Consider the following 55862-nt stretch of genomic DNA (forward strand, 5'->3'; position numbering starts at 1 on the left):
GATCGCGCCGCCATCCGAACCATCCTGAAGGATGCAGTTCCGGAATTTGGCTCGACCGCGGCTTGATGTCCTTCAAGACGCCGGACGGCGCGAGAAGCGCCGCAGCACGACGCCGATCGCGATTGCGCCCCCCAGCAGTGCGATCGGCGTGATCGTCACCGAGCCGGCGCGAGCGGTGACGATGGCAAGCCCCGCGAGCACGAGATTGAGTGCGAACACCTCCCCGATCACGCGGGAGACCGTGAAGCCGTGATCGGTGGCGCGCTGGTAGAAATGCGAGCGATGCGCCGACCAGAATTGCTCGCGCCTTGCGATGCGCCGGAACAGCGTGATGGTCGAATCCACGAGGTAATAGGCCGGCAGCAACAGCGCCGCGGCGGGCTGCCCGCGCCAGGCGAGCTCGAGCAGGCACCAGCCGAGCAAAAGGCCGATCGGCAGGCTGCCGACGTCGCCCAGGAAGACTTTTGCGACCGGCTTGTTGAACGGCGCAAAGCCGAGCACGGCGCCGCATAGCGCCGCGGCGATCAGCGCGGCCGGCCACGACAAATCGCCGAGCAGTCCCAGCAGCAGCAGCGCCGCGCTGACGGGCACGACTTCCGCCACCGTCATCAGATCGAGCCCGTCCATAAAGTTGACGAGGTTCAAGAACCACACGCCCGCCAGCAGGATGAGTCCGCGCTCCAGCGCGAGCGGCAGCGCCGGCACGATGCGCGCGGTCTCGGGCGTGGTGAACACGACGGCGCCGACCGCTGCGGCCTGCAGCACGAGACGCACGAGCACCGGCAGCGACTTGACGTCGTCGGCAAATCCGACCGCGGCAATCAACACCGTCGCAGCGATCAGCGCCGGCGGAATCGCGACGTTCGCCCAGGCTGCCCAGGCTGATGCGACCAGCAGCGTCGCTGATATCACCGCGATGCCCGCACCCTGCGGGGTCGGGATACGGTGAGAGGACCGCGCGTTGGGCCGTGCCAATGCGTAACGCTGGAGCAGGGGGCGGCTGGTCCAGGTGATGACGCCCGACACCAGCGCGGCAATCGCAACGGCAAGCAGCGATGGTATCGCGCCGAGCGCGTCGACGGACCCGTTCACTCCGGCACCCCGAGCGGCGCCGATCCCTGCGCGGCTTTCTCGGCGCTCAGGATCCAGACCAAGCCGCCGATCGCGCCGACGATGAAGTACACGGCGCCGAACAGCAGCGAGACGTTGACGCCCTCGTTGGCGGCCAGCCCCGCGAAGCCGAACGCGAGGCTCATGGTGGCTTCACGCACGCCCCAGCCGGCGATCGAGATCGGCATCATCGTGATCAGCATCACCGGCGGCACCAGCATAAAGACGTCGCTGAAGCCGACCGGCGCCGCGATCGACTGCACGACGCACCAGGCGACCACGACGGCCAGCACATGCACGGCGAGCGACAGGATCACGACGGCCGGTCCGCGCGAGCGGCTGAAGATCACTCGGTTGGCGATCACCGCACAGGCGTGAATGTGATGCGTGGCCCACCAGGTTTTCAGCCAGCGCCATTGCAGCGCGCCGAAGACCAGGAAGCCGAGACCACCCGCAAGCGCGGCGAAGTCGACGAGCAGCAGGGCGGAGCGCCCGTGCGGATCGGAGATGAGGGCGTAGCTCCACGGCAAGCTTGCCACGATCATGATCGCGAGCGCGATCAAACCGATCGCGCGGTCGACAAAGATCGAGTAGGTCGCAGCGCGCCAGCCGGCGCCGGCGCGCGCGACGAGCCACAGCCGGACCGCATCGCCGCCGATCGCCGAGGGCAGGGTCTGGTTGAAGAACGATCCGATCACGTTGTAGCGCATGGCGCGGCTGAGCTCGAGCGGGGCGCCGCATGCGGCGCTGATCTCGCGCCAGCGCAACACGCCGACGAAGATTTGCAGGAACGTGACGGCGATCGCCAGGCCGATCCAGAACAGGCTGGTCACGGTGAAACGCGAAAACAGTTCGGACAGATCGACCTTGCGCAGCGCCAGGTACAGCAGCGCCCCGGAAATCAGGATCTTGGCCGTCGACAGCAGGATTCGGCGCATTTCGCCCGCATGAACAAGGGTTTTGAAGCAACCCGACGCAAGGCGCCGAATTCGGCCGCTTTGGTATGGTTTTGGCGCCGATCTTGCAATAGCGGTGATCGGGAGCCCTCATGCAGGGCGGTGGGGCTGTTGCGACCCGGTCGACGCGGCGGCTAAAGAGGCGCCTCGGGCGAAAGATCGAGCGACAGATCGGGCCAAGCAGTCCTTGGGAACAGGATGGCGGATCATGCGATTTTGGTCACGTGTGCCGCCGATTTCATCGGCTTGGTGCCCGCGGATGACCCGGCTGCCGCAAATGCGCCGTCTAGGGTCTACAATGTCGGCAACCACCATCCGGAAGAGCTGACGCACGTCGGAGTTCTGGAGCAGGAGCTGGGTCGGACGGCGATCAAAGAATTGCTGCCGATCCAGCCGGAAAACCTTTTGGAAACGTTCACGGATGTCGATGATCTGATGCGGGACGCCGGCGTTGCACCGTCAACGCCGATCGCGCACGGAGTTCATAATTTTGTCACCCGGTATCGGGACGAGTTCAAGGTTTGAAATGACGATGGACAAACGCATTATCCCCCTGATCATGTGCGGCGGTGCCGGAACGCGGCTGTGGCCGGCTTCGCGCGAGGTGCGCCCCAAGCAGTTCCTGCCGCTGTTCGGCGCGCGCTCGACCTTCCAGGACACGCTGTTGCGCGTCTCAGAGGCTTCGCTGTTCGATCGCCCGATCGTCATCACCAATGCCTCCTACCGCTTCATGGTGCTGGAGCAGCTGGCCGAAATCGGCATCGAGGCCGACGTGATCCTCGAGCCGATGCGGCGCGATTCCGGCCCGGCGATCGCCGCCGGCGCGGTGTTCGCACAGAACCGTTCGAGTGAGGCGATCGTGCTCGCGCTCGCCGCCGACCACGTGGTGCAGGACAATGCGGCGTTCGTCGCGGCGTGCCGTGAGGGCCTCACCGCCGCGAGCGCCGGGCGCATCGTCACCTTCGGCGTCAAGCCGGAGCGGCCTGCGACCGAATACGGCTATATCAGCCCGGGCGAGGTCATCTCCGGCGAGGTGCACGCGGTCGCGCGCTTCGTCGAGAAGCCGGATGCGGTGAAGGCGGCCGACTACCTCAATTCCGGCTATCTCTGGAACAGCGGCAATTTCATGTTCCCGGCCAGCGTCCTGCTCGACGAATACCGCAAGGTCGATGCGGCAAGCGTGGAGGCGATTTCCAATGCTGTCAGTAACGCCGGCCGCGATCTCGGCTTCGTGACGCTGGAGCCCGAGGCGTTCGGCGCGGCCAAGGCGATCTCGATTGACTATGCGGTGATGGAGAAGACCGCGCGCGCCGCGGTGGTGCCGGTGTCGTGCGGCTGGTCCGACGTCGGCTCCTGGCACGCGGTGTGGGAATTGTCCGACAAGGACGCGCAAGGCAATGCTTCCCATGGCAGTGCGGTTTTCGAGGATTCCCGCAACTGCAACGTCACCACAGACTCTGCGCTGGTCGCACTCGAAGGCGTCGATGATCTCATCGTGGTTGCGACTGCCGATGCGGTTCTCGTCTCGCGCCAGAAGGATGCCAACGGGCTCAAGCGGCTGGTCACAAAACTCAAGGCGGTCGCACCGAAGGTCACCGAGGAGCATCTCAAAGTGCATCGGCCCTGGGGCAGCTACCAATCGGTCGACAATGGCGAGCGCCACCAGGTCAAGCGCATCGTGGTCAAGCCGGGCGGACGTCTGTCGCTGCAGAAGCACCATCATCGCGCCGAGCACTGGATCGTGGTCCGCGGCACGGCCCGCGTCACCGTCAACGAGACCGTCAAAAGCGTGCACGAGAACGAGTCGATCTACATCCCGATGGGCGCGGTGCACCGGATGGAGAACCCCGGTAAAATCATGCTGGAGCTGATCGAGGTCCAGACGGGAAGCTATCTCGGGGAAGACGACATCATCCGGATTGAAGACGACTATCAAAGGTCGTAACCAGCACACTCCGAATCACGCGACCCGGGCCAAAAGGATGGTCTCTTTCAGAGGCTTAAGGCCCGGGAAACGTGTAACTTTTTGAATCAAATCGTGTCCGGACCGCTAGCTCCGCATTCGCCACAAATGTGGCGTCCGTGCTAGAAGCGCCCTGGGGATTTGCGTTGAATCGGGGTTTGCTCAAATGAGTTCCACAGGATCTGCACCGGCAAAGGCCGGCTTGCGCGTCGGCGTCATTGGTGCCGGCGTGATGGGCAGCAACCACGCGCGCGTGCTTGCGGGTCTTCCCGGCGTCAGCCTCGTCGGCGTCGTCGATCCTTCGCCGGCACATCGCACGCGGGCGATGGAGCTTGCCAATTGCGCGAGCTTCGAGACGCTCGACCAGCTGCTGGCCGAAGGCGTCGATGCCGTCACCATCGCGGCGCCGACCCATCTGCATCACGAGGTCTCGCTCGCCTGCATCGCCAAGAACATCCACGTGCTGGTCGAGAAGCCGATTGCGTCCACGGTCGCGGAAGGCCGCGAGATCGTCACTGCTGCGCAAATGGCCGGCGTGACGCTGATGGTCGGCCATGTCGAGCGCTTCAATCCGGCTGTGGCCGCCGTCAAGCAGGCGATCGCCGGCGAGGATATTCTGTCGATCGCGATCACGCGCGTCGGCCCGTTCCCGCCGCGCATGTCCAATGTCGGCGTCGTCATCGATCTCGCCGTGCACGACATCGATCTGATCCGCTGGTTCACCGAATCCGACATCGTCGAGGTGCAGCCGCAATTGTCGAGCGCGGTCGCCGAGCGCGAGGACATCGCGCTCTTGCAGTTCCGCACTGCCAACGGCGTGCTCGCGCACATCAATACCAACTGGCTGACGCCGTTCAAGGCCCGCAGCGTCACGGTCGCGACCCGCGGCAAATACGTGATGGGCGATCTCCTGACGCGCCAGGTCACCGAATGCTTCGGCTTCAAGCCTGACGGCAGCTATTCGATGCGGCATCTGCCGGTCGGCCATGACGAGCCGCTCCGCGCCGAGCTGATCGCGTTCCTCAAGGCCGTGCGCAACGGCGAGACGCCGGCGGTCACCGGCGACGAAGGTGTCGCCAGCCTCGAGATCGCGACGCAGTGCTTGGAAACGCCGTCGCGGCCCGCGGCCACGTCGTCGGCCCGCAAGGGTCCGCGCCGCGTCGCGGGTTGATTCCTCATCCATGCCGACCACTCAAGAAGGCGCCAAGAACCAGGCCATGAACCAGCATCTGCGTTCCGAACCCATTCCATTCATCGATGTCGCCTCGCAGCGCCGCCGGCTCGGCGATTCGCTCGATGCCGCCGTGAAGCGCGTTCTCGATCATTGTCAGTTCGTCAACGGCCCCGAAGTTGCCGAGCTCGAGAAGCAGCTTGCGGTCTATTCCGGCGCCAAGCACGTCATCGGCTGCGCCAGCGGCACCGACGCGATCCTGATGGTGATGATGGCGAAGAATGTCGGGCCTGGCGACGCCGTGCTGTGTCCGTCCTTCACGTTCATCGCGACGGCTTCGCCCGTGGCGCGGACCGGCGCGACGCCGGTTTATGTCGACGTCGACGAAGCGACTTTCAACATGAGCCCGGAATCGCTCAAGCGCGGTATCGCAACCGCCCGCAAAGCCGGCCTCAAGCCGGTCGCGATCATTCCGGTCGATTTGTTCGGCCAGCCGGCCGATCACGACGCCATCGCCGAGATCGCCGAGGCCGAAGGCCTGTTCGTACTCGACGACGCCGCGCAAGGTTTTGGCGCGAGCTACAAGGGCCGCAAGCTCGGCACCTTTGGGCTCGCCACCGCGACCAGCTTCTTCCCCGCAAAGCCGCTCGGCTGCTTCGGCGACGGCGGCGCGATCTTCACCGATGACGACGAGCTCGCGGCGACGCTGCGCAGTATCCGCGTGCACGGGCAAGGCGTCGACAAATACGACAACGTTCGCCTCGGCCTGACCGGCCGGCTCGACACCATGCAGGCCGCGATCCTGATCGAGAAGCTGAAGATCTTCGACGACGAGATCGCCGCCCGCAACAAGGTCGCCGAGCGCTACGCGCGCGGTCTCTCCAACGTCGTCACCGTGCCGCGTCTGGCGCCCGGCAACAGTTCGGTCTGGGCGCAGTACACGATCCGCCTTCCTGAGGGCACCGACCGCGACCGCTTTGCCGCCGCGCTGAAGGCCCAGGGCGTGCCGACCGCGATCTATTACGGCAAGTCGATGCATCAGCAGACGGCCTACAAGCAGCACCCGGTCGCCGAGGGCGGCCTGCCGGGCTGCGCGAGCCTGTCGCAGGACGTCATCAGCCTGCCGATGCATGCCTATCTGACCGAAGCCGATCAGGAGCGAATCATCGCGGCCGTGCGGGGCGCGCTTTCAACCTGATTTCGCCGTGCTCACCCTCTCCCCTTGCGGGAGAGGGTGGCTCGCCGCGATAGCGGCGAGACGGGTGAGGGGTCTCTCTCCGAATCGAAAGCTGGGAGAGAGACCCCCCACCCCAATGAGCTTGTGTCTACTTGCGGCGCTGCCCTCTCCCACAAGGGGAGAGGGCACAGCAATGCGCATCGCAAGATGCAATCGACCTCTGTTCGATAAGTCTCTAAAACAGACGCATGCTCGGACGTATCTTCACGGTTGGTGGTTACACGCTGCTCTCGCGGCTGACGGGATTTGCCCGCGACATCATGCTCGCGGCGATTCTCGGCGCCGGCCCCGTGGCCGACGCCTTCTTCGTGGCGCTGCGGCTGCCCAACCATTTCCGTGCGATCTTTGCCGAGGGGGCCTTCAACGCGGCCTGGGTGCCGGCCTATGCGCACGTCCACGGCGAGCGAGGGGAGGGGGCGGCAAGGTTGTTCGCCGACCGCATCTTCACGCTGCTGCTGGCCTCGCAGGTGGTGCTGCTGATCGTCGCCTGGCTGTTCATGCCGCAGGCCATGAGCATTTTGGCGCCCGGCTTTTCCGAGGACGCCGAACAGCGCAAGCTCGCGATCGAACTGACCCGGATCACCTTTCCCTACCTGCTGCTGATCACGCTGGTGACGCTCTATGGCGGCATGCTCAACGTGATGCAGCGCTTCGCGAGCGCCGCAGCCGCGTCGATCTTCCTCAACATCTCGATGATGATGACGCTGGCGCTCGCCGCCTGGTTTCCCAGTGCGGGCCACGCCGCCGCCTGGGGCGTCCTGATCTCGGGCTTCCTGCAATATGTCCTGCTCGCCGGCGATCTCGCCCGCCATGGCGGCCTGCCGCGCTTTGCGCCGCTCAAGCTCGACGAAGACGTCCGCGCATTCTTTAGGGCGTTGGGACCCGCGACGCTGGGCTCGATGGGCACGCAGCTCGCGCTCTTTGCAGACACCATCATCGCGACCTTCCTGCCCGCCGGCGCGTTGTCGGCGCTCTATTACGCCGACCGCCTCAATCAGCTCCCGATCGGCGTCATCGGTATTGCTATCGGCACGGTGCTGCTGCCGGAGATGTCGCGGCGGATCACGGCCAACGACCATGACGGCGCGATGAAGGCGCAGCGCCGTGCGTTCGATTTCACGCTGCTGTTCTCGGTGCCGTTTGTCGCCGCCTTCCTCACCGTGCCCGACGCGATCATGCGCGCGCTTTTCGCCCGCGGTGCGTTCTCGAAGGCCGACGCCGCCGCTGCCGGCGCCACGCTCGCGGCCTATGCCATTGGCCTGATCCCCTTCGTGCTGATCCGCAGCGCGGTCGCGACGTTCTACGCGCGCAAGGACACGGCGACGCCGGTACGGGCGTCGCTGACCGGCATCGCGGTCAACGTCGCCTTGAAAATTGCCTTAATGGGATCGCTGGCCCAGATCGGCCTTGCGCTGGCAACCGCCGTCGGCGTCTGGACCAACCTGCTGCTGGTGCTGTTCTTCGCCGTGCGGCGAGGCTTTCTCGTGCTGGACCGCGCCTGGCTGTTGTCGCTCGCCAAATTCCTGCTGACCGGGCTCATCCTGGCCACTGTCTTCTGGCTCATCGCGCGCTTCGGCGGTCCTTCGCTGGGCGCGATGCACTTCCGGGACGAATTGACGCTGCTTCTGCTGGCCGTCGGGGGCACGATCGTCTATGCGCTCGCCATCCTCGCGCTGTTCGGCCGCCGCTGGCTGGTCTCGCTGGTGCGGGGTTAACTTTTTCATATTTTCTACGCATTGACGGCTCGACCTTGTCGGCACGGGCCAGTCTCGATCGTCCTTGGATGGACACATCTCGGAAGTGCGGTGGATGGACCCTGCACAATTGACGTGATGCCGTCATCTCGAGCCGGCAAAATCGAACCAGGAGCACTGTTTATGAGGATCACCGTCGAAACCAACGTAGCAGCCCCCATCGATCAGGTCTGGCGCGCTTATACGACGCCGGCCGACGTCATGAAGTGGAACGCCGCGTCCGACGACTGGCATACGACCAAGGCGACCGTCGACCTGCGAGAAGGCGGTGTCTTCTCGTCGCGCATGGAGGCCAAGGACGGCAGCATGGGCTTTGACTTCGCCGGGACCTACACGAAAATCATCGAGCACAAGCGGATCGAATACGCGTTCGGCGAGCGAAAAGCTGAAGTCGAGTTTGTGCCCGGCCCGAAGGGCGTTCTCGTCCGCGTGGTCTTCGATGGCGAATCGACGCATTCGGTCGAGCAGCAGCAAGGCGGTTGGCAGGCAATCCTCGACAACTTCGCACGATACGTGGAAGCGAAACAGAAGAAGTCGTGAAGGGCGTTGACGGGCGTCGTCGGCTTCGGCGCCCGGCACCCTCAGGTAGGGACTCGCCTCCAGGATGCAGCGAACCTCCACACATCTCTTGATTTTGGGCGATTGCTGTGGTAATCGCAGCGCATGATCAAATCAGTGCGCAAACTCAACTGCATTCACATGACCCGCTTCGGCTGGGCCGTGGAAGGAGTCGCGCGCTAAGAATTCGACGACGACATCTTTCCACCAGGCCCCGCCGGCATCGGACGGGGCCTTTTGTTTGGCCACGCTCCCTGCCGGCACAACAGCAGGAGCATGCGATGCCACCCCAACAGACGAACATCCCATCCGAGGCCGAGGGGCTTCCCCTCGAACTTGCATCGACGCGGAGCACCCTAGGCTCGCTCGCGCAATACTGGCGTGCGCTCCAGGACTGGCGTGGGCGGCAGGGTCCACAAATCGCCTTGCAGGACCTGAGTGACAGGGAGCTGATGGATATCGGCCTAACGCGTGGCGAGATTGACTACATCTCGCCGGAACGGGCTGTCGATAGGCTGAGAGACAATGCGAGGACCCTGTGGGGCCGCGGTGGGATGTGACAGACCAGCGGTCCTGCCGACATTCGCAGCGACTAGGAGAGGAGGCGACGATGATGTCGCATGCGCCGGGTGCCCCGGCGGACTTGGAAATCCGCCGATTGACTGTCGATGATCTCGACCTCTTTCGTGACATTCGCGCGGAGGCGCTTCGGACGCACCCTCAAACGTTTGGTTCTGCCGAAGAGGACGAGGGCGGAGAGGCGATGCTGACTGCCTATCGGCATTGGCTCAGCGGAGCGATCCTTGGCGCCTTCTGGCGGGGAAATCTGATCGGAGTCGCGGGCTTCTACGTGTCGCCAGCTCTTCGGTCGCAGCCCAGGGGTCACATCTTCACGGTTTACGTGAGGGAAGATGGCCAAGGTAAAGGAATCCGAAATCGACTCGTCAAGGAGCTTCTTGACCATGCCGAGGCACGCGTCGAGCAGGTACATCTTGAGGTCCTGCTCGAAGCAACCGTTGCGATCAGGACCTACAAGCGCAATGGATTCGAGGTCTACGGCACGGATCCCGCTGCAGTCCGCATAGGTCATATCACGTATGACAAATATCTTATGGTCAGGAAATTCGGCCATTGAGGGGCAGCTGCGCGTCAGGGTTGCCCGAAGGCCCGAGGGCGGTTCGAATCATCGGCCTTGACAGGCGTGGCCCGCCGAAACCCGTTTGCCTTGCCAGTTTTTCCACGGCAATATGCCGGCAAAACAACCATGAGAAACGGGACGAGAAAATGGCGGCTCCCATCAAGTTCGGCGTTGGCCAAAGTGTGTTGCGCAAGGAGGATGACGCGCTGATCCGCGGCAAGGGCCGCTATACCGACGATTATGCGCCGCAGGCCGCTTTGCGCTGCCTGATGCTGCGCTCGCCGCATGCGCATGCCAAATACACCATCGATGCGAGCCGCGCCCGCGGCTTGCCCGGCGTTGCGCTGATCCTGACCGCGGCCGACGTCGCCGATCTCGGTGACCTGCCGTGCCTGTTCAATCTCGAGACCGACCCGTTCAAGGGCCCGCCTTACCCGATCCTCGCCAAGGACGAGGTTCGCCATGTCGGCGATTCCATTGCCTTCGTCGTGGCCGAGACCATCGACCAGGCCCGCGACGCGATCGAGGCGATCGACGTCAAATGGAGCCCGCTGCCGGCGGTGACCGGGGTCGTCAACGCCGTGAAGAAGGGCGCAGCCTTGGTCTGGCCGGACAAGCCCGGCAACGTGCTGTTCGACGTCTCGATCGGTGACAAGAAAGCGACCGAAGCGGCGTTTGCCAAAGCGCATACGGTGGCCGAGATCTCGATCGTCAATCCGCGCGTGGTGGCGAACTTCATGGAAACGCGCGCGGCAGTGTGCGAATACGACGCCAAGCGCGACCATCTGACGCTGACGGTCGGCAGTCAGGGCAGCCATCGCCTGCGCGATATCCTCTGCCAGAACGTGCTCAACATCCCGACCGACAAGATGCGGGTGATCTGCCCCGACGTCGGCGGCGGCTTCGGCACGAAGCTGTTTCCCTATCGGGAATACGCCCTCCTGGCAGTCGCCGCGCGAAAGCTGAAGAAGGCGGTGAAATGGGCGGCCGATCGCACCGAGCATTTCATGGGCGACGCGCAGGGCCGCGACAACGTCACCACCGCGAAGATGGCTCTGGCCGACGACGGCAAGTTCCTCGCGATGGATTGCGACCTGATGGGCGACATGGGCGCGTATCTGTCGACCTTCGGGCCCTATATCCCGCATGGCGGCGCCGGCATGCTGCCGGGCCTCTACGACATCCAGGCGTTCCACTGCCGGGTGCGGACCATCTTCACCAACAGCGTGCCGGTCGATGCCTATCGCGGCGCGGGGCGGCCCGAGGCTGCTTACGTCATCGAGCGTCTGGTGGACGCCTGCGCGCGAAAACTCGACATGACGCCAGATGCCATCCGCCGCAAGAACTTCATTCAGCCGAAGGCGCTGCCTTACAAGACCGCGACCGGCAAGGTCTACGATTCCGGCGACTTCGCTGCGCATCTGAAGCGCGCGATGGAGATCGCCGAGTGGAAGGAGTTTGGCAAGCGCGCCAAGGCGGCCAAGAAGAACGGCCTGATCCGTGGCATCGGACTTGCGAGCTATGTCGAGGTCTGCGGCACCATGGGCGAGGAGACCGCCAATGTGCGGATGGACCCCAATGGCGATATCACCGTCCTGATCGGCACCCAGTCGAGCGGGCAGGGCCATCAGACCGCCTATGCGCAGATCGTTGCCGAGCAGTTCGGCGTGGCGCCCGAGCGCGTGCACGTCCACCAGGGCGACACCGACATGATCGCAACCGGCCTCGGCACCGGCGGCTCGGCTTCGATCCCGTCAGGCGGTGTCAGCGTCGAGCGTGCGACCCGCGAGCTCGGCGCGCGGCTCAAGGAGATCGCAGCGCAGGCGCTGGAAGCCAGTGCCGGCGACCTCGAGATTACCGATGGGCTGGTACGCATCGCCGGCACCGACCGTTCGATCTCGTTCGCCGATCTTGCCAAGCGTCCCGGCGTCGATCCGTCGAAGCTCAATGCGAGCGCGACCTTTGCCAGCGCCGACGGCACCTATCCGAACGGCACCCATGTCGCGGAGGTCGAGATCGATCCGGCCACCGGCATCATCAAAATCGTCAACTACGTGATCGTCGACGATTTCGGCATGACGCTCAATCCGCTGCTGCTGGCGGGCCAGGTCCATGGCGGCGCGATGCAGGGCATCGGCCAGGCGCTGATGGAACAGGTGGTCTATGGTGCGGGCGACGGCCAGCTCGTCACCGCGACCTTCATGGACTATGCGCTGCCGCGCGCGGCGGACGGGCCGGACTTCGTGTTCGAGACGGCCAACGTCCCCTGCAAGACCAATCCGCTGGGGGTGAAGGGCGCGGGCGAGGCCGGTGCAATCGGGTCCTGCCCGGCCGTCGTCAATGCCATCGTCGACGGGCTCTGGCGCGAATACAAGATCGACCACATCGATATGCCGGCGACCCCGGAGCGGGTGTGGATCGCCGTCAACGAGCACCATCGCCGTCACAGCCTGTGACAATTTTTCACGGAATGAAGTCTGCCAAGCGGTGTTGGCCCCATTGAGGGGTCGGCACGATCGTGCAGCACGGCGATCCTGCATCAAGGCAATTCTGCATCAAGGAAAGGGACTTTGCGAATGAAGCGAGTGTTGGTTGTTGGGGGCGCGCTCCTGCTCGGCATGGGCGCGGTTTGGGCACAACAGGACTCCGTCAAGGAGGTCCAGACCCTGATGAAGGGCAACGGCAAGAACGCCGGCGCAGTGGCGGCGATGGTGAAGGGCGAGAAACCCTACGACCAGGCCACGGTGGACAGCGCGCTGGCGCAGTTCGAGGACACCGCCAAGAAGCTGCCGAACCTGTTTCCGGCGAGCGCAAAGGGCATGAAGCCCGAGGGCGACTACAGTGCCTCGCCGAAGATCTGGGAGGACAAGGCCGGGTTCGATGCCAAGATCGCGAGCTTCGCCAAGGTCGTCGGTGAGGCCAAGGGCAAGATCAAGGATATCGACTCGCTCAAGGCGAATTTTCCCGCGGTCGGCAAGGAATGCGGCGGCTGCCACGAGACGTTTCGCGTGAAGAACGGTTGACGGAAGGAAAAGATTCGTAGCCCGGATGGAGCGCAGCGCAATCCGGGAATCCACACGAGCTGACAGACTGCCCCGGATTGCGCTTCGCTCCATCCGGGCTACTGGGAATCAAGAAGGGCGGCCCTGCGAAAGCAGCCGCCCTTTTTATTGCGTCGCGTGTCGCCGCTGGAAATTCTATCCGCAAGGCCTGACGGATCGCTGCCGGAGCAGCTATCTTTGCTCCAGCCGCCGCGGCATTGGCGTGAGCTTTTGACGCCGACGCATCCCGCTCCTGACTCATTCAGGACATCAGGAGTTCCAACCCGCGGCGAGCACCTCAAATCAGCAACAGCGAGACAAGCCATGGTCAAACCGTTCCCGTCGAAGACGCACATCGGCAACCATATGCTGCATCCGGAAACGCTGATGCTGACCTATGGCTACGATCCGCAATTGTCGGAAGGCGCGGTCAAGCCGCCGGTGTTCCTGACCTCGACCTTCGTGTTCAAGACGGCCGAGGACGGGCAGGACTTTTTCGATTTCGTCTCCGGCCGGCGCGAGCCGCCGGAAGGGATGGGCGCGGGCCTGGTCTATTCGCGCTTCAATCATCCCAACAGTGAAATCGTCGAGGACAGGCTCGCGATCTACGAGCGCACCGAGAGCTGTGCGCTGTTCTCATCCGGCATGGCGGCCATCGCGACCACGATCCTGGCGTTCGTCCGCCCCGGCGATGTCATTCTGCATTCCCAGCCGCTCTATGGCGGGACCGAAACCCTGCTGACGAATACGCTTGCGCGTCTGTCGATCGGCGCCGTCGGCTTCGCCGATGGCGTTGACGAAGCTGTGGTCAGCCAGGCCGCGGAGGAGGCCATGCGCAAGGGCCGGGTTTCGATGATTCTGATCGAAACTCCGGCCAACCCCACCAACGGGCTGGTCGACATCGCGATGATGCGGCGTGTCGCCGAGACCATCGGAAAGACCCAAGGACACGTTCCGATCATTGCCTGCGACAATACGCTGCTCGGACCGGTGTTTCAGCGGCCGATCGAGCACGGCGCGGATATTTCGCTGTACTCGCTCACGAAATATGTCGGCGGTCATTCAGATCTGATCGCGGGCGCCGCGCTCGGGGCGAAGGCGGTCGTGAAAGGCATCAAGGCGCTGCGGGGCGCCATCGGCACCCAGCTCGATCCGCATTCCTGCTGGATGATCAACCGGTCGCTCGAGACGCTGAGCCTGCGCATGGAAAAGGCCGATGCGAATGCGCGCCTCGTGGCGGACTATCTGCGCGATCATCCAAAAGTGGCCAAGGTGCACTATCTCGGTCATCACGAGGCGGCGTCGCCGGATGGACTTGTGTTTGCGCGGCAATGCACAGGGGCGGGGTCCACGTTCTCGTTCGACATCGTCGGCGGCAAGGCCGCCGCCATGAAATTCCTCAATGCGCTGCAGATCCTCAAGCTGGCGGTGAGCCTCGGTGGAACGGAGTCGCTTGCGAGCCTGCCCGCCACCATGACCCACTCTGGCGTTCCCGCCGACATCCGCCGGAAAATCGGTGTGCTCGATTCCACGATCCGGCTGTCGATCGGCATCGAACACCCGTCGGATGTGATCGCCGACCTCGCGCAGGCGCTGAACGCAGCCGAACCTGAGGTGTGATGTCTGCGCCAGGGTTACGGGGAATCGAAAAGGGCGGCTGCTATGGCGGCCGCCCTTTGCTGGTCTGTGCGAAGTTTACTTCGTCACCTGACCGCGGATCTCGCCGCCCGGATTGGCCGCGGTGTGGATGTTGACGTAGAGCTTGCCGCCGAGCAGATCGGCGGCCTGCGCGTCGGTCAGAGTCGCCGAGCCTTCGGCCGGGCTGGTGGCAGCGCCTGGGATCGGGATCGCGACGCCGGCGTTCTTGCCGGGCTCGGCAGGTCCGTGGAAATGCGCGGCGGTGGCAGGGCCGGACAGGCCGGAATAGGTGACCTTCCAGGACAGCTTCTTGCTGGCGGCGTCGTAGTCCAGATCAGCCGTTCCCGTGCCGCTGCTGGTCGTTGCGGGGACCTCGGACTTGGCGTCGAGCGTTGCTTTCAGCTTTTCGGCGCTGGCCGAACCCGCAAAAGCAACGGCGCCAAGCACTGACATGGCGATGACGATCTTGTTCATGATTTTTCTCCCTGCTGAACCCGTTTGGGCTGCCAAACTTCCAACAGCCGGCATTTCAGTTTATTCCCGTTTCAGGCCGCGGTGGGCTAAATTCTTCGTGGCTGGAGCCGCGAGGGCATCGGTCATAAGCTTCGCCGCGACGACGAAAGGACCGCATGTTGCGACGAACAATCTCCGTGGCGCTGCTCGCCGCACTCGCCGCAGCGGGCGTCTATTGGTGGCTCAGCGCGCCGGTGGTGGCGGCCGCCGGCACCGCGCCTGCCCGCGTCCCTGATCTTGCCAATGGCCAGGTGATGTTCAACGCCGGCGGCTGCGCCTCATGTCATGCCGTCCCCGACCAGCCCGATCGTCTCAGGCTCGGCGGCGGCGTCGCGATCAAGTCGCCGTTCGGAACGTTCTACGCGCCGAATATCTCGTCCGATCCGACCGACGGCATCGGCAAATGGAGCGACGCAGAATTCGTCAACGCGGTGATACACGGGGTCGCGCCGGACGGACGGCATTATTTTCCGGCCTTTCCCTACACGTCCTATCAGCACGCCAGGCGCGAGGACGTGCTCGATCTCTTTGCCTACCTGAAAACGCTGCCGGCCGTTGCAGGCAAGGTGCGCGACCACGACGTGCGCTTTCCGTTCAACATCCGGCGCAACGTCGGCATCTGGAAGTTCCTGTTCATGGACGGCGAACCCTTCGTCGCCGACAGCGCGAAGTCGCCGCAGTGGAATCGCGGCGCCTATCTCGTCAACAGCTTTGGCCATTGCGCGGAGTGCCACAGCCCGCGCAACGCGCTCGGCGGGATCATGGCCGGACAACGCTTCGCCGGCGGTCCCAATCCGGAAGGCGAGGGATGGGTGCCCAACATCACCCAGAAGGGCATTGGCGAGTGGAGCGCGAAGGATATTGCCTATTTCCTGAAGACCGGCGAATTGCCCGACGGCGACAGCGTCGGCGGCGCGATGACGCGGGTGATCAAGAACACCTCGCAATTGCCGGACGACGATCTCGCGGCGATGGCAGACTATCTCAAATCGCTGCCGCCGGTGGACGGTCCGCCGCGCCCCAAGCGCAAGGAGGGCGGCGCCTGATCAGGCCCGCCCTTTCCGGACGGTCAACTCGCGCCAAAGGCCTTGAAGGTGATGATGGTGAGGGTGTCCTGGATGCCGGGCAGCACCTGCACCTTCTCGTTGACGAAGTGGCCGATATCGGTGTCGTTGTCGACGTAGAACTTCACCAGCAGGTCGTATTGACCGGCCGTGGAATAGATCTCGGAGGCGATCTCGGCTTCGGCAAGCGCATTGGCGACCACATAGGATTGGCCGAGCTTGCATTTGATCTGGACGAAAAAGGGAACCATCGCGGTCACTCCGAAAGCATATCTGGCGGCTAATAGGCCAAACCCGGCCGGATTTAGCAAGCGAACTTGCTGGGTTGAGGCAGGCGCGCTAGGACGGGCCATGGCTTCGAAAACGCGGAAAATCGCCCCATGACGACGCCCGTCGCGCTGACCATTGCCGGCTCCGATTCGAGCGGCGTCGCCGGCATCCAGGCCGACCTGAAGACCTTTGCTGCGCTTGGCGTCTTTGGCGCTTCCGCCATCACGGCGCTGACCGCGCAGAACACCCGCGGCGTCACCGGCATTCACGCGGTGCCCGCCGAATTCGTCACCGCGCAGATCGACGCGGTGTTTTCCGATCTCGAGGTCGGCGCGGTCAAGATCGGGATGGTGGCGCAAGCGGCCAGCATCGATGCGATCGCGGCCGCGCTGTCGCGCTGGGCACCCCGGCATGTCGTGCTCGATCCCGTGATGGTGGCGACATCGGGTGATCGCCTGCTCGCCTCCGAAGCCGTCGACGCGCTGCGCATCAAACTGATGCCGCTGGCCTCGGTGATCACACCCAATCTGCCCGAGGCCGCGGCTCTGCTCGACGAACCGGTCGCGGCCAGCGAGGCTGAGATCGAGAGCCAGGGGCGCCGACTGCTGGCGCTCGGTTGCCGGGCAGTCCTGATCAAGGGCGGGCACGGCGAGGGCGCCGAGAGCATCGACTATCTCGTCGATGCCAGCACCACGATCGCGCTCGCCGCGCCGCGCGTTGCCACTCGCAACACCCATGGCACCGGCTGCTCGCTGTCCTCGGCGGTCGCCGCCGGGCTCGCCAGGGGCGAGGATCTCGAGCACGCCGTGCGCAACGCCAAGACCTGGATCAGCGCGGCGATCGCGGCCGCCGACCGCTTCAGCGTCGGTCACGGCCACGGCCCGATCCATCATTTCCACAAATTTTACTGACGCCGCTCGCGAGCGCGCCGCAGTTCCGGGTTCTTGCGGAGGGCGCTGAGGCGCCATGTCGCCTGATTGTCGCATGCGACTGATATTCGCGGGGTGGGCGAGGCAAGCGCGATTCGTATCCGAAGGTGCCTCAAAGGTTCAATTGGTCATCCCCCTGTCACGGGACATTGTTACAGGCTGGCGCATGGGAAGTTACGATGTGAGTGACGAGAGCCCGAAGCGGCGCTTTCGCACGTTGTTCATCTCCGACGTTCATCTCGGAGCCCGCGGTTCTCAAGCCGACCTTCTGCTCGACTTCCTGCGTTTCCATGATGCCGACACGATCTATCTCGTCGGCGACATCGTCGACGGCTGGGCGCTGAAATCGAGCTGGCATTGGCCGCAATCGCATAACGACCTGGTCCAGAAGCTTTTGCGCAAGGCGCGCAAGGGCGCCAAGGTGATCTACATCCCCGGCAATCACGACGAGTTCCTGCGCAACTATTACGGCACGCATTTCGGCGGCATCGACGTGGTCGAGAACACCGTCCACACCGGTGCGGACGGCAAGCGCTATCTCGTCATCCACGGCGACATCTTCGACCTCGTGGTGCAGAACGCACGCTGGCTCGCCCATCTCGGCGACAAGGCCTACGACTTCGCGATCCAGCTCAATCGCTTTGTCAACTTCTTCCGGCGCATGTTCAAGGTGCCCTATTGGTCGCTGTCGCAATGGGCGAAGCAGAAAGTCAAGAACGCCGTCAACTATATCGGCGCGTTCGAGCAGGCGCTCGCCGCCGAGGCGCGGCGCCACGATGCCGACGGCGTGATCTGCGGCCACATCCATTACGCGGTGATCCGCGACGAGGGCGGTATCCGCTACATGAACTGCGGTGACTGGGTCGAGAGCTGCACGGCGCTGGTCGAGCACGACGACGGCCATTTCGAGATCATCACCTGGGCGGACCAGGCCGAGAAGCCGGCACAGGTCCCGCAGGTTGCAGCCAGAGCTGCATGACAAGGGCAGCCTGATGCGCATCCTGGTCGCGACCGACGCCTGGCACCCGCAAGTCAACGGTGTGGTTCGGACGCTGACCAAGCTTGCCGACGCCGCCAAAAGTCTCGACGTCGAATTCTCGTTCCTGACGCCGCAATCGTTCCGCACCTTTGCGATGCCGAGCTACCGCGACGTGCGGCTGGCCATGCCGCGCCCGGGCAGAATCGCGAAGCTGATCGAAGAGGCGCACCCCGACAGCATCCACATCGCGACCGAGGGGCCGATCGGCCTGATGGTCCGGCGCTATTGCCGCCAGCGCAAGCTGCCCTTCACGACCAGCTTCCACACCCGCTTTCCCGAATATGTCCGCGCCCGCGTGCCGGTGCCGGGCTCGCTGATCTGGCGGGCACTGCGCCGATTCCACAGCCCCAGCCGCGCCGTGATGGCGGCAACGCCGGCGCTCGCCAGCGAGCTGACCGAGCGCGGCTTCGACAATGTCGTGCTGTGGCCGCGCGGCGTCGATACCCATTTGTTCCATCCCCGCGCGATCGATCTCTGCTTGCCGGCACCGGTGTTCCTCTCGGTCGGCCGGGTCGCGGTGGAGAAGAATCTCGAGGCGTTCCTCGACCTCGACCTGCCCGGCACCAAGGTGATCGTCGGCGATGGTCCGGCGCGTGTCGCGCTGGAGGAGGCCTATCCGGATGCGATCTTCCTCGGCGAAAAGCATGGCGAGGAACTGGCGGACATTTACGCTGCCGCCGATGTCTTCGTGTTTCCGAGCAAGACCGACACGTTCGGCCTCGTTCTGCTCGAGGCGCTGGCGAGCGGCCTGCCGGTCGCGGCGTTTCCGGTGAAGGGGCCCCGCGACGTGATCGGCGATGCGCCGGTCGGCGCACTCGATCACGATCTGCGCAGCGCCTGCTTCGCCGCACTCGACATCTCCCGGCAGGACTGCGTCGAATTCGCCGCCAACTACACCTGGGAGGCCTCGGCCCGGGCTTTTATCGACAGCATTTTGGCGGTCGGTGCCGTGATGCCCGGCCGGAACGGGGCAGAACCGGCGCGATTCGTCGCCTGAGGGGACGAAATCCTCGCGCGGAGATGTCTTGCTCGCGCCTCATCCGCCGCGATAACATCAGGCATGACAGAACAGCTCCTCCCGATCGGCCCTGCCGATATCGATGCCGCAGCCCGCGTGATCGCACCCTTCGCCGTCCGCACCCCGCTGTTGTCCTTTCCCGTGCTCAACGAACGCGTCGGCGCAAAGGTCTATCTCAAGCCGGAGATGCTCCAGCGCACCGGCTCGTTCAAGTTCCGCGGTGCCTTCAACAAGGTCGCCTCGATCCCGCAGGACAAGCGAGCCGGCGGCGTGGTCGCGTTCTCCTCCGGAAACCATGCCCAAGGCGTGGCGGCGGCGGCAAAGATCCTCGACATGCAGGCGACCATCGTGATGCCCGCGGATGCGCCGTTGTCGAAGCGCGAGCGCACTAAATCCTACGGTGCAGAGGTCGTGCTGTACGAGCGCGACCGCGACGACCGCGAGGCGATCTCGCGCGGCATCGCCGAGAAGCGCGGCGCGACACTGGTCAGGCCCTATGATGATCCCTTCGTGATCGCCGGCCAGGGCACCGCCGGCCGCGAAATCGCGGAAGACATGGCGGCACTCGGTCTTGCCCCTGACATCGTGGTAGCGCCGGCCTCCGGCGGCGGCCTGATCGCGGGCGTCGCGACGGCCGTGAAGGCACGCTTTCCGCTGGCCCAAATCGTTGTGGCCGAACCCGAGGCGTTCGACGATCACGGCCTGTCGCTGACTGCGGGTCATCGCGAGCCGCACGGGCCGGCAGGCCGCACCATCTGCGACGCGCTGATGGCCCTGATCCCCGGCGAGATGACGTTCGCGATCAACAGCAAACTGCTCGCACGCGGCGTGACAGCGTCGGACAAGGAAGTCGGCGCGGCCGTCGCGTTCGCCTATCGCGAGCTGAAGCTCGTAGTCGAGCCAGGCGGAGCGGTCGGCCTGGCCGCGTTGCTTGCGGGACGACTTGATGTTGCCGGCAAGAACGTCGTCATCGTGCTCTCCGGCGGCAATGTGGATGCGGATTTGTTTGCCGAGCTGGTGGCCTGATAATCTAATTTTCTGACATGAAGAAGGGCAGAGCGTCACCGCTCTGCCCTTTGTCGTGTGTGGCCGACCGCGATCAGTGCATGAAGCCGCGGTGGTTGTTGCCGCCGTTGCCACCCTGGCTCTGGTTCATCGACTGCCGAAAGTTGTTGCCGCCATTGTTGACCATGCGATTGGTCTCGTTGAACTGCGGGTGGTTGTTGTTCTGCACCTGCACCTTGTTCACGGGGTTGTCGCTGATCTTGGCGCCGTTGTTGATGCGGATCGGGTTGTTCTGCGTCTGAACGTTGACGGGCTTCGTGTCGATGGTCGTGCCGCCCTTGCCGACATTCACCGGCATGCTCACGATCTTGCCTGGATTGCCACTGATTGTGCCGTTGCCAGTACCGTTCGGCGTCTTGTTGGTCGCAGGCAGCGTCACGATCTTGCCGATGCCGCCATTGTTGTTGGTGGTGTTGGTCGGCGCGGGCAGGGTGACGATCTTGCCCGGGGTCTGCGACGGCGTGCCGTTCTGCTGGTTGGGCTGGTTGTTGCCCGCCGGCAGGTTGACGATCTGGCCGCCATTGCCGAGCTTGCCGATGCCGTTGTTGTCGCCCGACTTCTGCACGATCGGCAAATTGCCGTTCACTTGCGCACCGCCATTACCCTGCTGCAGCGGCATGTATTTGGGCTGGCCGAGATTGCCAATCTTGAAGGTCGGGGCGATATTCTGCGGCGCCAGGAACTTGGTCGCCTGCATCAAGGGGATCTGCTTCGGCTGCATCTGGAGCTTGAGCGCGACCTGCGCATAGGGCGTGTTGCCGTAGCTGTCGTAGAAATTCTTGTATCCGAGCGGCGAGTTCGCGAGCACCGCCTTGTGCCAGGCCTGCGTGAGCAGCAGGTTGTTGAGCAGCCAGCGGACGTGGTCGCACAGCGGGTCGTGCGGATACATCGTGATGAACTCCTGATAGTACTCCGGCCGTGCTTCGGACACCACGTAGTCATAGGCCTGGCGGGTCGAGCGGCTCGGCAGGTTGGAGGCCATCTGCACGACAGGCGCATTCACGGGCGCGCGGTTGGCGGCGACAGCTGTGTCGCCGAAGAAGGTGAAGTCCGACGTCAGCGACGAGCTCTCCCACGGGATCTGCGCGCCGCTGGTGGTCTGGTTCACTTCGAGGCGCACGCGCTTGAACAGTTGCTCGATCGGCACGTTGGGCTCGCGCGCGACGTTCAGGAAGGCCTGCGTGTAGGGGCTGTGACCGCCGGTGCCGTCCTGCGCTTCCGCGCCCGGCGCGGTCGAGTAACCGACGATCGAACCGTTCGGCGCATCGACGATCGCCAAGCCGCGGCCGGCATCGTTCACGTTCGGAAACGGGTTGTTGCGGCAGGCATCGAGGATGACGATGCGCATGCGGCTCGGGATCGTCTCCAGCGTCGACATCACGTCGACCAGACGGACGGAGTTGTTGACGAGCTCGGTCTGGCTCGAGACCTTGGCGTCGACGGGAACGAGGTAGTTCTCGCCGGCGAGCTGCACGCCGTGACCGGCGTAGTAGACCATCGCCACCGTGTTCGGACCGCGCGCCGACACTTTGGCGGAGAAATCCTGCACCACGCGAAGCATGTCGTTCTGGGTCAGGTCGGTCGCGGCGACCACTTCGAACCCGGCCGAATTCAGGAACTTCGCCATCGAGTCCGCGTCATTGTCGGGGTTGGCGAGCTGCGGCGCGTTCTGGTAGTTCGAATTGCCGATCACCAACGCGACGCGCTGTTCCGGGCCTTGCAGCGCGGTGGGGGCCGGCTCGACCGGGGCGACTTGCGCGGAAACAGGGCCGGAGGCGAAGCCGAACAGACTTCCCAAAAGGCCTGCAGTCATCAGGAAAGATTTTAGGCGGAACATGGCGTGCTCCTTTGGCACTGATCTCGATACGAGATTGGTTGCCGGCAAGCTTGGCCGCGTTCGACTTTGAGGTCCGTGATCGCCATCACCATGGTAGGCTGCGTGATCTGAATCACGCTTGGAACCCGCCAAGGTGGGTGCACGATGGGAGGACAGTCCGTCACATGCTGAAATCGATCGATCCGATCCTCACGCCAGATCTGCTCTGGCTGCTGGCGTCCATGGGCCATGGCGACGATCTCGCTTTCGTCGATGCCAATCACCCCTCTGCGCGCATCGCGCAGAGCACGCATTCGCAGCGCCTGATCCAGTTGCCGGGCATCAGCATGCAGACCGCGATTCGCGCCATCATGTCGGTCTATCCGCTCGACGATTTCGATCCCGATCCGGTCCGCGTGATGATGCCGGTCGACGATCCCAGCCGCGTCCCCGACGTGCAGCGCACGGTGCTCGCGGAGATCGAGCGTGCCGCCGGCCGGCCCGTCACGCCCGGAAAACTCTCGCGGCCGGATTTTTATCGCGCGGCGGCGGCGAGCTTTGGCGTCGTACAGGTCGGCGACAGCAGCAGTTACGGATGCTTCCTGATCAGGAAGGGTGTGATCAGCTAGCAGCGCGCGATCGAATGATGCGGGACGGCGTCACGCGTGCTCGAATGGTCCGACCTCGCGGATCACCTTGCAGATCTGCAGGAAGCCGCTGGCGTAGAACTCGGCATGTCCCCGCTTCATCGTCTCGACATGTTCGGGGTGAGTGCGCCAGGCTTCGAGCGCTTCCTCCGAGGCAAAACGGAACACGGTGAGCTCCTCGCCGTCCTCGGCCTTGAACGACTTGACCGACACAAAGCCGGGAAGACGGCTGACGATGTCGTACATGCGCGCGCCGAGCCGGTCGTGTTCGTCGACAGAGGCGCCGTCACGCAATTGCAGATCGCCAATGACAATCACTTCGCCAATCATGTTTCCTTGACCCTCGGTGATGGATTTCCGTTCCCGATCTCTTCGGTTTCGCGATGGGCTTTGTTACATCGCCCACCCGAATTTTGAATGGCCTGCCGGCATCCGACTGTCTATGGTCGGTCCATGTCGCGCTTTATGTGTCTATCTGTCGCTATCGTCCTATCGCTGCTGCCGGCTGTCGCGCCGGCTGCTTCAATCCAAAAGCGTCCCAAGCAAGCCTGGCATGGCTACGGCTTCCTGCCGGGCTATCGCCAGCCGCTGAGCAACAGCATTCCGCTCTATAAGCAGAAGGAAGCGATGCGGCGGATGTCGCCCAGCGACCGACGCCATTGGTACATCGATCCAGTTCCGCAATATTACGGCTGGGATGGTGAGTGGCGCTATTTCGGCCGGCCCGGCTTCGGCGGCGGCCGCTACAATGGCGGCAGTTTTGGCCCGTGCTGGACGCGGACGCCGATTGGCGCGGTGTGGAATTGCGGATGAGGGGCTGAGCGCGCAGCGGCTAGGGGAAGCTGCGGACGACCTCGATCAGGCCGACGATTGCGGTATTGAAGGCATCGAGGTCCTCGGCCGGAATCCAGTACTCCAGATGTGAGCGGCCGCCCGCCTCCTGCACGTCGTACTTCGCGATGAAGCTGCGCTCGACCTCGAAACGTGTCACAAAGCCCGAGCCGCTCGCCGGGACATTCCAATTGCGCGCGATCTTGATGGCGTAGTCTTCCGTCAGCACCGGATAGTAGATCGGCTGGTCCGGCAGGCGCGGCGGAAACGCGCGCATGCCGGATTGCTGGATCAGCTCCAGGTCTTTCGGTCCGACGGGACGCCAGAGGGTGAGGGTGTCTTCCACGGAGGACATAGCTGCGCCCCCTTACGAGAAGAACGCGATCTTCTCGGCCTGGGTCATGCGGCGGATTGGCGCCATGGGGTCGTTTGCGGCGGCGCGGGGCTTTTGCAGGATGCCGCTGGCGAGGATGGTGGCGCCAAGTGAGGCTTCCGGAACCGGCGACGTCATCGGCAGCGTCGTGGCCTGCGCCGCGCCGAATGTCGCGGTGGCCGCCATGACCGGCGCCGGCTGCTCCATCACTTCGGCGGCGGCTTCCGCAATGGCGTTGGTGAGGCGCGCCAGCGATTCCATCGCGATCGGCGCTTCCTCCACAGGCTCCTCCACCACCGCTGCGGCGGAGACTGGCTCGGCTGCGGCCGGCTCCGGTTCGATCGGCTCCGGTATCTCGGCTGCGATGGGCGCTGCGGCCTCCGCAACCACCGGTTCCGGAACGGTCGCTTCCATCTCGACCGGTTCGATGATCTCGTCGAATTCCGGATCGGGTGCGGCCATCTCCAGCGCGATCGCGTCGAGTATGGCTTCGTCCTCGGCTTCCGCTGCGGCATCGAGCGAAAATTCGTGCGTCACCTCCGCGAAGGCCTCAGTGGCCGGCTCTTCAAAAGCGGCGGCTTCAGGTGCGATCAGGTTCTCGCCGACGGTCTCCGGCTTGAGCGCGGCGTCCATCGCCTGCTCGGCAACGGAGAAGGCCTCGGCGACGCCGGCCGCTTCCACGGCGGCTTCGGGCTCGATCACCTCTGCGATGTCCTGCGGCGCCTCCGTAAAAGCCACGGCTGCTTCGCTGGCCATCGCCGCAGGCGCGGCCTCCGCCAGCGGAGCTTCCGCAACGGGCGACGGTGCCTCCTGCACCGGAGCCGGCGAGGGGCGCGCGGCCTGCGGCGTTGCGTCAGCGTCGGTCTGGTCGATCCGGTCCTTGAGCAGGTCGAATGCGGCCTTGAGGTCGGCGCGGGGATCGAGGGTCGAAACCTGCGCGCAGGCCGCCTCGATGGAGGCGAGCTGCGAATCAATCAGGTCGCAGATTCGCCCGTCGGCGCCGATCTCGCGCCAGCGCCAGGAGATCTCCTTGATGATGCGCAGGCCGCGCGGGATCGGTGCGAGGCTCGCCTCGATCGCGCCGGGATCGAACGCCGCGATCGCGATCGTCTCGGCTTCGCGGATCGCGTGCCGGATCGCGACCAGCGCCTCGGGCAGGCGGTCCTCGACGACGGCTTGGCGCTCTGCCGCAAGGGTTTCTTCGATTTTCGCGACCGCGTCGAGCACCATGCGGGTATCGGCATTGCGGTTGCGCTTGGCGTATTCGCCGAGGAACCAGCGGCCGCGCGCGGTCTCCAGGAAGGCTTCGCGGATCGCGTCGTAATCCTGCTCGTTCGGCTCGGCCGCACGGGCAGACATAGGCGAGAGGGCGAATGCTTCGTTGGCCATGTCAATCTCGTCGCGCAAATCACCGCGCGTTACAGTAACGATCACCACGATATCGACCGAATCGCAATTGGTTTGATGGCAGGCGAATCACAAATCCCCATCGCAGCAGCTCGGAAGCGGCGATTCGCCGTGAGCCTCGCGCTGTTCTACTCGGCCGTGTTCGCGGTCTCGGGGACGCATCTGCCGTTCTTTCCGGTCTGGCTGAAGGCGATCGGCATCGACGCGGCCTGGATCGGCCTCATCAACGCGCTGCCGGCGATCACGCGCTTCACCACGCTGCCGCAGATCACCGCCTTTGCCGAAAAGCGACATGCGATTCGCGCCGGCATGATGATCTCCGTGCTGGCGACGGCGATCGGGTTCACGGCGGTCGGCTTGCAGCAGCAGCCGCTGGCGCTGTTCCTGATCTATGCGCTGACCTGCATGATGTGGACGCCGACCATGCCGCTGACCGACGCCTATGCGCTGCGTGGCGTCGCCCGCTACGGGCTCGATTACGGGCCGGTGCGGCTGTGGGGTTCGGCAGCCTTCGCGGCCGGCTCGCTCGCCTGCGGCTATCTCGTAGACCACATCGCGGCGCGCGATCTGATCTGGATCATCGTCGCCTGGGCCGTGATTGCGGTCGCCGCCGGCATGCTGCTGCAGCCGCTGGACGATGTCAGGCGACGGGCGATTGCGGTGCACGCCGGCAAGGCGCTGCTGCGCGATGCCGGCTTCTGGGCCATCATCGTTTCGGCTGCGCTGATCCAGGGCAGTCACGTCGCGTATTATACATTCTCGGCCATCAATTGGCAGGCCCAGGGCCTCGGCGGGCTGACGATCGCGGGCCTCTGGACGTTAGGGGTGATCGCCGAGATTGTCATCTTTGCGCTGTCGCCGCGCTTCTCGCTGCATCCGTCCTCGCTGATGGCGATCGGGGGCGCGAGCGCGGTCGTGCGCTGGGTCGTCACCGCGCACGATCCGCCGCTCGCGCTATTGGCGATCGTGCAGCTCGGCCACGGCCTGAGCTTCGGGATGACCATTCTCGGCACGATGAGTCTGCTGGTGCAGCGCGTGCCGTCGCATCAGATCGCGCGGGGGCAGGGTTATTACGCGGCGTGCAACGGGCTGCTGGGCGCGACCACCTCGATCGCGTCAGGCGCGATCTACGCCCGCATCGGCGATGGCCTCTATTACGTGATGGCCGCTATGGCCGCTGCCGGCGCGCTTCTGATCTGGTCGACGCGGCACCGGCTGAAAGCTCATCCCCACAGCGAGGCATCAGGCGGATAGATCAGGCTGTCGTCGTAACGAAGGCCATGATCGCGATCGTGCGCCAGCAGCAGCGGACCGTCGAGATCGACGAAGCGCGCCTGCGGCGTCACCAGCATCGCCGGGGCCATCGAGAGCGAGGTCGCGACCATGCAGCCGATCATGATTTCGAAGCCGAGCGCCTGAGCGGCGTCGGCCATCGCCAGCGCCTCGGTGAGGCCGCCGGTCTTGTCGAGCTTGATGTTCACGGCGTCATAGCGCTCGCGCAAGGGAGCGAGCGAGTTGCGGTCGTGCACGCTCTCGTCGGCGCAGACCACGAGCGGCCGCTTGATCCGCGCCAGTGCGTGGTCTTTGCCCGCGGGCAGCGGTTGCTCGACCAGGGTGACGCCGACGGCCTCACAGGCCGCAAGATTGTGCTCCAGATTGGCCTCGGTCCAGGATTCGTTGGCATCCACGATCAACTCGGATTCGGGCGCCGCCTCGCGCACCGCCATGATCCGCTCCGGATCGCCGTCGCCGCCGAGCTTGATCTTGAGCAGCGGCCGGTGCGCCGCTTTGGCGGTCGCCGCCGCCATGGCCTCGGGCGTGCCCAGCGAGATCGTGTAGGCCGTGGTGCGCTCGCCCGGCGACGGGCGGTCGAGCAGGCTCCAGGCCCGCAAGCCGGCCGCCTTGGCTTCCAGATCGATCAGGGCACAATCCAGGGCGTTGCGGGCCGCTCCGGGCGGCATGGCGGCCTGCAGGGCCTGGCGGGTGAGGCCGCCGGCCACGGCCTCCCGCATGGCCTGGATGGCGGCAAGGGTCGCCTCGGCCGTCTCGCCATAGCGGGAATAGGGCACGCATTCGCCGCGGCCGGTCAGGGCGTCCCGGCTGACCTCGGCCACGACGGTGACGGCCTCGGTTTTGGCGCCCCGGCTGATGGTGAAACTGCCCGCAATGGGGAAGCGCTCGATTCGCGAGGCGAGGGCAGGAACTTTGCTGGAAGTCATTTTGAACTCTGGCGAAATCTGAACCTGCTGGTTACCTCTAGCAACTAAGGTTAACCAGTTGGGGATACCTTCTCCGGGTAAGGGCGCGTGCGCAACCATCTGATTTCAACCGTTTCTCGCGCCCCGGCACGGGAGCGGACGTCTTGAACGGCGATCCGAAGCTGGAACGGATTGCGAAGGGCAATGCGCTGGCACTCTGCGCCACCGGAACCTGGACCGCGAGCTTCGCGCCGGTCCTGGAGCGGATGGTGGCTGACGCCGAGAAGCTTGCCGGCGGCCCGCAAAGCATCTTCATCGACGTGTCCGAGGTCACCAAGCTCGACACCTTTGGCGCCTGGCTGATCGAGCGGCTGCGCCGCAGCCTGACGCAGGGCGCCGTCGAGGCGCAGATCGCCGGCCTCTCCGCCAATTATTCGAGCCTCGTGGACGAGGTGCGACGGGTCAGGGCGCCGCCCGTCGTCGACACCAGCACGATCACCATCACCGGCATGCTGGAGCAGATCGGCCGGACCGTGGCCGGGGTTGCCGGCACCGTCGCAGGCCTGATCGATATGCTCGGCGCGGTGCTCGCGGCGGTCGCGCGCACCCTGATTCACCCGCGCTCGTTCCGCCTGACCTCGACCGTGCACCATCTCGAGCAGGTCTGCTGGCGCGCGGTGCCGATCGTGGTGCTGATCACCTTCCTGATCGGCTGCATCATCGCCCAGCAGGGCATTTTCCATTTCCGCAGGTTCGGCGCCGACATCTTCGTCGTCGACATGCTCGGCGTGCTGGTGTTGCGCGAGATCGGCGTGCTGCTGGTCGCGATCATGGTCGCCGGCCGCTCGGGCAGCGCCTACACGGCCGAGCTCGGCTCGATGAAGATGCGCGAAGAGATCGACGCGCTGCGCACCATGGGGTTCGATCCCATCGAGGTGCTGGTGCTGCCGCGCATGCTGGCGCTGGTGCTGGCGCTGCCGATCCTGGCCTTCCTCGGCGCGATGGCCGCGCTCTATGGCGGCGGTCTCGTCGCCTGGCTCTATGGCGGCGTCGATCCCGAAGCGTTCCTGCTGCGCCTGCGCGACGCCATCTCGATCGACCATTTCATCGTCGGCATCGTCAAGGCGCCGGTGATGGCCGCGGTGATCGGCATCGTCGCCTGCGTCGAGGGTCTCGCCGTGCAGGGCAGCGCGGAATCGCTCGGACAGCACACGACGGCGTCGGTGGTGAAGGGCATCTTCTTCGTCATCGTCATGGACGGCGTGTTCGCCATCTTCTTCGCCTCGATCGGGATGTGACCGATGGCGGGCGAGATCCAGAACCCCATCATCCGCGTCCGCGACATCACCGTGCAGTTCGGCGCGACGCGCGTGCTCGACGGGCTCGACCTCGACGTCAAGCGCGGCGAGATTCTTGGCTTCGTCGGTCCTTCCGGCGCGGGCAAGTCCGTGCTGACACGCACCATCATCGGCCTCGTGCCGAAGGTCGCAGGCAGCATCGAGGTGTTCGGCGTCGACCTGGATGCCTCCAATACGTCGCAGCGTCGCAACGTGGAGCGGCGCTGGGGCGTGCTGTTCCAGCAGGGCGCGCTGTTCTCCTCGCTCACGGTGCGGCAGAACATTCAGTTTCCGATGCGCGAATATCTCCGGGTGTCGCAGCGGCTGATGGACGAGATCACCGTCGCCAAGCTCACCATGGTGGGTCTCAAGCCCGAAGTGGCCGATCGCTTTCCCTCGGAACTGTCGGGCGGCATGATCAAGCGCGTGGCGCTGGCGCGCGCGCTGTCGCTCGACCCGGATCTCGTGTTCCTGGACGAGCCGACCTCGGGCCTGGATCCGATCGGCGCCGGCGACTTCGACGAGCTGGTCAGGACGCTGCAGCGTACTTTGGGGCTGACCGTTTTCATGGTAACCCACGACCTCGATAGCCTTTACACAGCATGTGACCGCATCGCCGTTTTAGGCAACGGTAAGATCATTGCGGCAGGTTCGATCGCCGACATGCAGGCCTCGCAGCATCCCTGGCTGAGGCAATATTTCCATGGCAAGCGCGCACGCGCGGTGATGGGCTGAGGTGCCGGAGTAGCTGATGGAAACGCGCGCAAATTACGTGCTGATCGGGTCGTTCACGCTGGCGGTGATCGCCGCCGCGATCGGCTTCGTGCTGTGGTTTCAGTCGCTGCACACCACCAAGCAGCGCAGCCCGCTGCGCGTCGTGTTCGAGGGCCCGGCGGCGGGCCTGCGCAACGGTGGCAGCGTCAATTTTAACGGTATCCGGGTGGGCGAGGTGGTCTCGGTGAAGCTCGACAACCCGCGGCGGGTTGTCGCACTCGCCATGGTCGAGAACAACGCCCCGATCCGCAAGGACACCCTGGTCGGCCTCGAATTCCAGGGCCTGACCGGCGTCGCCGCGATCTCGCTCAAGGGCGGCGAGGAGGCAGCGCCTGCGCCGCCGCTCGACGAGGACGGCATTCCGACGCTGACGGCCGATCCCAACAAGCTCCAGGACGTCACCGAGGCGATCCGCGGCACGCTGCAGAACATCAACAAGATCGTCGCCGACAATCAGGAATCGGTGAAGAACTCGCTGAAGAATCTCGAGACCTTCACCAACTCGCTCGCCCGCAACTCGGAGAAGATCGACGGCGTGATGGCCAAGGTCGACGGCGTCATGCTCAAGGCCGACAGCCTCATGCTCGGCCTCAACACGCTCGCCGGCGGCAAGGACGGCGGCGAGCTGTTTCTGGCGGTGAAGTCGATCCGCGAACTGGCCGACGATTTCGACAAGCGCTCCGGCGCATTGATGACCGACGGCCGCCGCACGCTCGGCGATATCAGCCGCGCCGTCAACAATTTCGACCGCAACCCGACCCGCGTCCTGTTCGGCGCCAGCAACAACGCACCGGCGGCTGCGCCGCCACCGCCGCCCGAGCCGCCGAAGCCCGCCGTGCCGGAGCGCAGGCGGCAGTAGGCGTCCCAGATGTCGTCCTGGCGAACGCCAGGACCCATACCGCGAGGTCCATCGATTGCGGTCGATGGCAGTACCGTACGACTGGTCTTCGCCAAACTCCTCCCTGGGATAATGGGTCCTGGCGTTCGCCAGGACGACACCGAGTGCTTGGTCGAACGCTTCGTTCCTAATGACGCCCAAACCTAATGACGCCCCAAACAAAACGGAGGCCGTGAGGCCTCCGTTTTCATTCGTCATGCGTCTTGGCGACTGACCGCTTATCCCAGCCGGCCCGCTGCGTGAGCAAGCAGCGTGTACACCAGGCCCGTCTCGGAGGTCAGGTGGTTGCGCAGCTCCTGCGGGCCGCGGCCGTCGCGGGCGACTTCGTCGAGCAGGCGTTCGAACTCGGCGACATAGCGGTCGACCGTGGCCTTGAAGTTGCGGTCGGATCGATACTTGCGGGCGACCTCGTCAAAGGCCTTCTGGCCCGCGGGCGTGTAGAGGCGCTTGGTGAAGGCCTTGTTCTCGCCGCGCTGGTAGCGGTCCCACATCTCGGACGCGAGGTTGCGGTCCATCAGCCGGCCGATGTCGAGCGACAAGGATTCCAGCGGATTGCCGCCACCTTGCGGGGCCTGCGGCTGCGGCGCCGGTGCAGCCTGGCGGCCGCGCTGGGGCTCACGTCCGGTGGGCGCACCCTGGTTGGCGTCCGTGCGGCTCAAGAGGTCCGACAGCCAGCCGTCACGGCCCTGGTCGTTGCCGGCCGGTGCAACCGGCGGCGCTTCGGTGCGGCGCGAGGAGGCGGGCATGCCGAGGTCCGGCGGCGGCAGCGTCGAGGCGCTGGCGCTCTCGCGCATGCGCGTGTCGGTGCTGCGCGCGCCGACGGCCGCCAGCATCGGCTCTTCCTGGCGCTGCACGCTGGCGCGGCCCGTCGTGGAGACGTCGAGGCCACGGCCGTGCTGGGCCACGATGCGGTTGAGCTCGGCGAGGGCCTCGATCTGGTCGACGATCACCTTGCGCATCTGCGCAGTGCTCTCGGCGGCCTCCTGGGGCATCTCGAGCACGCCGCGGCGCAGCTCGTTGCGGGTGGCTTCGAGCTCGTTGTGCATCTCGAACGCCATCTGCTTCATGCTGGAGACGAGGTTGGTGAACTTCTCCGTCGACTGCTTGAACATTGCATCCGCCTCGTCGGTGGTCTGGCGGTAGATGTCGTGCATGGCCTCGACGGTCTGCCGGTGCTCCTCTTCGGAGGCCGACCGCACCGCTTCGAACTGGCGGGTGATCGCGGCGGAACCTGCGCCGGCGGTCTCCGCGACGACGCGGGCGATGTCGCGAGCCCGCTCTTCGGCGGCCGCCAGCGATTCATCGAGCAGACCGGTGAAGCGCGACAGTCGCTGGTCGAGATCGGCCGTGCGCAGGTCGATCGTGGTGACGAGCGATTCCAGCGCCTCCTTGCGTTCGGCGAGCGAGGCGGTGGTGTTCTTGTTGCTCTGCTCGACGACCTGCGCGGCCTCGACCAGTGCCTTGCCGTGCGCGTCGAACTGGGTCGAGAGCTCGCCGAGATCCTGGAGCGCCCGCGTGGTCTTGCTGTTGAAGACGTTGAGCTGGTCTTCCAGGTTCTGCGTCGCAGCGCCGTTGCGCGAGGTGACGTCGTTCATCGCCGAGACGAAGTCGGCGACGCGCGTCACCAGCGCCCGCTCGAGCGAGTTGAGGTTGTCGTGCGCACCGGTCAGCACCTCCTGAAGCAGGATGTTGCCTTCGCGCAGGCGCTCGAACAGGGCGACCGTGTCGGTGCGCAGGATCTTGCTGGTCTCCTGCATCTCGGTGACGGCCGCGATCGAGACCTGGCGCGACTGGTCGATCGCCGCCCGCGAGGCCTGCTCGAGATCCTTGAGCGACTTGTTGACGGCACCCGTCGCCATTTCGCTCGCCGAGTTGATGGTTCGCGCCACTTCGGAGCCGTTGCCCATCATGGTCTGGGAGAACGCGTGGCCGCGCGTCTCGATCGACTTCAGCGCGTCGGACGTGACGCGGTCGATGTCGAGCGTGAGCTGGCTGGTCTTCGAGCCGATCGCGTCCACGAGCGAGCCGCGCTTGGCGTCGATCATGTTGGCGAGACGGTCCGACTGCTGCTGCACATAGGTGACGATCTCGTCGGTCTTGCCGGTCATGGCCTGGCCGAAGCTGCTGCTGGCGGCGAGCACCGAGCGCTCGACGTCCGCCGAGCTCGATTTCACCCGCGAGCTCGCCTCGTTGGAGGCGTTGATCAGCGCGTTCTGGGCGTTGAGCGCGCTGGTCTGGATGTCGTTGGTCGCGTTCGCGGTGGCCGTGCTAAGCGTGCGCTCGATCTCGCTCGAGATCGTGCGGATCTGGCTTGCGGCATCCGCCGAGGTCGAGGTCAGCGAGGTCTGCGCCTCACGCGCGCTGTTGAGGATGGTCGAGGCGGTGTCGGCCCCGACCGAGGTCAGCGTGCGCTCGATGTCTATGGTCAGCAACTTGATCTGGCCTGCTGCGTCCGTCGAGGCGGAGATCAGCGTGCCCTGGGCTTCGCGTACGCCGCTGGTGAGCGCCTCGATGGTGGCGCCGCCGGCGGTCGCCAGCGCGCGCTGCATCTCGGCCGCCAGCGAACGAACCTGGCCGGTCTGTTCGGCGGAGACCGCCAGCAGGGTGCTCTGGGCATCGCGGGCGCTGGTCGTGATCGTCTCGGCGGTCGACTGGCCGACCTGCGAGAGCGACCGATGCACTTCGGCGGCGAGGGACTTGACCTGGCTCGCCGCATCCGAGGATGCGTTGACGAGCGTGCTCTGGGCTTCGCGGGCGCCGGTCATGATGGTCTCTGCCGTCGCGGTGCCCGCCATCGAGAGCGAGCGCTGCACGTCGGAGGACAGCGCCTTGATCTGGTTGGCGGTCTCGCTCGAGGCCGCGATCAGCGCGCTCTGCGCATCGCGGGCGCCGGCGGTGATCGATTCCGCCGTGGTCGTGCCGGCCATCGAGAGCGAGCGCTGCACGTCGGCGGTGAGGGTCTTGACGTGGTTGGCCGCATCCGAGGACGCCGTGACGAGCGTGGTCTGCACCTCGCGGGCACCGGCCAAGATCGAGGCGGCGGTCGCCGAGCCTGCCGACGACAGCGTGCGTTCGACGTCGGCCGCGAGCCCCTTGATCTGGTTGGAGGCATCGCCCGACGCGGCGACCAGCGTCGACTGCGCTTCGCGGGCGCTGGTCAGGATCGAGTTCGCGGCACCGGTGCCGACAGCGGTCAGCGCGCGCTCGACCTCGGCGGAGGTCATCTTGAGCTGGGCGTTGACGTCGGAGGAAACCGTCATCAGCGACTGCTGCGCGGTGCGCGCACCGGTCTGGATGGTCTCGCTGGTGTTGACGACGAGGTTGGTGAGCGAGCGCTCGGCGTCCTCGACGTGCGAGCGGATCGCGGTCGAGATCATCTCGGCGCGGGACATCATGTCCTCGCTGGCCTGGCGTCCGCTGCTCTCGATGCGGCCGGCGACGGCCTCGACGCGCGAGCCGAGCAGGTCCTCGAACTGCGCCACGCGCACGTCGATGTCGCTGGCGACCGAGCCGACCTTGGTCTCGATGGCCTGCTGGATGTCCTGGAAGCGCGCCGTGACGGTGTCGGTCAGGTGCATGCTGCGGCCGTCGATGATCTCGGTGACGCCGGTGATGCGGCGGTCGACCGCCTCGATCGCCTGCGCGGTGCCGTCGGTGAGCGTCGAGGTCAGGAGGGTGAGACGGGTATCGATCGACTGCACCGCCTGCGAGGCGCCGTTCGTCACCGCGGTGGTCAGGTAGGTGAGGCGCGTGTCGATTGATTCGAGCGCCTGCGACGCGCCGCCGGTGAGGGTGGTCGTCAGATGCGTGAGGCGCGTGTCGATCGTCTGGATGGTCTGCGATGCGCCATCCGTCAGCGAGGTCGTGAGGTGGTTGAGACGGTTGTCGATCGTCTCGATCGCCTGCGATGCGCCATCGGTCAGCGACGTCGTGAGATGGGTGAGGCGGGAGTCGATCGACTGGATCGCCTGCGCGGCACCGTCAGTCAGCGACGAGGCGAGCGTGTTGAGCCGTCCGTCGATGGTCTCGGTGACCGACTTCGCACGGGTATCGAACGACTGTTCGAGCGCGGCGACGCGGCCGACGAGCTGCTCGTCGAAGGTCTTGATGTGACCATCGATCGTCGAGTCGAGACCCGAGATCTTGCCGTTCAGCGAGGCGTCGAGGTTGCTGACGCGCTCGCCAACCGTGGTCTCGAACTGCACCAGGCGCTGGTCGAGCACAGCCGTGATCGCGCCGCCGTTGGAGGTGAAGCGGGTGTCGAAATTGTCGACATAGGTCTTCAGCGATTCATGGATGTCCTGGGTGCGCTGGCCCATCCGATCGACGATCTCGCCGCCGAAGGTTTTCACGGTGCGGTCGAACTCGGAGATGTGGCGGGTGATCAATGCGCCCAGCGTGCCGGAGTCGCGGGCGAACTTCTCGACCAGCTCGGTGCCCTGGTTCTTCACCAGCTCGTCGAAGGCGCTCATCTGCAGCGACAGCGAATCGTGCGCGGTCTCGGTCTGACTGACGACCTTGGCGACCAGCGTGTTGACGGTGGCGTCGAGCGCTTCGCTCGCCTTGTCGCCGGAGGTCATGATGTGGCCGGCGAGGCGGTTGCCGGCGTCGTCGATCTTGGCGGAGAGGTCGTTGGAACGCAGCTCGAGCTCGAGCAGCAGCGAGTCCGACGAATTCTTCAGGCTGTCGTGCACCTGCTCTGTGCGCTCGGAGATGCCGTCGACGATCGCGGCGGAGCGCTGCTCGAACTCGCCTGTGATGCGGTCGATGCGCTCGTTCAGCATTTCGTGGACGCGGTCGGCGAGGTCGACGAACTCGTCGTGGACATGGCCGGTCTTGAAATTGAGGCTGGTGGTCAGTCGCTCGCTGGCGTCGAGCACGGCGCGCGTGGTCTCGTTGCTGGCCTCCTCGAGGCGGTCGAGGAGGTCGCCGCCGCGCTCGCCGAGCGCGAGGATCATGTTGTCGCCGGCGTTGCTGAGCGCACCGGTGATGTGGGCGCCGCGCTCTTCGAGCGCGCCCGTGATCGACTTTGCGACCTCGTCGACGCGCGAGGCAATCGCGTCCGAGATCAGTGCGATGTCATGGCGCAAATCGATCTGCACGCCGGAGATGGCGCTGCGGACCTGCTCGGCCTGGCCGACCAGATTGTCGCGCTGATGCGCGATGTCCTGGAGCAGGGCGCGGATGCGCACTTCGTTGTCGGAATAGGCGCGTTCGAGCGCCGCGACCTCGTTGGCGACCAGCGTCTCGAGCTCGCCGGCGCGCGCGATGGCGCGCTCGATGCCGTCGCCCATCGCCGCAACCTCGCGGCGGATGGCCTGGCCGACGGTCACCATCGAATCCGAAGCCGAGCCTTCCGGCTCGGAGAAGCGGATCGCAACCTGCGCCATCGCCTGCGCGACCGAGCTCATTTGCTGGCCGCGCCAGACGAGGCTCGCCAGGAAGAAGAACAGCATGATCGGCGCGAAGAACATCGTGACGAGGCCGGCAATGGCCAACACACCGCCGCTCTGGCCCATCGCCGCCTGGACCGAAGGCAGGAAACCGACCGTCAGCGCGGCGCAGGCCGCCAGCCAGATGACGGTGAAGATGGTCGCGCCGGTGTAGATGTTGCGGGTCGGGCGTCCCGTCTGCAACGTCTGCAAGAGCTGGCCGATGGTCGCACGGTCGTCATTGGCGGCGCGGCGCGAGGAGCGCGGCTCCTCGATCTGGTCGAACATCGCGCGTTCGTTCGCGGCAGGACGCGCGTCGAAGCTCGGTTCGTCGAACATCGGGGGAGCCGGTGGCGCGACCGGAGGCGGCGTTTCGCTGCGCATCGAGGCGTTGCGGCTGGTGTCCGCAGCCGTGTCGCTGATGTTCAGGGCTTCCTGGATTGCAGAAAGCGCATCTTCTGTGGGGTCTTTGACCTTTTTCGGAGTGTTTGCCATGTTCAGTCCGAGCCCTCGTTACTTGTACGCGTCCCCCCGCGAGCTCTGCGCGCTACGCAAGCCCACAGTCCGGATCATGCCGCTTGCGCGGATCTCCGAGCCATCCCCACCCGGACGGCTTGTCCGCCAATTTCTCCAACATCCTATTGGCAGAGCGTCGCGAATGAAATGCCCGCGATTAAGACATTCTTAATCATCGTTAACAGGATCGCGCCGTAAGGCCTTAGCAATAAATGCAATTCTCCACCGGACTCGCCGGATTGCGGCAACTTTTCGTCGATAAACAGGCAGATTTGCGTAAAACGGCCGGAACATTTCGTTAACCATTTCCGTGCTTGGGTGGAGGGAACTTGACCGCCGGACCGGCGGACATCGCGCGATGCCGGGGCCTGCGCCATGACTCCTGAACTGCAACGGATGGACTGGATGCCCTCGCCCCCGCTTGCACCCATCGACAGCCCGCTCGACCTCGATCATCTCTCCCGCATGACGCTCGGCGATTCCGAGCTGGGACAGGAAGTGCTGGCGATGTTTGCCGAGCAGGCGGTGCGCCTGATCGCGGCGATGGCAGCGCTCCCGGCCGAGGCCGGCGCACTCGCCCACAAGCTCAAGGGCTCGGCGCGCGGGATCGGCGCCTTGGCGGTGGCGGACGCCGCAGCCAGCCTGGAGACCGCGATCCAGACCGGCCAGGGCCGGCCTCACGCCTTTGCCGCGCTGAAAGAGGCGGTGACCGAGGCGCGCGCCGCCATCGAGGCGATCCTCAACACTTAGGGCGACAACACCAGACCCGTACTCTAGTCTTTTGTTTTGACGGGTTTTCTTCCCGCGAAGCGGTATTCGCGACTTCATCAAAACGCTATGGCGCCGGGCTGACCGACCCGTTATAGGACAGCCCGGACCCTCCTTCATTCCCTAGATCGCGGCAGCACGAGCACACATGGCCAAAATTCACTTTGTCGATCACAAGGGCGAAACCCGTACGGTGGACGTCGAGAACGGCGCGACTGTGATGGAAGCCGCCATCCGCAACAGCATTCCCGGCATCGAGGCCGAATGCGGCGGCGCCTGCGCCTGCGCCACCTGCCATGTCTATGTCGACGAAGCCTGGCGCGAGAAGGTCGGCAGCCCGACGCCGATGGAAGAGGACATGCTCGACTTCGGCTTCGACGTGCGCCCGAACTCGCGCCTGTCCTGCCAGATCAAGGTCTCCGACGATCTCGACGGCCTCGTGGTGGCGACGCCGGAACGCCAGGCCTAACGCTGTTAGCTATTCATGTGCTCGGCGGCGCGACCTGGATGCCGCGCTTGTGCCAGGGTCTGAGCTTCTCGAGCACTTCCGCGATCAGTGGCGTTGGCCGGCGCGACGCTTCGTCGATCATCACGGCGACGGATGTCGCCGATGCAATGCACTTCCCTTCCGAAAACACCACCTGCTCGAACGTCACCGACGTTCGTCCAAGCTTCGCGACGCCGAGGCCGAGCTCGATTGTGTTCGGCCAGTGCAACTCGGCGCGGAAATGGATGTCGAGCCGTACCATGATCCAGGCAAGTCCCGGCGGCGTCAGGCCGTATTCCGGAAGCTTCATCAGCGTGACACGGCCGGTCTCGAAATAGGTGGCGTAGACCGCGTTGTTGACGTGCTGGTTAGGGTCGAGATCGCCGAAGCGGACATTGTCGCTGAGGCGAAAAGGGTAGTCCTCCAGGCGCGGCGTCGTATCGAGGCGGCTTGGTGCGTTCACCGGTTGATCTCCGTCATATCGTTGCTGGTTACAGCCAGTTAGCCTGACCCGGCAAGTGGGCGCGGCTGCGGGGCGCTCCCCCTTTTATGCCTTCCCTGATCCATCCCCGTTGGCTAGACAGGCAGGGTCACCTCGGCCCACAGGGCGCCGTCCCACCGAACGACCGATAACGATAAAGAGACGACATGAGCGACGCGATCAAAACCGATGTGCTGATTATTGGCGCCGGCCCCTGCGGTCTGTTCGCCGCTTTCGAGCTGGGCCTTCTCGACATGAAGACGCATTTCGTCGACATCCTCGACAAGGTCGGCGGCCAGTGCGCAGAACTCTATCCGGAAAAGCCGATCTACGACATTCCCGGCATTCCGCAGGTTTCGGGGCAGGGCCTCACCGACGCGCTGATGGAGCAGATCAAGCCGTTCCATCCGACTTTCCATCTCGGCGAGATGATCGAGACCGTGGAGAAGATCGGCGATCCCCTGTTCCGCTGCACGACGGACGCCGGCAAGGTGTTCGAATGCAAGGTGCTGGTGATCGCTGCCGGCGGCGGCTCGTTCCAGCCCAAGCGTCCACCGGTGCCGGGGATCGAAGCCTATGAAGGAAGTTCGGTGCACTACGCCGTGCGCAAGATGGAGACGTTCCGCGACAAGAACGTGCTGATCGTGGGCGGCGGCGATTCCGCGCTCGACTGGACGCTCAATCTGCATCCGATCGCCAAGCGCATCACGCTCTTGCACCGTCGCGACGATTTTCGCGCCGCCCCCCACAGCGTCGAGCAGATGCGCGCGCTGGTCGCGGCCGGCAAGATGGATCTGCGCCTCGGCCAGGTCACCGCGCTGTCAGGCAACGAGGGCAGGCTGAGCGGCGCCACCGTCAAGGGCAATGACAACAGCGTCAGCGAAATTACCTGCGACACCATGCTGCCGTTCTTCGGGCTGACCATGAAGCTCGGTCCGGTCGCGAACTGGGGCATCGCGCTGGAGAACAATCTGGTGCCGGTCGAGACATCCGCGTTCGAGACCAACGTGCCAGGCATCTTCGCGATCGGCGACATCAACACCTATCCCGGCAAGATCAAGCTGATCCTGTGCGGTTTCCACGAGGGCGCGCTGATGTCGCAAAAAGCCCATCGCTACGTCTATCCGGAGAAGCGGCTCGTGTTCCAGTACACGACCTCGTCCTCCAGCCTGCAAAAGAAGCTCGGCGTCAACTGACGGCGGCGGGCGATGCCCCATGTTTCTGGTGCTGGAACAGTTCGCGAAATCGCCGTAGTCTGCGGCCATTGCAGTTGGCGGCTTAGCAAGGCGATTGGCTCAGCAAGGTGATGATAATGCGGACTCTCTTTTCCAGCTTTCGGCTGTTCTCGATCCTCGCGCTCGCGATGTCGCTCGGTGCGGTGAGCCCGGTTGCGGCGCAAGTGCAGCAGCCGACCGCCGCAGGCCTCTGGCAGAAGGTCGAAGACGGCAAGACGGTGGGATGGTTTCTCTTCATCGACCACAACGGCATCTTCGAAGGCGTTATCGCAAAAACCTTTCCGCGGCCTGGCGACGACCCGAACGAGATCTGCGCGAAATGCACGGACGATCGCAAGAACGCGCCGGTGCTCGGCCTCTCCTTCATCCGCGACATGAAGCGCGACGGCTTGAAGTATGACGGCGGCAACGTGGTCAATCCGCGCGACGGCAACATCTGGAAGGCCAAGATGACGGTCAGCCCGGACGGACAGACCCTGACGATGCGCGGTTTCCTCGGCATCTCTCTGTTCGGCAAGGACGAGACTTGGACGCGTCTTCCCGACGCCAACATCGCGCAGGTCGATCCCGCCATCGTCGCCAAATATCTCCCGGCGCAAGCGACCGCCGCGACCAAACCCGCGCCCGTGCCCGCGGCGAAGAAGGGCGGCGCGATGATGGCGCCGGCGCCGAAGCAGTAGGGTCTACGTCGGGGCGCCATTGGCGCCCGAACTTCCATAGCTCCACACACCGCTGTCATTGCCCGCCAAGGCGGGGACTCCGGTACGCCGCAGCCTCTCCGCGTTCTTGCGCGGTGTCACCGTGCGCAATCGCGCATGCGGCCGGCTGAGACAGCGGAGATCTTGGCGCGCGAGTAGCGGTCATACCCCTCGAAAGACGAACGCCTGCCGGACCCGCGCCAGTAGTTCCCCGGAATGCGCGGTGGCGCCGGATTTGCATAGCTATCCGCAAAGCTGCTGGGGGAATGAGTCGCCGTCCCTGACGCCTTCGCCGAGTCGCGGAGGCGAACGGCAACTATCGCCCCGCGGCGATGACCTCGATCCGCGGAGACGACATGAGACGTGCAATATCGTGTGCCGCCATGCTGCTGGTCCTGACGGTGCTGCCGACCGCCCCGACGCTGGCGCGGGACGACGGCCGCTACGCCAACTCGCCGTTAAAACCCTGGTTCGAGAGCCTTCACAGCGAATACGGCCAATGCTGCTCGGATGCCGACGGCTATGTGGTCGCCGATGTCGACTGGGAGTCCGAGAAGGGCCGTTATCGCGTGCATCTCGACGGCGAATGGATCGTCGTGCCCGACGGCGCCGTCATCACCGAGCCGAACAAGATCGGCCGCACCATGGTGTGGAAGCACTATATCGACGGCCATCCGCGCGTGCGCTGTTTCATGCCGGGCAGCATGACGTAGACCAAGGCGTCATCCCGCGCGGCGAGGCAGCGTCCGCGCGCGGCGCTCAGGTCACTGGCGCCGGATTGAACAGCGTCAAATCGTTGTGGATGCCCCAGCGATCCGACCACGGCTTGGTGCGGCCGCTGGCGACGTCGAGGATCAGGCGGAACAGGTCCCAGCCGGTCTCCTCAATGGTCTTCTCGCCGGTCGCGATGCCGCCGGCATCGAAATCGATCAGGTCCTTCCAGCGTCGCGCGAGCTCGCTGCGGGTCGCGACCTTGATCACGGGCGCAGCCGCAAGGCCGTAAGGCGTGCCGCGGCCGGTGGTGAACACCTGCAGCGTCATGCCGGAGGCGAGCTGGAGCGTGCCGCAGATGAAGTCGGATGCCGGCGTCGCCGCAAACAGCATGCCCTTCTGCGTCGCCTTCTCGCCGGGCGAGAGTACGCCGGTGATTGCGCTTGATCCGGACTTGACGATCGAGCCCAATGATTTCTCGACGATATTCGCCAAGCCGCCCTTCTTGTTGCCCGGCGTGGTGTTGGCGCTGCGGTCCGCGCCGCCGCGGGCGAGATAGGAATCGTACCAGGCCATCTCGCGGACCAGCGCGCGGCCGACGTCCTCGTTGATGGCGCGTCGCGTGAGCAGCTGGATCGCGTCGCGCACTTCGGTGACTTCCGAGAACATCACGGTGGCGCCGGCGCGCACCAGCAGGTCGGCGGCGAAGCCGACCGCAGGGTTCGCGGTGACGCCGGAGAAGGCGTCGCTACCACCGCATTGCAGGCCGATGACGAGATCGGCGGCCGGGCAGGTCTCGCGGGTGCGCTTGTTGAGGATCTTCAGGCGGGCCTCTGCCTGGGTCATGATCGCGTCGACGATGGCGCCAAAGCCGTCGAAGGCTTCGTCCTGCATGCGCACGATGGCATTGCTGACGCCTTCCGGCACCAGACGCTCGGGCGCGAGCTTTTCGCATCCCAAGCTGATGACCAGGATCTCGCCGCCGAAATTCGGGTTCTGCGCGATGTTTTGCAGCGTGCGGATCGGAATCACTGCATCAGGCGCGTTGATGGCGACGCCACAGCCATAGGCGTGCGTCAGCGGCACGACGTCGTCGACATTCGGATATTTCGGCAGCAGCTCGGCGCGGATGCGCTTCACCGCGTATTCCATCGTGCCCTTGACGCATTGCACGGAGGAGGAGATGCCGAGGATGTTCTTGGTGCCGACCGAGCCGTCGGAATTGCGAAAGCCTTCGAACGTGAAACCATCGAGCGGCGGCAACGGCGCGGGGACGGCGGTCGAGATTTCCAGCTTGTCGAGGGCAGGGGCCTCCGGCATGCGGATGCGCGCTTCGTCCACCCATTCGCCGGCCAGGATCGGCGCGAGCGCATGGCCGATCACCTCGCCGTAGCGGATGATCGGGGCGTCCTGCGGGATGTCGACCAGCGCCGTCTTGTGCCCCTGCGGCACGAAGGCGCGCAGCGTCAGCCCGCTGGCGAAGCGGGAGCCGGCGGGAAGGCCGAAATCATTGACAACGATCGCGACGTTGTCGCGATCGTTGAGCTTGATGTAGCGGGGCTGCTCTTTCGCTGCGACTGACTGGTCCATCTGCGCTTTGCCTCCGTAGTCGTAGGGTGGGCAAAGGCGCAACGCGCCGTGCCCACCATCTTCACACCGAACGTAAGTGGTGGGCACGCTTCGCTTTGCCCACCCTACGAATCTTCCCCGTGGCTAGCCGGGGAAGGTATAAGCCGTCTTCACCGTGGTGTAGAACTCGCGCGCGTAAGAGCCCTGCTCGCGGGCGCCGTAGCTCGAACCCTTCCGGCCGCCGAACGGCACGTGATAATCGACGCCGGCGGTCGGCAGATTGACCATCACCATGCCGGACTCGCTGTTGCGCTTGTAGTGCGAGGCGTATTTCAGGCTGGTGGTGCAGATGCCGGAGGCAAGGCCGAACTCGGTGTCGTTGGAGATCGCCAGCGCCTCCTCGTAGTTTTTGGCGCGAATGACGGTCGCGACCGGCCCGAAGATTTCTTCGCGCGCGATCCGCATGTTGTTGTTGGCTTCCGTGAACAGCGCCGGCTGCAGGTAGTGGCCGGGCGTTTCGCGCTTGAGCAGCTCGCCACCCCAGGCGAGCTTGGCACCCTCGTCCTGGCCGATCTTGATGTAGCGCAGGTCCTGGTCGAGCTGGCTCTGGTCGACCACGGGGCCGATATGCACGCCGGCCTTGAGCGCGTCGTCGACCGTCAGGCCTTTCAGGCGCTCGGTCATCGCCGCAACGAAACGGTCGTGAATACCTTCGGTGACGATCAGGCGCGAGGACGCGGTGCAGCGCTGGCCGGTGGAGAAATAGGCGCCGTTGACGGCGACTTCGACGGCGGTCTTGAGGTCGGCGTCGTCGAGCACCACCAGCGGGTTCTTGCCGCCCATCTCGAGCTGGAATTTCTTCATGTTGCTCGAGGTCACGCAGGCCTGCGCGATCTTGCGGCCGGTCTGCACCGAGCCGGTGAAGGTGATCGCGGCGACGTCGGGATGCTCGATCAGGGTCTGGCCGACCACGGAGCCCGAGCCGACCACGAGGTTGAACACGCCGGCGGGAATGCCGGAACGGGTGATGATCTCGGACAGCGCATGCGCGGAGCCCGGCACCAGTTCGGCCGGCTTGAACACCACGGTATTGCCATAGCAGAGCGCCGGGGCGATCTTCCAGGCGGGGATCGCGATCGGGAAATTCCAGGGCGTGATCATGCCGACGACGCCCATCGGCTCACGGGTGAGTTCGACGTCGATGCCGGGACGGACGGAAGCGCCCTTCTCGCCGATCATGCGCAGCGCCTCGCCGGCGAAGAACGCAAAGATCTGGCCGGCGCGGGCGACCTCGCCGATGCCCTCGGGCAGCGTCTTGCCTTCCTCGCGAGCGAGCAGGCGACCGAGCTCTTCCTTGCGGGCGATGATCTCGAGCGAAATCTTGTTCAACGCGTCATAACGCGCCTGCGGTGTCGATTGCGCCCAGGCGGGGAAGGCGGCCTTGGCTGCTGCGATCGCCTTCTCGGTCTGCGTCTTGTCGGCCTTGGCGTATTCGCCGACGAGATCATTGGTGTTGGAGGGATTGATGTTCTTGGTGACGCCGGAGCCGTCGACCCATTCGCCGCCGATGAAGTTCTTCAGGATCGCAGTCATAGCTTCCTCCAGAGTTTTTAACGAACCAGGCAGGGACGCTTGTCGTCGAAGGTCCAGCCGGGGATCAAGTCCTGCATGGCAATAGCGTCATCGCGGGCGCCGAGTCCATGCTGCTTATAGAGGTCATGCGCGGCATCGATGGCGGCCCTGTCGATTTCGATACCCAGGCCCGGCCTCTCAGGCACGGCGATCTTGCCGGCCTTGATCTGGAGCGGCTCCTTCGTCAGGGCCTGGCCGTCCTGCCAGATCCAGTGCGTGTCGATCGCGGTGACCTTGCCTGGGGCGGCGGCGCCGACATGGGTGAACATGGCGAGCGAGATGTCGAAATGGTTGTTGGAGTGCGAACCCCAGGTCAGGCCGTTGTCGCGGCAGGTCTGGGCCACGCGCACCGAGCCCTGCATGGTCCAGAAATGGGGATCGGCCAGCGGAATGTCCACCGCGCCGAGGCGCAACGCATGGGACAATTGCCGCCAATCGGTCGCGATCATGTTGGTCGCGGTCGGCAGGCCCGTTGCACGGCGGAACTCGGCCATGATCTCACGGCCGGAGAAGCCGCCTTCGGCGCCGCAGGGGTCCTCGGCATAGGCGAGGATGCCGTGCATATCCTTGCAGAGGCCGACAGCCTCGTCGAGCGACCATGCGCCGTTCGGGTCCAGGGTCACGCGCGCATTCGGAAAGCGCCTGGCGATTGCGGTGACGGCCTCGATCTCCTGCTCGCCGCGCAGCACGCCGCCCTTCAGCTTGAAATCGGCGAAGCCGTAATGGTCGTGGGTGGCTTCCGCCAGCCGCACCACCGTTTCCGGCGTCATCGCCTGCTGATGGCGGAGGTTGAACCATTCGGGCTTGCCGCTCTCGCCGCCGACATAGTCGAGCTTGGATTTGCGCCGGTCGCCGACGAAGAAGAGATAGCCGAGCGTCTCGACGCTGGTGCGCTGCTGGCCTTCGCCGAGCAGGGCTGCGACGGGCAGGTTGAGATGCTGACCGAGCAGGTCGAGCAGGGCGGACTCCACAGCCGTGACGGCGTGGATCATGACGCGGAGATCGAAAGTCTGCTTGCCGCGGCCGCCGGCATCGCGATCGGCGAAGGCTGTACGAACGTCGGCGAGGATGTTGTTCATCGCGCCGACGGTCTTGCCGATCACGAGATCACGGGCGTCCTGCAGCGTCTGCCAGATCTTTTGGCCGCCGGGCACCTCGCCGACGCCGGTGTGACCGGCATTGTCGGTGAGGATGACGATGTTGCGGGTGAAGAACGGCGCATGCGCACCGCTCAGATTAAGGAGCATGCTGTCACGGCCTGCGACCGGGATCACCTGCATCGCGGTGACGACCGGTGCGCCAGTGATCTCGGTTTTGGCCATCGCAGGCTCCTCCCTGTGCCGCTGTTATTCTGCAGCCTGTTGTGACGATCGGATGGCGGGCAGATTCTTCACCAGCGCCGTGACCTCCGCGATCTCCTGCTCGGTGAGATCGGTCAGCGGCGGACGGACTGGGCCGGAATCGCGGCCGATCACCTTCATGCCGGCCTTGATGATCGAGACCGCATAGCCCTTCTTGCGGTTGCGGATCGCGATCAGCGGCAGGATGAAGTCCTTCAGGCCGGCGTGGATCGTCGCGTGGTCGCGCTTGCGTACGGCGGCGTAGAAATTGGTGGCGAATTCCGGAACGAAGTTGAACACCGCCGAGGAGTAGGTGGTCACGCCCATGTCGAGATAGGGCAGCGCGAACGTCTCCGCGGTCGGCAGGCCGCCGATATAGGTCAGGCGGTCGCCGAGCTTGGTGTAGACGCGGGTCATCAGCTCGATGTCGCCGATGCCGTCCTTGTAGCCGACGAGGTTCGGGCAACGTTCGGCGAGGCGGGCGAGCGTATCGGGCTGGAGGATGGCGTTGTCGCGGTTGTAGACGATGACGCCGATCTTCACGGAGGCGCAGATCGCTTCCACGTGGGCAGCAAGGCCGTCCTGCTCGGCATGGGTGAGATAAGGCGGCAGCAGCAACAAGCCGTCGGCGCCGGCCTTCTCCGCGCCGATCGCGATCTCGCGCGCGGTGGCGGTGCCGTAGCCGGTGCCGGCGAGCACGGGCACGCGGCCCTTGGTCTCGTCCACGGCGATCTTCACGACCTGCGGAACCTCGGCGGCCGTCAGCGAGAAGAATTCGCCGGTGCCGCCGGCGGCGAACAGGCCTGCGACGTCATAGCCGCAGAGCCAATCCATATTGGCGCGGTAGGTCGCCTCGTCGAAGGAGTAATCCGCCTTGAACGGGGTGACGGGGAAAGACAGGAGGCCGGATCCGATCTTCTGGGCCATTTCCTGCGGGGTCATCTTGCTCATGGGCGCTGCTCCCTGGTCTCGTGTTGTGGAGGACGCAAAGGCTGCGCGTCCATGCGCCGTGGTTTAGGAGACCGTTCGATGCGGGTCCAAGCCAAAGCCTATATCGACCGATGCGAATTCAGCATCAATCTTCCATCACCTCCGCCGAGGACAATTCGCTCGCGATTTTGACGAGGGCCGAGAGCAGCGGATTTTCGTCGTCGCGGCGCCAGACCATGAACAGCTCGACCGGGACGCGGGTGCGCAGCTTCAGTGGCCGCAGGCGGACGTCCGCGATCTTCAAGCTCGCCGCCGCCGCCGGCACGATGGCGAGGCCGAGGCCGGCGCGAACCATGGCGAGGATGGAGTGGATCTGGCTCAGGTGCTGGACATAGCGCGGCAGGATGTCGGCGCGGGTGAACAGCGCCACCAGCACGTCGTGAAAGTAGCGGCTCTCATAGGGCGAATACATCACGAACGGCTGGTTGTCGAAATCCTTGATCGTGACGCTCTCGGCATTCGCCAGCGGATGCTTTTTCGGGATCGCGGCGAGCAGGGGCTCGGCGACGACGCGGCGGCTGGCGATTTCCGGGCGCGCGATCGGGGGCCTGAGCAGGCCGGCATCGATCTGGCCCGAGGTAAGGGCCTCGAACTGGTCGCCCGACACCATCTCCTTCAGCGAGAAGTCCACCTCGGGCAGCTTGGCGCGGCAGGCGGCGACGAGCTCGGGGAGAAAGCCGTAGGCGGCGGCCGCGGTGAAGCCGATCTTCAGCGAGCCGGACTTGCCGAGCGCGATACGGCGGGCGACCTGCGAGGCGCTTTCCGCAAGCTTCAGGATGCGCCGCGCTTCCGGCAGGAAGCTGCGCCCGGCCGGCGTCAGGCGCACCGAGCGGCTGGTACGCTCCAGCAGCGGCGCATCGATGATGTGCTCGAGCACCTGGATCTGCCGGGACAGCGGCGGCTGGGTCATGTTCAGCCGCGCGGCGGCGCGGCCGAAATGCAATTCCTCCGCCACCGTGACGAAACAGCGGAGCTGGTTGAGGTCGAACATCGATACATGCCTTAGATGGATAAGGCTTTTCCCCGGCGCTTCTAGCATCGATTACTCCCAAAACAAAGACGGCGGCCGTGAAGCCGCCGTTAAGTTGCCTGCTCAAGCTCCCATGGGAGCCCTCAGGAGGAACGTTTGAGCACCACGCGCTCGATCTTGCCCACGACCACGAGATAGGCGAATGCAGCCACCAGCGCATTGGCGCCGACGAAGATCAGCGCCCCGTTGAACGAGCCGGTCGCGGCCAGGATGTAGCCGATCACGATCGGAGTGCTGATCGAGGAGAGATTGCCGAAGGTGTTGAACAGGCCGCCCGAGACGCCGCCGGCTTCTTTCGGCGAGGTGTCGGAGACGACAGCCCAGCCGAGCGCGCCGATGCCCTTGCCGAAGAAGGCGAGCGCCATGAAGCCGACCACCAGTGCCTGGCCGTCGACATAGTTGCAGGCGATGATCGACATCGACAGCAGCATGCCGCCGACGATCGGGATCTTGCGCGCCATGGTCAACGAGCCGGTCTTGCGCAGGATCGCGTCGGAGATGACGCCGCCAAGCACGCCGCCGATGAAGCCGCACAGCGCCGGCAGCGTCGCGACGAAGCCGGCTTGCAGGATCGACAGCCCGCGCTCCTTGACGAGGTAGACCGGGAACCAGGTCAGGAAGAAATAGGTCAGCGTGTTGATGCAGTACTGGCCGAGATAGACGCCGAGCATCATGCGGTTGGAGAGCAGCTGGCGGATGTGGTCCCACCCGGAGCCGGCCTCGGCCGCGCGCTCTTGCTTCAGATCGTCTTTGGGCGCGTCGAGATCGACCAGCGCGCCGCCGTCCTTGATGTAGTCAAACTCGGCCTCGTTGACGCCGGGATGCTCTTTCGGCCCGTAGACAGTCTTGATCCAGACCAGGCCCATGATGATTCCGAGCGCGCCCATCACGAAGAACACGTAGCGCCAGCCGTAGTCGTGCGCGATCCAGCCCATCAAGGGTGCGAAGATCACGGTGGCGAAATACTGCCCGGAATTGAAGAACGCAGAGGCGGTGCCACGCTCGTTGCTCGGAAACCAAGCCGCGACGATGCGGGCGTTGGCGGGGAAAGACGGCGCTTCGGCGATGCCGACGAGGAAGCGCAAGCCGAACAGCACGGCGATCGCGGTGCCGGCGCTGAAGAAGCCGACCCAGCCCTGCAGCGTCGTGAACAGCGACCAGACGATGATGCTGAAGGCATAGACGAGGCGGGAGCCGTAGCGGTCAAGCAGCCAGCCGCCCGGCACCTGCGCGATCACATAGGACCATCCGAACGCCGAGAAGATGTAGCCCATCGCGACCGGATCGAGGTGCAGCTCCTTCGAGAGCGCGGGGCCCGCGATCGACAACGTGGCGCGATCGGCATAATTGACGGTCGTGACCAGGAACAACATGGTCACGATAAACAGTCTGACGCGAGACCTTCTCACGTCCGCTGCGGACATCACTGCGCTCATGACGCGCCTCCTTAGAACTCGAAACGTTTCCCCACTGCGACTCCTAGAGGTGCGCGCGGCAAACTGTCCAAGTTCAAGGCAGTATCGATCGATGCCGTTTTTGGATGGATGGAACGGCAGGTGGGAGGAACGGTTGAGCTGATGGCGAACGTGCTCACCACGTACTCAACTGTCATTCCCCGCGAAAACGGGGAATCCAGTACGCCGCGGCATCTCGATTCAGTCACGTCTGTCACGGCGTACTGGATCGGCCGGTCAATCCGGGCGATGACACCGAGAGTGTAGTGAGCGCTCGCTTTTGCTACTACTGCTGCGCGCCCGGCAGTAGCGGCGCGAGCAGCCCGCGTGTCACGCCCGGCGGTGCCGCATCGAGTCCCAGCACGGCGCTTGCGGCCGGCAGCGCCGCGTCCGCCATCGCGGCGTGGCCTTCGGCGCTCGGATGCACGGCGCCGCCATAGACAGCGGAGAGCACGCCCCAGGTCGCGTCATGAATGTCGGTCGGCTGGCTTGCTGCCGGCAAGCCTTGCGGATAGGTCATCGCAGCGAAATAGCTGTCATTGGCGTCGCGGATCCAGCGCGCGCGCGGCAGATAGGCGCGGAATTCGGAGGCGCCGCGGCCGCACAGCATCGGCTGGCTCGCCGCGCTCACGATGTCAGGATTGAAGCTCTGGCCGTTCTCGGCAAAGCAGGTGCGGTCGAATTCGGGATCGTTGCCCGAATGCGCGCAGAAGCCGTGATCGGCGAACGCCGCCTGATGTGAATCCACGAAGGTCATGCGGTCGGCCTCGGGATCGCGGCACAGCGCGCCGCGGGTGCAGGTGGCGAGCCCCTTCAGTTGCGGCAGGAATTCGGTGTCGACGAAGGTCGAGACGCGGGCGAGGCGCTGCGGGTCGGCGTTGAAGGACGGATGGATGTCGAAGCCGGCGCGGCCGCCGCGGCAGGGCACGCCGCCATCGGCGAGCGCCGGATTGGCATAGGAGACGTAGACCACATGCGAGAGGTCGCCGCCGACCAGCGGCTTCAGCGCCTCGCGCAGCTTGACGAAATTCTGCGGCAGCTCGCGCGCCAGCGCATCGCGTGAATCATCGACGCTTGCCATCACGCCGGAGCGCCGGAATATCGCGCGCTCGGTTGCGGTCTCGACGATCACGTCGGCGACGAGGCCGGAGAAATAGACGTCGTTGGCGCCGACCGAGAGCAGCACGAGGTCGAGTGTGCGCTCGGGCTGGCGTTTCCTCGCGGCGGTCAGCGCCTCGCGCAGCTCGGCGACCTGCGCGTTCACACTGATGTTGCAGACGCCGGTCTTGCCGGGCGGGCATTCGCGGGCGCGCTGCGAGCCGAGCAGGCCGTCGCTGATGCTGGCGCCGGTGCAGGCGAGCGGCAGAAAGGTTACGGCGACGTGGGTGTAGCGTACCGCGAGCGCCAGCGCGGTGCGGGCCTGGTAGCTGTAGAGCGATCGGTGGCAGGGCGAGTTGAACCAGAGCGCGCTGTAGCGCTGCCAGTTGGCAAGCGTATCCGGCGCTTCGCAGGCGCGGCCGCCCTTGAAGCCGGCCCGGCTCGGCCGGTAATACTGCGCGCCGGCGGTGCCGAGATAGGAGCGGAAGCAAAAACCTTCGTCCGACAGCGCCAGCGGTCGGTCCGGATTGCCTTCGCCCGAGGCGATGCTGTCTCCGAGGCCAGCGACGAAGATGTCGCGGACCTGGATCTCGGTCTGGACGCGCTGGGTCGGATCGGAGCCGGAGGAGACGTCGACGCTCGCGACCGTCTGCTTGCCGTAGCGTACCCGCAGATTGACCGGCTCGGCGCAGTCGAAGGTGGATTGTTGCGGTCCGTCGCCGTCGTCGAACGACCAGGCGCAGGTGGCGCCGACCGGCACCGCGCCGGCGAGGCGCACGGTGACGGGATGGTCGAGGGGAGTGAGGTAGTTTTCCTTCGTGTTGTCGCGGGTGCAGGGCTGGTTGACCCGGCCCTGGAGGTCGATGCAGAGCCGGTTGACCATGTTGCGGGCCCAGCCGCGGCCCTCGCTCTGGAGCTCCAGCGATTGCTCGGCGGCGAGGATGCTGCGGTTACGCGCGTTCTCGACATGGAGCAGGAAGTCGCGCTCCTCGCGGAACAGCCGGAAGCGGTTGCGCACCTCCCAGCTGATCTGCATGGCGCCGGCGTCCTGCGCGGCCGCCCGCTCCGGCGGCAAGGCGGGGAGGAGCCCGGCGAGCAGCAGGGCACCGGCGAGGAAACGGCGAAGGAATACAGGGATCATGGCCCGCGTTTTCAACGGCAAAGTTGAGGCGGAAATAAGAGAGCTGCTCTCCGCCTGCAACATTGGTCTGACGGTTTTGCCGGCCGCCGTCTAGCGGACTATCGATGGAGCATGATCTTTTCGGAGAGCCACTTCGCACTTTTCCGGATCATGCTCAGCGTTTGCTGGCCTGCCGCAGCGACCGCTCGCGCTCCATCGCTGCCACCTGCTTGGGCAGGTTGGCCTGCGCGCAGGCCTCCGCCAGCCGTCGACGCTCCTGCCAGGGCTCCACCACATTCATCCAGAGCTCGCGTGTGCCCATGATGGAGATGGCAAGACCGAACGGGATCACGAAATAGAGGATGCGGAAGACGAGGAGCGTGGCCAGAAGCTGCTCGCGGCCAAATTCGGGGAGCGCCACCAGCATGGCGGCGTCGAACACGCCGAGCGAGCCGGGGGCGTGGCTGGCGAAGCCGAGCAACGTCGCCAAAATGAACACGACGGAGAGCGACAGGAAGTCGATCTGCGGAGTGGCCGGCACCAGAAGGTACATCGCCAGCGCGCAGAATCCGAGATCGACGACGCCGATCAGGATCTGCACCAGCGTCAGCGGCGCTGACGGCAGCACCACCTTCCAGCCCTTCTGGCCGAGCTCGCGGCGCTTCTCGCCCATGCACAGCCAGACCAGATAGGCGCCGATCGAGGCGAGGCCGCCGATCGCAATCAGCCGGTTGATCGACGACGGCAGCTGATCCATGTAGGAGGCGGCATCCGGATGGATGGTCATGCCGATCGAGAGCACGAAGATGTTACCGAGCCAGAAGGTCAGGCCCGACAGGAAGCAGATTTTTGCGACGTCGATCGCATTCAGCCCGTAATCCGAATAGATCCGGAAGCGGATCGCGCCGCCGGTGAAGACTGTGGCGCCGATATTGTGGCCGATCGAATAGGACGTGAAGCTGGAGAGCGCTGCGATGCGATAGGGCACGTGCTTCTTGCCGATCGTTCGCAGTGCAAAAAAGTCGTAGAAGGTCAGCGTACAGAACGCGAAGCATACGCAAATCGCCGCCAGCCCGATGTTTTCGCGGGGGATCTCGGTCAACGCGGTCAGGATGACCCCGGTGTCGATGCCCTTGAGGGTGCGCACCAGCGTGGTGATCGCGAACGCGATGATAAAGACGCTCGCCGCAACGCCGAGTCGCCGCCAGCCGATCCATCTCTTGAAGCCGCGCTTCAGCGCGGTCAGCAGTCCGTGCATTCATCCTCCCGGCGGGGGGCAAGACCGACCAGGCCAGACATTGGCCGGTCGGATGCGATCAGTGCCCGATGTGGGCTTGGATCGCTAGACATGATGTAGCTCATTTAAGGCAAAAACAGTGACTTGTGCAGCCCTTGACAAGGATAGGTTCTGTCTTGGACCAGCCACTTTGTCATACGCGGTTCACATCGGACGCGCGTTAAGCATATGAGTCGTAGGACCGGTCGCGTCCGTCCGTGACATGATTTCAGATCCTGCACGGCCGGCATTGTTCCAGCGCAAGGGATGCGGGCTTTTTTGGAACGACGATGCCGTGCGCTGGTTAGTGCCGCATCAGCAATCGAACATGGCGGAATAACCGGCTTCTCCTGAACGCCGGTGCCTCCGTGTTCCCACAACCCGAGAGGATCGGACCGATGGGATTGTTCACAAAAGACATCAAAACCATGAACGACCTGTTCGTGCATCAGCTCCAGGACATCTATTACGCCGAGCAGCAGCTCACCAAGGCACTGCCGAAAATGGCGGATAAGGCGACCGATCCGCAGCTGAAGCAGAGCTTTTTGACGCACCTCGAAGAAACCAGGGAGCACGTCAAGCGGCTCGAGGAAGTGTTCAAGATGCACGGTGCGCAGGTGAAGGCGGTCGATTGCCCCGCGATCGACGGCATCATCGAGGAAGCCGACGAGACGGCCGGCGAAGTCGCCGACAAGGCGGTGCTCGACGCCGCGCTGATCAACGCGGCACAGGCGGCGGAGCATTACGAGATCGTCCGCTACGGCAGCCTGATCGCCTGGGCCAAGCAACTCGGCCGCAACGACTGCGCCAGCATGCTCGCCAAGACGCTCGAGGAGGAGAAGGCCACCGACAAGAAGCTGACCACGATCGCCGAGAGCAAGGTGAATCTGCGCGCTGCAAGCTGAGGCCAGGCTTAGCCAGGATAGAGCGTCGCGCGGTCATCCGCGCGACGCTCGCACGTTACGCATCCATTAGGCATGCATCATTCGATCGTTGTCGTAACATGACGGCGAGCGGGAAGTGTATCATTCGCATGGGGCTGCAACCGAGATGGCAGCATGCGAGTAAGCACCGCCAGATACGAAGCCTTCGAAGCCGGCGCGCCGCATTCCGGCTCCCGCCTTGCGACGTCTCTCACCCTTGCCGCGATGAGCCTTGGTTATGGCGTGGTGCAGCTTGACGTCACCATCGTCAACACCGCGCTCGACGCCATGGGCAGGACGCTCGGCGGCGGCGTCGCCGAGCTGCAATGGGTGGTCAGCGCCTACACCATTGCGTTTGCCGCCTTCATCCTGACGGCCGGCGCACTCGGCGACCGCATCGGCGCCAAGCGCGTCTTCATGGCGGGCTTCGCAATCTTCACCGCGGCCTCGCTCGCCTGTGCGTTGTCGCCCAATGCGACCGTGCTGATTGGGGCGCGGCTGGTCCAGGGGCTGGCGGCGGCGATCCTGGTGCCGAATTCTCTTGCCCTGCTCAATCATGCCTATCCGGATGACCGCGAGCGCGGCCGCGCCGTCGCGATCTGGGCGGCCGGTGCGAGCCTCGCGCTCACCGCGGGCCCCTTCGTCGGCGGCGCGCTGATCACAGTGGTCGGCTGGCGCGCGATCTTTCTCGTCAACCTTCCGATCGGCCTCATCGGCCTTTGGCTGAGCTGGCGCTATGCGACCGAGACCACGCGCGCGCCCTCACGCGAGATCGATCTGCCCGGCCAGCTCGCGGCGATTGGTGCGCTGGGGGCGCTCGCCGGCGCGATCATCGAGGGGGGCGCGCTTGGCTGGCAGCATCCGGCTGTGCTCGCGGCGTTCGCTTCAGCCGCTCTCCTGGCGGTGCTGTTCGTCTGGCGCGAGAGCCGCGCGACGCAGCCGATGCTGCCCCTGTCCCTGTTCGATCACCGGCTGTTCAGCCTGACCGCACTCGTCGGCCTGCTCGTGAACGTCGCAATCTACGGGCTGATCTTCGTGCTCAGCCTGTACTTCCAGAGGATCAACGGCCTGTCGGCGTGGTGGACCGGTCTCGCCTTCGTGCCGATGATGGCGGTGGTGCTGCCGGTCAATCTGCTGGCGCCGCGCCTCGCCGAGCGTATCGGCCCGTGCCCTACCATCGTCGTCGGCGCCTGCGTCTCGGCGCTCGGTTGTCTCGGCCTGCTCTGGATCGAAGCCGGCACGAGCTATTGGGCGATCTTTGCGCAAATGATCGCGATCAGCAGCGGACTTGGGCTGCTGGTGCCGCCGCTGACCTCGACCTTGTTGGGCAGCGTCGAGAAGGCGCGCTCCGGCATCGCGGCGGGCGTCCTGAACGCGACGCGGCAGACAGGCAGCGTGCTCGGCGTTGCGCTGTTCGGTTCGCTGGTGGCCTCGGAAGGCGCATTCATGACCGGCCTGCACGCATCGCTGGTGGTCTCGGCCACGGTCCTCGTACTCGCTGCCGCCGTGATCGGGATCGGCGCGCCGTCGCGCGGATGAACTGTGCGGAGGAATTAGCCGCGGCGCAGTGCGAAATGCGCGCCGCAGAACGCCATCACGGCACCGAGGCCCAGCGCGGCAATTCCGGCCAGCACGCCCGAGACCGTCGGGACCGGGCTCGGCGCCGAGGCCACCTGGCCCGCACCCGCAAGCAGCAGCACGCCGACCGCGATCAGGAATTGCCGCATCCGTTGCGGGATCTGGCCCGAGACGGCGCTCTGCATCAATGTTGCCGTGAAATAACCGCCGGAGAAGCCGACGGAGGCGATCAGCCACCAGGCGATCGCCGCGCCCGCCGGTATGAACTCGTGCGTGTCCGAGTGCCAGAGGCCGCCGAGGTCGAGCCCGTAGCGCGCGCCCAGCATGTGCACGGCGAGCGCGAGCAGCACGCCGGAGATCACGGCGGCGCCGAGAATCAGGCGGCGCGGAAAAAAAATCGTCTCAGCCATGTCCCGCTTGTAGGATGGGGCAGGGCGCTCACGCAAGCGGATCGCAGATGGGATCGCCCGGATTGGATTGTTTGTGAAGATGCAGGATTCGGGAGCCGAGGCGGCTGCGGGCGCGAGCTATGCCTACAAGGCGTCGCTGATCGGCTCGGCGCATCGCTTCGAGCTGACGGAGGAGGGGCTGTCCTGGCACATCGGCGGCCGTTCGGGCCTGTGGCGTTACGACGAGATCAGTGCAATCCGGCTGTCGTTCCGCCCCGTCTCGATGCAGCAGCATCGCTTTCGCGCCGATGTCAGCCATGCCAGTGGCGGCCGCATCAGGATTCTGTCGACGAGCTGGCAGACCGCGGCCTTGATGGCGCCGCAGGACAA

General features: G+C 65.1%; 52 protein-coding genes (2 of these 52 cut by a window edge). 31 read left to right on the forward strand and 21 right to left on the reverse strand.

Annotated features, from left to right (window positions below; translation table 11 throughout):
* Positions 1-66 carry the 3' portion of an SDR family NAD(P)-dependent oxidoreductase gene (locus tag ABIB90_RS32400; RefSeq protein ID WP_007602002.1) on the forward strand. The gene continues 1848 nt to the left of window position 1, outside the view, so 66 of the gene's 1914 nt are visible here — the last part of the coding sequence; its start codon lies off the left edge, out of view; it ends in the stop codon at positions 64-66.
* Positions 67-72: 6 nt separating this feature from the next.
* On the opposite strand, the gene ABIB90_RS32405 is transcribed toward ABIB90_RS32400, so the two are convergent.
* Together ABIB90_RS32405 and ABIB90_RS32410 are read right to left on the reverse strand one after the other, a co-directional pair.
* The gene (locus ABIB90_RS32405) at positions 73-1092 is read right to left on the reverse strand and encodes an MraY family glycosyltransferase (RefSeq protein WP_007602003.1); all 1020 of its coding nucleotides are present in this window, start codon (positions 1090-1092) and stop codon (positions 73-75) included.
* Positions 1089-2048 carry a lysylphosphatidylglycerol synthase transmembrane domain-containing protein gene (locus ABIB90_RS32410; RefSeq protein ID WP_007602004.1) on the reverse strand — a complete coding sequence of 320 codons (960 nt, stop codon included), beginning with the start codon at positions 2046-2048 and terminating at the stop codon, positions 1089-1091. The genes ABIB90_RS32405 and ABIB90_RS32410 overlap by 4 nt, the downstream gene beginning before the upstream one ends.
* Before the next feature lie 216 nt (positions 2049-2264).
* On the opposite strand from ABIB90_RS32410, the gene ABIB90_RS32415 reads away from it, so the two are divergent.
* From ABIB90_RS32415 to ABIB90_RS32465, 11 genes are all read left to right on the forward strand, one after another.
* The gene (locus ABIB90_RS32415) at positions 2265-2591 is read left to right on the forward strand and encodes a Rossmann-fold NAD(P)-binding domain-containing protein (RefSeq protein WP_035994555.1); all 327 of its coding nucleotides are present in this window, start codon (positions 2265-2267) and stop codon (positions 2589-2591) included.
* A gap of 7 nt (positions 2592-2598) precedes the next feature.
* Positions 2599-4011, forward strand: coding sequence for a mannose-1-phosphate guanylyltransferase/mannose-6-phosphate isomerase (locus tag ABIB90_RS32420; RefSeq protein ID WP_354202124.1), 1413 nt, complete (start codon positions 2599-2601; stop codon positions 4009-4011).
* Positions 4012-4195: 184 nt separating this feature from the next.
* Positions 4196-5200 (forward strand): Gfo/Idh/MocA family protein, encoded by a 1005-nt coding sequence (locus tag ABIB90_RS32425; RefSeq protein WP_007602006.1) that lies wholly within the window; start codon positions 4196-4198, stop codon positions 5198-5200.
* 10 nt (positions 5201-5210) lie between these two features.
* Positions 5211-6398, forward strand: coding sequence for a DegT/DnrJ/EryC1/StrS family aminotransferase (locus ABIB90_RS32430; protein ID WP_354202126.1), 1188 nt, complete (start codon positions 5211-5213; stop codon positions 6396-6398).
* A gap of 227 nt (positions 6399-6625) precedes the next feature.
* Complete coding sequence (gene murJ / locus ABIB90_RS32435) at positions 6626-8152, forward strand: murein biosynthesis integral membrane protein MurJ (RefSeq protein WP_354202127.1); 1527 nt, start codon at positions 6626-6628, stop codon at positions 8150-8152.
* A gap of 162 nt (positions 8153-8314) precedes the next feature.
* Positions 8315-8731 (forward strand): SRPBCC family protein, encoded by a 417-nt coding sequence (locus tag ABIB90_RS32440; RefSeq protein WP_354202159.1) that lies wholly within the window; start codon positions 8315-8317, stop codon positions 8729-8731.
* Positions 8732-9030: 299 nt separating this feature from the next.
* Positions 9031-9309 (forward strand): DUF1127 domain-containing protein, encoded by a 279-nt coding sequence (locus tag ABIB90_RS32445; protein WP_007602013.1) that lies wholly within the window; start codon positions 9031-9033, stop codon positions 9307-9309.
* A gap of 50 nt (positions 9310-9359) precedes the next feature.
* The gene (locus ABIB90_RS32450) at positions 9360-9884 is read left to right on the forward strand and encodes a GNAT family N-acetyltransferase (protein WP_007602014.1); all 525 of its coding nucleotides are present in this window, start codon (positions 9360-9362) and stop codon (positions 9882-9884) included.
* Positions 9885-10033: 149 nt separating this feature from the next.
* A complete protein-coding gene (locus ABIB90_RS32455) occupies positions 10034-12343 on the forward strand; it encodes a xanthine dehydrogenase family protein molybdopterin-binding subunit (RefSeq protein ID WP_354202128.1) in 2310 nt (769 codons plus the stop codon).
* A gap of 120 nt (positions 12344-12463) precedes the next feature.
* Positions 12464-12910, forward strand: coding sequence for a c-type cytochrome (locus tag ABIB90_RS32460; protein ID WP_354202130.1), 447 nt, complete (start codon positions 12464-12466; stop codon positions 12908-12910).
* A 342-nt stretch (positions 12911-13252) separates the two neighbouring features.
* Entirely contained in the window at positions 13253-14548 is a 1296-nt protein-coding gene (locus ABIB90_RS32465) for a cystathionine gamma-synthase family protein (RefSeq protein WP_354202131.1), read from the forward strand.
* Positions 14549-14623: 75 nt separating this feature from the next.
* Here ABIB90_RS32465 and ABIB90_RS32470 read toward each other — a convergent pair whose 3' ends face one another.
* Positions 14624-15040 (reverse strand): CHRD domain-containing protein, encoded by a 417-nt coding sequence (locus tag ABIB90_RS32470; RefSeq protein ID WP_007602019.1) that lies wholly within the window; start codon positions 15038-15040, stop codon positions 14624-14626.
* A gap of 155 nt (positions 15041-15195) precedes the next feature.
* On the opposite strand from ABIB90_RS32470, the gene ABIB90_RS32475 reads away from it, so the two are divergent.
* On the forward strand, positions 15196-16125 hold the full coding sequence (locus tag ABIB90_RS32475) for a c-type cytochrome (RefSeq protein WP_354202132.1): 930 nt from the start codon (positions 15196-15198) through the stop codon (positions 16123-16125).
* Positions 16126-16148: 23 nt separating this feature from the next.
* On the opposite strand, the gene ABIB90_RS32480 is transcribed toward ABIB90_RS32475, so the two are convergent.
* Entirely contained in the window at positions 16149-16394 is a 246-nt protein-coding gene (locus tag ABIB90_RS32480) for an Lrp/AsnC ligand binding domain-containing protein (RefSeq protein ID WP_007602021.1), read from the reverse strand.
* A gap of 129 nt (positions 16395-16523) precedes the next feature.
* Here ABIB90_RS32480 and thiD point away from each other — a divergent pair, with 129 nt between their 5' ends.
* From thiD to ABIB90_RS32500, 4 genes are all read left to right on the forward strand, one after another.
* On the forward strand, positions 16524-17324 hold the full coding sequence (gene thiD / locus ABIB90_RS32485) for a bifunctional hydroxymethylpyrimidine kinase/phosphomethylpyrimidine kinase (RefSeq protein ID WP_354202133.1): 801 nt from the start codon (positions 16524-16526) through the stop codon (positions 17322-17324).
* Positions 17325-17508: 184 nt separating this feature from the next.
* Positions 17509-18321: a UDP-2,3-diacylglucosamine diphosphatase gene (locus ABIB90_RS32490; protein WP_354202134.1), complete on the forward strand. Its 813-nt coding sequence runs from the start codon at positions 17509-17511 to the stop codon at positions 18319-18321.
* 13 nt (positions 18322-18334) lie between these two features.
* Positions 18335-19378 carry a glycosyltransferase family 4 protein gene (locus tag ABIB90_RS32495; protein WP_354171337.1) on the forward strand — a complete coding sequence of 348 codons (1044 nt, stop codon included), beginning with the start codon at positions 18335-18337 and terminating at the stop codon, positions 19376-19378.
* A 63-nt stretch (positions 19379-19441) separates the two neighbouring features.
* On the forward strand, positions 19442-20425 hold the full coding sequence (locus ABIB90_RS32500; RefSeq protein WP_354171262.1) for a threonine/serine dehydratase family protein: 984 nt from the start codon (positions 19442-19444) through the stop codon (positions 20423-20425).
* 73 nt (positions 20426-20498) lie between these two features.
* Here ABIB90_RS32500 and ABIB90_RS32505 read toward each other — a convergent pair whose 3' ends face one another.
* Positions 20499-22301, reverse strand: a complete 1803-nt coding sequence (locus ABIB90_RS32505; protein ID WP_007602026.1) for a caspase family protein — start codon at positions 22299-22301, stop codon at positions 20499-20501.
* A 164-nt stretch (positions 22302-22465) separates the two neighbouring features.
* Here ABIB90_RS32505 and ABIB90_RS32510 point away from each other — a divergent pair, with 164 nt between their 5' ends.
* Positions 22466-22909 carry an RbsD/FucU family protein gene (locus ABIB90_RS32510; protein WP_354171264.1) on the forward strand — a complete coding sequence of 148 codons (444 nt, stop codon included), beginning with the start codon at positions 22466-22468 and terminating at the stop codon, positions 22907-22909.
* Between the two features lie 30 nt (positions 22910-22939).
* Here the strand turns inward: ABIB90_RS32510 and ABIB90_RS32515 are convergent, their stop codons facing one another.
* Positions 22940-23257, reverse strand: a complete 318-nt coding sequence (locus tag ABIB90_RS32515) for an antibiotic biosynthesis monooxygenase family protein (protein WP_219682822.1) — start codon at positions 23255-23257, stop codon at positions 22940-22942.
* A 123-nt stretch (positions 23258-23380) separates the two neighbouring features.
* Between ABIB90_RS32515 and ABIB90_RS32520 the strand changes: the two genes are divergently transcribed.
* Complete coding sequence (locus ABIB90_RS32520; RefSeq protein WP_007602029.1) at positions 23381-23740, forward strand: hypothetical protein; 360 nt, start codon at positions 23381-23383, stop codon at positions 23738-23740.
* A gap of 19 nt (positions 23741-23759) precedes the next feature.
* On the opposite strand, the gene ABIB90_RS32525 is transcribed toward ABIB90_RS32520, so the two are convergent.
* Complete coding sequence (locus ABIB90_RS32525; protein ID WP_354171267.1) at positions 23760-24113, reverse strand: ADP-ribosylation/crystallin J1; 354 nt, start codon at positions 24111-24113, stop codon at positions 23760-23762.
* A gap of 12 nt (positions 24114-24125) precedes the next feature.
* Positions 24126-25520 (reverse strand): hypothetical protein, encoded by a 1395-nt coding sequence (locus ABIB90_RS32530; RefSeq protein ID WP_354171269.1) that lies wholly within the window; start codon positions 25518-25520, stop codon positions 24126-24128.
* A gap of 75 nt (positions 25521-25595) precedes the next feature.
* Here ABIB90_RS32530 and ABIB90_RS32535 point away from each other — a divergent pair, with 75 nt between their 5' ends.
* Positions 25596-26792 (forward strand): MFS transporter, encoded by a 1197-nt coding sequence (locus ABIB90_RS32535; protein WP_354171271.1) that lies wholly within the window; start codon positions 25596-25598, stop codon positions 26790-26792.
* On the opposite strand, the gene dgcA is transcribed toward ABIB90_RS32535, so the two are convergent.
* Positions 26762-27757 carry an N-acetyl-D-Glu racemase DgcA gene (gene dgcA / locus ABIB90_RS32540; protein WP_354202135.1) on the reverse strand — a complete coding sequence of 332 codons (996 nt, stop codon included), beginning with the start codon at positions 27755-27757 and terminating at the stop codon, positions 26762-26764. The genes ABIB90_RS32535 and dgcA overlap by 31 nt on opposite strands.
* Before the next feature lie 143 nt (positions 27758-27900).
* On the opposite strand from dgcA, the gene ABIB90_RS32545 reads away from it, so the two are divergent.
* The 3 genes from ABIB90_RS32545 to ABIB90_RS32555 are packed head-to-tail and all read left to right on the forward strand — an operon-like array spanning position 27901 to position 30706.
* Positions 27901-29034, forward strand: a complete 1134-nt coding sequence (locus tag ABIB90_RS32545; protein WP_354202136.1) for an MlaE family ABC transporter permease — start codon at positions 27901-27903, stop codon at positions 29032-29034.
* 3 nt (positions 29035-29037) lie between these two features.
* A complete protein-coding gene (locus ABIB90_RS32550) occupies positions 29038-29808 on the forward strand; it encodes an ABC transporter ATP-binding protein (RefSeq protein WP_354202137.1) in 771 nt (256 codons plus the stop codon).
* Positions 29809-29824: 16 nt separating this feature from the next.
* On the forward strand, positions 29825-30706 hold the full coding sequence (locus ABIB90_RS32555; protein ID WP_354171277.1) for an MlaD family protein: 882 nt from the start codon (positions 29825-29827) through the stop codon (positions 30704-30706).
* Positions 30707-30963: 257 nt separating this feature from the next.
* Here the strand turns inward: ABIB90_RS32555 and ABIB90_RS32560 are convergent, their stop codons facing one another.
* Together ABIB90_RS32560 and ABIB90_RS32565 are read right to left on the reverse strand one after the other, a co-directional pair.
* Positions 30964-36672: an apolipoprotein A-IV repeat region-like domain-containing protein gene (locus tag ABIB90_RS32560; RefSeq protein ID WP_354202138.1), complete on the reverse strand. Its 5709-nt coding sequence runs from the start codon at positions 36670-36672 to the stop codon at positions 30964-30966.
* 143 nt (positions 36673-36815) lie between these two features.
* Complete coding sequence (locus ABIB90_RS32565; protein ID WP_354202139.1) at positions 36816-37070, reverse strand: hypothetical protein; 255 nt, start codon at positions 37068-37070, stop codon at positions 36816-36818.
* Here ABIB90_RS32565 and ABIB90_RS32570 point away from each other — a divergent pair.
* Positions 37069-37443, forward strand: a complete 375-nt coding sequence (locus tag ABIB90_RS32570; RefSeq protein WP_354202140.1) for an Hpt domain-containing protein — start codon at positions 37069-37071, stop codon at positions 37441-37443. The genes ABIB90_RS32565 and ABIB90_RS32570 overlap by 2 nt on opposite strands.
* A 166-nt stretch (positions 37444-37609) precedes the next feature.
* Positions 37610-37930: a 2Fe-2S iron-sulfur cluster-binding protein gene (locus ABIB90_RS32575; protein WP_007602043.1), complete on the forward strand. Its 321-nt coding sequence runs from the start codon at positions 37610-37612 to the stop codon at positions 37928-37930.
* A gap of 13 nt (positions 37931-37943) precedes the next feature.
* Here ABIB90_RS32575 and ABIB90_RS32580 read toward each other — a convergent pair whose 3' ends face one another.
* A complete protein-coding gene (locus tag ABIB90_RS32580) occupies positions 37944-38411 on the reverse strand; it encodes an acyl-CoA thioesterase (protein ID WP_354128015.1) in 468 nt (155 codons plus the stop codon).
* Between the two features lie 185 nt (positions 38412-38596).
* Here ABIB90_RS32580 and ABIB90_RS32585 point away from each other — a divergent pair, with 185 nt between their 5' ends.
* The 3 genes from ABIB90_RS32585 (at position 38597) to ABIB90_RS32595 (ending at position 41075) form a co-directional block, all read left to right on the forward strand.
* Entirely contained in the window at positions 38597-39625 is a 1029-nt protein-coding gene (locus tag ABIB90_RS32585) for an NAD(P)/FAD-dependent oxidoreductase (RefSeq protein ID WP_219682812.1), read from the forward strand.
* Between the two features lie 116 nt (positions 39626-39741).
* Positions 39742-40344: a DUF2147 domain-containing protein gene (locus ABIB90_RS32590; RefSeq protein ID WP_354128016.1), complete on the forward strand. Its 603-nt coding sequence runs from the start codon at positions 39742-39744 to the stop codon at positions 40342-40344.
* 374 nt (positions 40345-40718) lie between these two features.
* On the forward strand, positions 40719-41075 hold the full coding sequence (locus ABIB90_RS32595) for a hypothetical protein (RefSeq protein WP_354128017.1): 357 nt from the start codon (positions 40719-40721) through the stop codon (positions 41073-41075).
* Between the two features lie 46 nt (positions 41076-41121).
* On the opposite strand, the gene garD is transcribed toward ABIB90_RS32595, so the two are convergent.
* The 8 genes from garD to ABIB90_RS32635 form a co-directional block, all read right to left on the reverse strand.
* The gene (garD, locus tag ABIB90_RS32600) at positions 41122-42663 is read right to left on the reverse strand and encodes a galactarate dehydratase (RefSeq protein ID WP_354202141.1); all 1542 of its coding nucleotides are present in this window, start codon (positions 42661-42663) and stop codon (positions 41122-41124) included.
* Positions 42664-42786: 123 nt separating this feature from the next.
* Entirely contained in the window at positions 42787-44235 is a 1449-nt protein-coding gene (locus ABIB90_RS32605; RefSeq protein WP_354128019.1) for an aldehyde dehydrogenase family protein, read from the reverse strand.
* Between the two features lie 17 nt (positions 44236-44252).
* A complete protein-coding gene (gudD, locus tag ABIB90_RS32610) occupies positions 44253-45596 on the reverse strand; it encodes a glucarate dehydratase (protein ID WP_354202142.1) in 1344 nt (447 codons plus the stop codon).
* 24 nt (positions 45597-45620) lie between these two features.
* Entirely contained in the window at positions 45621-46565 is a 945-nt protein-coding gene (kdgD, locus tag ABIB90_RS32615) for a 5-dehydro-4-deoxyglucarate dehydratase (RefSeq protein ID WP_007602056.1), read from the reverse strand.
* Positions 46566-46689: 124 nt separating this feature from the next.
* Positions 46690-47595, reverse strand: coding sequence for a LysR family transcriptional regulator (locus ABIB90_RS32620; protein ID WP_007602059.1), 906 nt, complete (start codon positions 47593-47595; stop codon positions 46690-46692).
* Between the two features lie 122 nt (positions 47596-47717).
* Positions 47718-49070, reverse strand: coding sequence for an MFS transporter (locus ABIB90_RS32625; protein WP_354202143.1), 1353 nt, complete (start codon positions 49068-49070; stop codon positions 47718-47720).
* Between the two features lie 304 nt (positions 49071-49374).
* Positions 49375-51327 carry an SGNH/GDSL hydrolase family protein gene (locus tag ABIB90_RS32630; protein ID WP_354202144.1) on the reverse strand — a complete coding sequence of 651 codons (1953 nt, stop codon included), beginning with the start codon at positions 51325-51327 and terminating at the stop codon, positions 49375-49377.
* Positions 51328-51481: 154 nt separating this feature from the next.
* Positions 51482-52564 carry a lysylphosphatidylglycerol synthase transmembrane domain-containing protein gene (locus ABIB90_RS32635; RefSeq protein ID WP_007602064.1) on the reverse strand — a complete coding sequence of 361 codons (1083 nt, stop codon included), beginning with the start codon at positions 52562-52564 and terminating at the stop codon, positions 51482-51484.
* Positions 52565-52980: 416 nt separating this feature from the next.
* Between ABIB90_RS32635 and ABIB90_RS32640 the strand changes: the two genes are divergently transcribed.
* Positions 52981-53487: a YciE/YciF ferroxidase family protein gene (locus ABIB90_RS32640; protein WP_354202145.1), complete on the forward strand. Its 507-nt coding sequence runs from the start codon at positions 52981-52983 to the stop codon at positions 53485-53487.
* 153 nt (positions 53488-53640) lie between these two features.
* The gene (locus ABIB90_RS32645) at positions 53641-55044 is read left to right on the forward strand and encodes an MFS transporter (protein ID WP_354202146.1); all 1404 of its coding nucleotides are present in this window, start codon (positions 53641-53643) and stop codon (positions 55042-55044) included.
* A gap of 14 nt (positions 55045-55058) precedes the next feature.
* Here the strand turns inward: ABIB90_RS32645 and ABIB90_RS32650 are convergent, their stop codons facing one another.
* A complete protein-coding gene (locus ABIB90_RS32650) occupies positions 55059-55493 on the reverse strand; it encodes a hypothetical protein (protein WP_027566871.1) in 435 nt (144 codons plus the stop codon).
* Between the two features lie 79 nt (positions 55494-55572).
* Between ABIB90_RS32650 and ABIB90_RS32655 the strand changes: the two genes are divergently transcribed.
* Positions 55573-55862, forward strand: partial view of a hypothetical protein gene (locus tag ABIB90_RS32655; protein WP_354202147.1) — the 5' end (the start) only. 298 nt of this gene lie beyond the right edge of the window; only the first 290 of its 588 coding nucleotides appear in the window; its start codon is at positions 55573-55575; its stop codon lies beyond the right edge, outside the window.

Origin of the sequence: Bradyrhizobium sp. JR4.1 (assembly GCF_040548605.1) — a bacterium.
GTDB classification, from domain to species: Bacteria; Pseudomonadota; Alphaproteobacteria; order Rhizobiales; family Xanthobacteraceae; genus Bradyrhizobium; species Bradyrhizobium canariense.

What these genes read in the sequence shown, in the direction of transcription:
- ABIB90_RS32410 (WP_007602004.1), bottom strand. Translation starts at nt 2,048, where the DNA reads ATGCGCCGAATCCTGCTGTCGACGGCCAAGATCCTGATTTCCGGGGCG.
- ABIB90_RS32415 (WP_035994555.1), top strand. Translation starts at nt 2,265, where the DNA reads ATGGCGGATCATGCGATTTTGGTCACGTGTGCCGCCGATTTCATCGGC.
- ABIB90_RS32420 (WP_354202124.1), top strand. Translation starts at nt 2,599, where the DNA reads ATGGACAAACGCATTATCCCCCTGATCATGTGCGGCGGTGCCGGAACG.
- ABIB90_RS32425 (WP_007602006.1), top strand. Translation starts at nt 4,196, where the DNA reads ATGAGTTCCACAGGATCTGCACCGGCAAAGGCCGGCTTGCGCGTCGGC.
- ABIB90_RS32430 (WP_354202126.1), top strand. Translation starts at nt 5,211, where the DNA reads ATGCCGACCACTCAAGAAGGCGCCAAGAACCAGGCCATGAACCAGCAT.
- murJ (WP_354202127.1), top strand. Translation starts at nt 6,626, where the DNA reads ATGCTCGGACGTATCTTCACGGTTGGTGGTTACACGCTGCTCTCGCGG.
- ABIB90_RS32440 (WP_354202159.1), top strand. Translation starts at nt 8,315, where the DNA reads ATGAGGATCACCGTCGAAACCAACGTAGCAGCCCCCATCGATCAGGTC.
- ABIB90_RS32445 (WP_007602013.1), top strand. Translation starts at nt 9,031, where the DNA reads ATGCCACCCCAACAGACGAACATCCCATCCGAGGCCGAGGGGCTTCCC.
- ABIB90_RS32450 (WP_007602014.1), top strand. Translation starts at nt 9,360, where the DNA reads ATGATGTCGCATGCGCCGGGTGCCCCGGCGGACTTGGAAATCCGCCGA.
- ABIB90_RS32455 (WP_354202128.1), top strand. Translation starts at nt 10,034, where the DNA reads ATGGCGGCTCCCATCAAGTTCGGCGTTGGCCAAAGTGTGTTGCGCAAG.
- ABIB90_RS32460 (WP_354202130.1), top strand. Translation starts at nt 12,464, where the DNA reads ATGAAGCGAGTGTTGGTTGTTGGGGGCGCGCTCCTGCTCGGCATGGGC.
- ABIB90_RS32465 (WP_354202131.1), top strand. Translation starts at nt 13,253, where the DNA reads ATGGTCAAACCGTTCCCGTCGAAGACGCACATCGGCAACCATATGCTG.
- ABIB90_RS32470 (WP_007602019.1), bottom strand. Translation starts at nt 15,040, where the DNA reads ATGAACAAGATCGTCATCGCCATGTCAGTGCTTGGCGCCGTTGCTTTT.
- ABIB90_RS32475 (WP_354202132.1), top strand. Translation starts at nt 15,196, where the DNA reads ATGTTGCGACGAACAATCTCCGTGGCGCTGCTCGCCGCACTCGCCGCA.
- ABIB90_RS32480 (WP_007602021.1), bottom strand. Translation starts at nt 16,394, where the DNA reads ATGGTTCCCTTTTTCGTCCAGATCAAATGCAAGCTCGGCCAATCCTAT.
- thiD (WP_354202133.1), top strand. Translation starts at nt 16,524, where the DNA reads ATGACGACGCCCGTCGCGCTGACCATTGCCGGCTCCGATTCGAGCGGC.
- ABIB90_RS32490 (WP_354202134.1), top strand. Translation starts at nt 17,509, where the DNA reads ATGGGAAGTTACGATGTGAGTGACGAGAGCCCGAAGCGGCGCTTTCGC.
- ABIB90_RS32495 (WP_354171337.1), top strand. Translation starts at nt 18,335, where the DNA reads ATGCGCATCCTGGTCGCGACCGACGCCTGGCACCCGCAAGTCAACGGT.
- ABIB90_RS32500 (WP_354171262.1), top strand. Translation starts at nt 19,442, where the DNA reads ATGACAGAACAGCTCCTCCCGATCGGCCCTGCCGATATCGATGCCGCA.
- ABIB90_RS32505 (WP_007602026.1), bottom strand. Translation starts at nt 22,301, where the DNA reads ATGTTCCGCCTAAAATCTTTCCTGATGACTGCAGGCCTTTTGGGAAGT.
- ABIB90_RS32510 (WP_354171264.1), top strand. Translation starts at nt 22,466, where the DNA reads ATGCTGAAATCGATCGATCCGATCCTCACGCCAGATCTGCTCTGGCTG.
- ABIB90_RS32515 (WP_219682822.1), bottom strand. Translation starts at nt 23,257, where the DNA reads ATGATTGGCGAAGTGATTGTCATTGGCGATCTGCAATTGCGTGACGGC.
- ABIB90_RS32520 (WP_007602029.1), top strand. Translation starts at nt 23,381, where the DNA reads ATGTCGCGCTTTATGTGTCTATCTGTCGCTATCGTCCTATCGCTGCTG.
- ABIB90_RS32525 (WP_354171267.1), bottom strand. Translation starts at nt 24,113, where the DNA reads ATGTCCTCCGTGGAAGACACCCTCACCCTCTGGCGTCCCGTCGGACCG.
- ABIB90_RS32530 (WP_354171269.1), bottom strand. Translation starts at nt 25,520, where the DNA reads ATGGCCAACGAAGCATTCGCCCTCTCGCCTATGTCTGCCCGTGCGGCC.
- ABIB90_RS32535 (WP_354171271.1), top strand. Translation starts at nt 25,596, where the DNA reads ATGGCAGGCGAATCACAAATCCCCATCGCAGCAGCTCGGAAGCGGCGA.
- dgcA (WP_354202135.1), bottom strand. Translation starts at nt 27,757, where the DNA reads ATGACTTCCAGCAAAGTTCCTGCCCTCGCCTCGCGAATCGAGCGCTTC.
- ABIB90_RS32550 (WP_354202137.1), top strand. Translation starts at nt 29,038, where the DNA reads ATGGCGGGCGAGATCCAGAACCCCATCATCCGCGTCCGCGACATCACC.
- ABIB90_RS32555 (WP_354171277.1), top strand. Translation starts at nt 29,825, where the DNA reads ATGGAAACGCGCGCAAATTACGTGCTGATCGGGTCGTTCACGCTGGCG.
- ABIB90_RS32560 (WP_354202138.1), bottom strand. Translation starts at nt 36,672, where the DNA reads ATGGCAAACACTCCGAAAAAGGTCAAAGACCCCACAGAAGATGCGCTT.
- ABIB90_RS32570 (WP_354202140.1), top strand. Translation starts at nt 37,069, where the DNA reads ATGACTCCTGAACTGCAACGGATGGACTGGATGCCCTCGCCCCCGCTT.
- ABIB90_RS32565 (WP_354202139.1), bottom strand. Translation starts at nt 37,070, where the DNA reads ATGGCGCAGGCCCCGGCATCGCGCGATGTCCGCCGGTCCGGCGGTCAA.
- ABIB90_RS32575 (WP_007602043.1), top strand. Translation starts at nt 37,610, where the DNA reads ATGGCCAAAATTCACTTTGTCGATCACAAGGGCGAAACCCGTACGGTG.
- ABIB90_RS32585 (WP_219682812.1), top strand. Translation starts at nt 38,597, where the DNA reads ATGAGCGACGCGATCAAAACCGATGTGCTGATTATTGGCGCCGGCCCC.
- ABIB90_RS32590 (WP_354128016.1), top strand. Translation starts at nt 39,742, where the DNA reads ATGCGGACTCTCTTTTCCAGCTTTCGGCTGTTCTCGATCCTCGCGCTC.
- ABIB90_RS32595 (WP_354128017.1), top strand. Translation starts at nt 40,719, where the DNA reads ATGAGACGTGCAATATCGTGTGCCGCCATGCTGCTGGTCCTGACGGTG.
- garD (WP_354202141.1), bottom strand. Translation starts at nt 42,663, where the DNA reads ATGGACCAGTCAGTCGCAGCGAAAGAGCAGCCCCGCTACATCAAGCTC.
- ABIB90_RS32605 (WP_354128019.1), bottom strand. Translation starts at nt 44,235, where the DNA reads ATGACTGCGATCCTGAAGAACTTCATCGGCGGCGAATGGGTCGACGGC.
- gudD (WP_354202142.1), bottom strand. Translation starts at nt 45,596, where the DNA reads ATGGCCAAAACCGAGATCACTGGCGCACCGGTCGTCACCGCGATGCAG.
- kdgD (WP_007602056.1), bottom strand. Translation starts at nt 46,565, where the DNA reads ATGAGCAAGATGACCCCGCAGGAAATGGCCCAGAAGATCGGATCCGGC.
- ABIB90_RS32620 (WP_007602059.1), bottom strand. Translation starts at nt 47,595, where the DNA reads ATGTTCGACCTCAACCAGCTCCGCTGTTTCGTCACGGTGGCGGAGGAA.
- ABIB90_RS32625 (WP_354202143.1), bottom strand. Translation starts at nt 49,070, where the DNA reads ATGAGCGCAGTGATGTCCGCAGCGGACGTGAGAAGGTCTCGCGTCAGA.
- ABIB90_RS32630 (WP_354202144.1), bottom strand. Translation starts at nt 51,327, where the DNA reads ATGATCCCTGTATTCCTTCGCCGTTTCCTCGCCGGTGCCCTGCTGCTC.
- ABIB90_RS32635 (WP_007602064.1), bottom strand. Translation starts at nt 52,564, where the DNA reads ATGCACGGACTGCTGACCGCGCTGAAGCGCGGCTTCAAGAGATGGATC.
- ABIB90_RS32640 (WP_354202145.1), top strand. Translation starts at nt 52,981, where the DNA reads ATGGGATTGTTCACAAAAGACATCAAAACCATGAACGACCTGTTCGTG.
- ABIB90_RS32645 (WP_354202146.1), top strand. Translation starts at nt 53,641, where the DNA reads ATGCGAGTAAGCACCGCCAGATACGAAGCCTTCGAAGCCGGCGCGCCG.
- ABIB90_RS32650 (WP_027566871.1), bottom strand. Translation starts at nt 55,493, where the DNA reads ATGGCTGAGACGATTTTTTTTCCGCGCCGCCTGATTCTCGGCGCCGCC.